Raw genomic sequence first — 55,636 nt, 5'->3', positions numbered from 1 at the left:
GAGTTGCGACGCTCTGTCGCACCGGCCCGCCCACGCTGCGACGGGTTGGCAGGTGACAAGCGCGATCTCGCCGATGACCGCCCGCGACGACAGCCCCCTCCCCGCGATCACCGTCCGCCGCGCGCTGGAGCTGCCCGCGCTGCGCGCGGGCCTGCCCGAGCTGCTCGCCGGCGCGGGCCAGCTCGACCGGCCGCTGCGCTGGGTGCACGCCGGCGAGGTGCGCAACATCGCCGCGCTGCTGACCGGCGGCGAGATGCTGCTGACGACGGGGATGGGGATCGGCGCGCGCGCCGCCGAGCAGCGCCGCTTCACGCAGGCGCTCGCCGCGCGCGGCGCGGCGGCGCTCGTGATCGAGCTGGGGACCGTCTTCGCGGAGCCGCCGGCCGCGCTGGTCGACGCCGCCGCCGCGCAGGAGCTGCCGCTGATCGTGCTGCGGCGCGAGATCCCGTTCGTCGCCGTCACCGAGGCGATCCACACCGAGCTGGTGTCGGCCCAGTACGCGCTGCTGCGGCGCGGCGAGCAGATCCAGCGCGAGCTGACCGAGCTGATGCTCGACGGCGAGGGGATCCCGGCCGTGCTGGCGGCGCTGGCGGCGACGCTGCGGGCGCCGGTCTTCCTCGAGGACCCGCACGGGCGGCTGCTGTCGCACGCGCTGCCGGAGGGCTTCGGCGGCGACCCGCTGGAGCGCTGGGAGGCGGCGCGGCGGCCGGGCGCCCCGGCCGCGCGCGCCACGACCGTGCGGATGGGCGCCTCGACGCAGGACGGGCGGCTGCTCGTCGCCGAGCTGCGGTCGCCCAACGACGCGCTGGCTGGGGTCGCGCTCGACCAGGCCGCCGCGGTCGTCGCGCTCGCGCTGCTGCGCGCGCGGCAGGAGGAGGAGCTGGCGGCACGCGAGCGCGGCTCGCTGCTCGTCAGCCTCGCCGACGGCCGTGTCGCGCCGGCCGCGGTCGGCCGCGCGCTGCTCGCTGCGGGCCTGGCGAGAGTGCCGCAGCTGCTGCTGCCGCTCGCGGCCGTCGTCGACGCGCCGCCGGCCGGGGCCGACTGGGACGCCGCCCTGCGCGACTGGCAGCGGCTGCTGGCCGACCGCGGCTGGGAGGCCGTCGCCGGGCGGCGCGGCGACAGCGCGGCGGTGCTGGCGCTCATCTCCCTCAGGGGGGACGACGACCGCGCCCGCGCCGCCGACGCCGCCGCCGAGCTGCTGCGCGGCGCGCTCGTCAGACGGGTCGGGGCGGAGCGGGTCGTCGTCGCGGCCGGCCGCGCGTGCGCGCCGGAGGCGGCCGGTGCGGAGCTGCGGCGCGGCGAGCAGAGCGCCGCCGCGGCGGCGGCGCTGCCGCCGCGGCCGTGGCACGACGCCGCCGCGCTGGAGCTGCGGCGGCTGCTGTGGGCGGCGCGCGACGACGCCGAGCTGATCGCCTTCGCCGAGCGCGTGCTCGGCCCGCTCGCCGCGCACGATCGCCAGCGCAAGCTGGTGCTGACGCCGACGCTGGAGGCGCTGCTGGCCAACGGCGGCCAGAAGGCCGAGACCGCACGCGCGCTGCACCTCAACCGGCAGGCGCTCTACCACCGCCTGACGCGGATCGAGCAGCTGCTGGGCGTCGACCTCGGCGACCCAGAGCAGCTGCTGACGCTGCACGTCGCGCTGCTCGCGCGCGGCTACGCCAGCGGCGCCTGAGGCGCCGCCTGCTCGCCACGGCGGTAGCCGTCGCGGAAGGCGATCCCGGTCAGCCCCTCCAGGCGCGTGTCGCCCTCGTACAGCGGCTCGCCGGAGACCCCGTCCTGGAAGCCCTCCCAGCTCGCCAGCGCGGCCGGCGTGACGTGGATCATGTGCGCGGCGGTGAGCGGGTCCTCCGCCTCCGGCGAGCCCTCGAAGCGGTAGAAGACCTGCGGCGCCTCGCCGGCGTCGAGCGCCGCGAGCTGGTCGCGCACCGGCTGCGCGCGCGAGCGCAGCAGCGGGTCGGCCTCGAACGCGTCGCGCACCTCGGTCAGATGCAGGCGGATCGCCGCGACCAGCTCCTGCTGGTCCTCGCAGCGGGTCTGGCGGCCGGAGCGGGTCGACTGCACGATCACCGGCAGGTCGTCGGTCTCGCCCAGTTGCAGGACGGCCGGCAGCCCGGCGATCCAGCCGCCCGAGCGCCACGAGCGGTCGTGGCGGTGCCAGTGCAGCACGGTCCCCGGCGCGAGCGTGCGCGCGAGCCGCTCCAGCTCGTCGAAGCCGCTGACGTCGCGCTCGACGTGGACGCCGTCGACGCCGAGCGAGAAGGCGATCCCGACCGCCCCCTCGGTCCGCCAGCCCTCGTCCCGCAGCTGCTCGACCTCGGCGGCGAGCCGCTCCAGCGCCGCCGCCTTCGCGCGCAGCACCGTCACGACGTCGCCGACCGGCGCGACCGTCTCGGCCGCCAGCCGCACGATCGCGCGGCCCGGCTGCTCGTCGTCGCTCACTCTGTCAGCGTAGAGGTTCGCTGTCACAGGGGGCCGGGTTCCTGCGAGGAACCGTGTAGATGGGGCGAGACGACCAATCCGACGAGCGGCTGCTGGCCGCCACGCGCCGCGACCCGGCCGCCTTCGGGCCGGTCTATGAGCGGCACGCGCCGGCGGTGCTCGCCTACCTGCGCTCGCGCACGCGCTCGACCGAGCAGGCGCTCGACCTGACCGCCGAGGTGTTCGCCGCGGCGCTGCAGTCGGCCCACCGCTACCGCGCGGGCGAGGCGCCGGTGCGGGCGTGGCTGTTCGGGATCGCGAACCACAAGCTGATCGACTCGCAGCGGCGGGCGCGCACCGCCGACGCGGCGCTGCAGCGGCTCGGGATCAGCGAGCTGGCGTTCAGCGAGGACGAGCTGACGAGCGTCGAGCGGCGGCTGAGCGCCGAGGCGGACGGGGCGCTCGCGCTGAGGCTCGTCGGCGACCTGCCGGAGACGCAGCGCGCGGCGGTGCTGGCGCGGGTCGTCGACGAGCGCGGCTACGACGAGCTGGCGGAGCGCTTCGCGACGAGCGAGGAGAACGTGCGCGCGCGGGTCCACCGCGGGCTGCGCCGCGTCGGCCTGCGGATGGCGGCGTTGAGAGAGGAGCGGATGCGATGAGCGAGCGGGACGACCCGACCACGGCCGGCACCGACGGCCACGGCTCCGACAGCCACGGCTCCGCCGATCCGCTCGCGCGCATCGGCGCGCGCCTGATCGACGCGGCCCAGGCGCAGCGCCGCCGGCGCCGACGCCGGCAGCTCCAGCGCGCGGCCGGCGCGGCGCTGACGCTGCTGCTCGTGACGGCGGTCGTCGCCGCGCAGCCGTTCGCGGGCGGCGACGCGCCGTCGCAGCCGGCGAGAGAGCGCTTCGGCAGGCACGTCGCCGAGCACGGCCCGGCGCTCCTGAGCCTGCTCGGCGGGCGGGTCGTCTGCGCCCATCGCGACGACGACCGCAGCCCCGAGGGCAACACGATCTGCGGCACGCTGCCGGCGCTGAGCGAGCAGCTCGGCTCCGGCGCCGCCTGGGTCCAGGCGCAGCGGTCCGGCGACCGCGTCGTCGTCAGCGGGCTCGCGGCGGAGGGCGTGCAGGTGGCGATCCACGTGCTCGCGCCCGGCGGCGGAGGGCCGCGGACGACCGTCGGCCCGCTCTCCGACAGCGTCAGACTCGGGGCCGACGCGGCGACCGCGGTCGCGGTCAGCCCGTTCGCCGTCGAGCTGCCGCTGGCGGGCGCCAGCGAGGTCGAGATCGACCCGCGGCCGAACGGCTCGACGTCGATCGGCGGCGGGCGCTCGCAGCCGCAGCGGCTGGAGATCGGCGCCTTCGCGCCGGAGCGTCAGCCGGGCTGGCGGCGGTACTCCTACGCGACCGCCACGGGCGACGGGGCGGTCGCAGCCGCCGAGAGCGCGCTGCGGCGGCTCGCGCTCCCCGGCGCGAGCGTGCAGGCGATGGGCTTCGGCAGCCGCCTCACCGTCGACGTCGCGGGCAGCAGCCCCGACGCGGTCGCGGTGCGCGCGCTGCTGGCGCCGGGGCGGCTGGAGCTGCTCGACTGGGAGCAGAGCGTGCTGCTGGCGGACGGCCGCACGGTCGCGGCGGCGCAGGCGGCGGGATCGAGAGCGGCGGAGCGCGTCAGCCGGCTCGCCGGCGAGGGCAGCAGGGTGACGCTGCTGACGGCGAGAGGGCTCGCCCGCGGCGTCGGCGACGGCGCGCGCGTCGTCCAGGCGCTCCCCGGCGGTCGCAGTGCGCCGCTCGCGCGCAACGACCCCCGCGCGCGCTTCTTCGTGCTGCGCGGGGAGGCGGCCTTGACCGGCGCCGACGTGCGCGGCGCCGAGGTCGGCTCGACCAGCGGGCAGCCGCAGGTGACGGTGCGCTTCGACGCGCGCGGGCAGCAGCGGCTGCACGACCTCACGCGCGCCGTCTCGCAGCGCGGGCAGTCGCTGGCGCTGCCGGGGGCGAGCTCCGCGGAGGTCGCGCAGCACATCGCGCTCGTGCTCGGCGGCCGCCTGCTGTCGGTGCCGTCGATCGATCCGAACCGGCTCCCGGACGGGATCGACGGTCAGAACGGGCTGGCGATCCGGGGCGGCTCCACGGCCGGCGACGCGGATCAGCTGGCGCTGCTGCTGCAGAGCGGGCCGATACCGAGGCTGATCGAGCTGCTGCCGCGGCGCTGAGCCGCGGCAGCGTCGGCGGCCGGGCTCAGGCCCGCGCCAGGTGGCTCAGCTCGGCCGGCGGGTTGGGGTCGGACTCGAGCAGCTTTCTCGCCAGCATCCGCAGCGCCGCGACGCGCTCGTACGGCCGCAGCGCGAAGGCGTACTGGAACGACTCGCCGTCGTCGACGATGCCGAGCAGCTCGCGGTAGTCGTCGGCGAGGTCGTTGAGGACGCGGCCGAGCAGGTAGGCGTCCAGCTCGGAGGCGCGCCGCTCGGCCTCCTCCGCGCTCTGGCCGCCGCTCGTGTCGGGGCGGGCGCCGCCGGCGGCCGGGTCGACCGGGCCGGCGCCGCTCGCGTTCGCGCCGTAGCCGGGATCCTGCACGTGGCCGCCGGACTCCCAGTCGCGCTGGTCGGCGTCGGCGGCGCGGTCGGCGGCGCCGTTCTGTCTCGCCTCCCAGCGGGCTCTGTCGAGCTCGCTCGCCAGCTCGTCGTAGCCCTCCGGCTTCGGCGGCACGTAGCCGACCGCTCTTCTCAGCTCGCCGGTCGTGATCTCGCCGTCGGCGGCCTTCTGCGCCAGCTCGACGCCCTCTCTCTCGTCCACGCGGCCGGTCGAGATCGCGCGCCGGACCATGTCGGCGGCGGTGAAGGCGAGGTCGCCGGCCTCGACGCGGTCGGCGATCGCCGGCAGGTCGAGCAGCTTCAGCGCGCCGCGCGTCCAGTCGGCCGGGGCGCCGGTGAGGCGCGAGACCTCGGCCGCCGTCAGCGCCGGGTCCTCGATCATGATCTGCCGCACGGCGCGGGCGAACATGATCGGCTCGGGCTTTCTCTGGTGGAAGTTCTCGGCGAACTGGAGCGTCAGCGCCTCGCGCCGGCTCATCCCGACGCGCAGGTCGAAGGCCCACGTGCGCGGCTCGCCCTCGGCCTCGTCGACGAGCCGCATCGCGGCGACGCGGCGGAAGCCGGCGACCAGCTCGTAGGGGATCGCCTCGTCGCCGGTCTCGCGCACCAGCGGCGGGTGCAGCAGACCGGTCTCCAGCAGCGAGATCGCCAGCTCCTCGACCTCCGGCAGCGGGCCCTCGCGCATGTTGGTCGAGTTTCTGACCTGGTCGAGCTTCGCCTCGACGCGGCGCTGCGTCTTCAGGGCGGTGTCGGCGAGCGGCGCCTTGCGCAGCTGCTCGAGCGCGGCCTCGCGGGCCTTCTCGGCGGCCTCCTGACGCTGCTGCGCCACGGCCTCCTCGGAGTTCTGGAGCGAATCGACGTCTGCCATCGCCGCACAGGGTCGCAGGCCGCGCCCACGCGCGGCGCGCCGCCGCCGCGAACGCCCGCAAACTGCGGACGACCGTCAGCCTTCGAGCGTCTCGGAGGCCTCCATCCAGGCGGCCTCCAGCTCGTCGCGCTCGCTCGCCATCGCGGTCTGCTCGTCGCCCAGCTCGCGCAGCGCGCCGGGGTCGGTCGCGGCGGTCGCCATCCGCTGGTGCAGGTCGGCCTCGCGCGCGTCCATCTTCTCCAGCGCCCGCTCCAGCCGCTGGACCTCCTTGCGCAGCGCGCGCGCCTCGCCGCCGCCGAGCGCCGGTCTCGCGGCGGGGGCCGCGGCGGCTCTCGCGCGCGTCGCGACCGGCGCGCCCTCGGCGTGCCGCTCCTCCAGGTACTGCTCGATCCCGCGCGGCAGGTGGCGGACCTTGCCGTCGAGGCCGAGCGCGTAGACGTTGTCGGTCACGCGCTCGACGAAGTAGCGGTCGTGGGAGACGACGACGAGCGTGCCGGGCCAGCCGTCGAGCAGGTCCTCCAGCGCCGTCAGCGTGTCGACGTCGAGGTCGTTGGTCGGCTCGTCCAGCAGCAGCACGTTCGGCTCGCCCATCAGCAGCCGCATCAGCTGCAGCCGCCGGCGCTCGCCGCCGGAGAGGTCCCTGACGAAGGTGCGCGCCTTCGCGCCGCGGAAGCCGAAGCGGTCGCACAGCTGGCCGGCGGTCAGCTCGGCGCCGTCGCCGAGCTGGATCCGCCCGCGCACGCGCTCCAGCGACTCCAGCACGCGCAGGCTGCCGTCCAGCTCGACCGCGTCCTGCGACAGGTGCGCCAGTCTGACCGTCTGCCCCCGCTCGACGACGCCGCTGCTCGGCTCCAGCTCGCCGGCGAGCAGCTTCACGAGCGTCGTCTTGCCGGAGCCGTTGACGCCGACGAGCGCGACGCGGTCGCCCGGACCGAGGCGCCAGGTCGCGCTCCGCAGCAGCACCTTGTCGCCGTAGGCGAGCGAGACCTCCTCGGCGTCGAGCACCTTGCCGCCGAGCCGCGCGCTGGCGAATCTGAGCAGCTCGACGGTGTCGCGCGCGGCCGGCTCGTCGGCTATCAGGGCGTTGGCGGCCTCGATCCGGAACTTCGGCTTGGAGGTCCGCGCCGGCGGCCCGCGGCGCAGCCAGGCCAGCTCCTTGCGCACGAGCTGGACGCGCTTCTCCTCGCGCGTCGCCGCCTGGCGGTCGCGCTCGGCGCGCGCCAGCACGTAGGCCGCGTAGCCGCCCTCGTACTGGTGGACGTTGCCGTCGACGACCTCCCACGTGTGCGTGCAGACGGCGTCGAGGAACCAGCGATCGTGGGTGATCACGACCATCGACCCTCTGCGCGCCGCGAGGTGGCGCGCGAGCCAGTCGACGCCCTCGACGTCGAGGTGGTTGGTCGGCTCGTCCAGCAGCAGCAGGTCGGGCTCGCCGAGCAGCAGCTTCGCGAGCGCGATCCGCCGCCGCTCGCCGCCCGACAGCGGCTCGACGGGCGTGTCGAGGCCCTGCGGGAAGCGGCTCATCTCGACGCCGCCGAGGAGGCCGTCGAGGACGGTGCGGAAGCGCGCGTCGGCGGCCCACTCGTGATCGGCGCGGCCGCCGACGAGCTGGTCGCGGACGCTCTTTGAGCCGTCCAGCTCGTCGGCCTGGGCGATCGTCGCGAGGTGCAGGCCGGTCAGCCGCGTCGCCTGGCCGCGGTCGGGCTGCTCGCTGCCGCCGATCAGCTTCAGCAGCGTCGACTTGCCGCCGCCGTTGAGGCCGACGATCCCGATCCGGTCGCCGGCGTTGACGCCGAGCGTGACGTCGTCGAGCACCTCACGGCTGCCGTAGCCCTTGCCGACGGACTTGAGGTTGACGAGATTGCGGGGAGCGGCGGCCATCGCGGCCCTGCATGTTGACGGACTAGAAGCGCTGGATGCACTCCGAGCGCACGAAGTGCCAGTTCGGCACCGTGTACACGCCGCCGCCGGCCGGGCTCTCGGTGTCCTTGATCAGCCAGGCCCTGCCGTCGGCCGTCTGGTAGCGCGTGCCGAAGCCGCTGTAGCCGGAGCTGACGCCGGCATGGCCGCTCGTGCCGCGGCCGGCCGGCAGCGCCACCGGGTACTTGTTCGCGAAGGTGCCGGTCGCGGGGTCGTAGTTGCCATACGCGTACGGGTTGCCGCAGCTGACGATCACCGCCGGCTGGACGGTGCCGCCGCCGGTGCCGGAGACCCACGTGCCCGGCTTGAAGAGGCTGCTCGCGTCGAGCGCGTCGTCGCTGGGCGTGTCGGCGCCGACCGGCGGGCAGGAGGCCGAGGTCGTCGTGCCGGTGTTGTGCATCCCGTCCATCAGCACCCAGCCGCAGTGGCCGCCGCCCCACGTGCCGTAGTGGCCGTACGCGTAGCCGTAGCCCCAGTTGCCGTCGGCGCTCTTGCGGATCAGGTCGAAGTGCTCGGTCCCGCCGACGTTCGGTCCGGCGCCGGAGCTGGCGTAGAGGTTGCCGAGCACGTAGCCGGAGGCGAGGTCGCCGCCGGGGCCGTTGCGAACGGTCCCGTAGGTCCCCTCGGTCTCGTAGCGGGTCGCCGCCGCGGCGGCGTCTGGCAGCGTCGCGACGCCGAATGCGGCTGCCGCGGTGGCGCTCGCCAGGAATAGGAACAGACGTGAGTTCGAATGGGTCATGGGCGGGCCCTGCCCAGCTTCGGGCGGTCGCAACACCGCTCGTCAGGGGGCAGACTTCAGCCGATGGAGACGATCTCTGGACGGCAGGTGCTGCTGCGGCCGGTCACGCGCGACGACGTGCCGGCGCTGCGGGCGATCCTCGCCCACCCGGGCGTGCTGCGCTGGTGGGGCGAGCAGGAGGACGACCTCGGCGATCTGATCGAGCCGCAGGAGAACGAGACCAGCTACGCGATCGTCCTGCCGGAGGATGGCGGCAGCGTCGCCGGTCTGATCCAGAGCTGGGAGGAGACGACGCCGCAGTACCGCCACGCCGGCATCGACATCGCCGTCGACCCGGGCGTGCACGGCCGCGGCGTCGGCACCGACGCGCTCGTCGCGCTCGCGCGCTTCCTGCTGGAGCGGCGCGGCCACCACCGCCTGACGATCGACCCGGCGGCCGACAACGCGGTCGCGATCTCGGTCTACGCGAAGATCGGCTTCAGACCGGTCGGGCTGCTGCGCCAGTACGAGCGCGGCCTCGACGGGACGTGGCACGACGGCCTGCTGATGGACCTGCTCGCGGGCGAGCTGCGCGACCCGGGCGCGGCCGCTCAGGGCTGACGCAGCTCGCTGCGGGCGGCGGTCAGGACGGCGACGGTGAGGGCTCTCAGCGAGGCGGTGCGCAGCGACCAGCGCTGCCAGTGCAGCGCGACGTCGAGGTGGTCGGGCGTGAGCGCGACGAGGCCGTCGTAGTCGGCGGCCCGCCCGGCGAGCTGCGGCTCCGGCACGAGCCCCCAGCCGAAGCCCAGCTCGATCGCGCGCAGGTAATCGGCCGAGGCGGGCACGAGGTGGAACGGCGGCCGCGGGTCGGCGCCGGTCTGCCGCCGCAGGAAGCGCTGCTGGAGCTGGTCGGCGGCGTCGAAGGTGACGACGGGGGCGTGGCGGAAGGCGTCGGCGTCGGCGCCGGCGAACCACCGCCGCGCGAAGCCCGGCGCCGCCATCGGCCGGTAGCGCATCACCCCGAGCGCGGTCGACTCGCAGCCGGCGACCGGCTCGGCCTGCGTCGTCACCGCCGCCATCACGACGCCGCGGCGCAGCAGCTCCGAGGTCAGACCCTCGTCCTCGCGCTGGACCCGCAGCTCGATCGCGTCCGCCAGCGGCGCGACCGCCGGCAGGAACCAGGTCGCGAGCGAGTCGGCGTTGACGGCGACCGCCAGCGGCGTGCGCGCCGCCGCGCCGGCCTGCTCGCCCGCCAGCTCGCGGTGCGTCTCCTCCTCCAGCAGCGCGACCTGCGTCGCCAGCCGCAGCACCGCCTCGCCGGCTGCCGTCAGCGCGATCGGCCGGCTGCGCACGACCAGCACCTGGCCGCAGGCGCGTTCGAGCGCGCGCAGCCGCTGGCTGACCGCCGACGGCGTCAGCGCCAGCGCGCTCGCGGCGGCGTCGAGCGAGCCGGCGTCGGCGATCGCGGCAAGCGCGCGCAGCTGCTGCGAGTCGTAGCCGCCCACTGAAGCAACGCTACAGGTACAGCAGAAACTTTCGCTGGACTTCATCGGGTGGGCGCCGCACCATCTGGCGCCGATGTCCTCCGCCCTGCTCGCCGCCGTCGCCGGTCTCACCTTCGGCCTCTCGCTGATCGTCGCGATCGGCGCCCAGAACGCCTTCGTGCTGCGGCAGGGCCTGCTGCGCGAGCACCGCGGCGTCGTCGTCGCCGTCTGCGCGACCTCCGACGTGCTGCTGATCGCGCTCGGCGTCGCCGGCGCCGGCGCGCTGCTGAACGCCGCGCCCGCGCTCGCCGACGGCGCGCGCATCGGCGGCGCCGCCTTCCTGCTCGCCTACGCCGTCTTCGCCGCCCGCCGTGCCTGGCGCGGCGGCAGCGCGGCCGCCGGCGACGACGGCGCGCGCGCGGCGCGCGGCCCGCTCGCGATCCTGCTGACGACGCTCGCGCTGACGTGGCTCAACCCGCACGTCTACCTCGACACGGTCGTGCTCGCCGGCACCGCCGCCGACGCCCACGGCGACCAGCGCTGGTGGTTCGCCGCCGGCATGGGCTGCGGCAGCGTGATCTGGTTCAGCGCGCTCGGCTATGGCTCGGCGACGCTGCGCCCGCTCTTCGCCAGGCCCGCCGCCTGGCGCGTGCTCGACGGCGCGATCGCGGCGATCATGTGCGCGCTCGGCCTGACGCTGCTGCTCGGCGCCGTCTGAGCGTCAGCGGCTCAGCGGGCGATCCCGTAGGTCCAGTAGCGGCCGTGGTGCTCGACCGAGCGGCGGTCGAGGACCGGCTTGCCGCGGTAGCGGTAGCGGATCGTCAGCAGGCGGAACTTGCCCGCGCGCGGCTGTGAGAGGACGATCCGCACCGGGCGCGGCGAGAAGCTGCCGCCGGCGCAGTCGGGCCGGCAGTCGTTGAGCCAGACCTGCCCGCGGCCCTGCGCGGAGCGCTGCGTCCAGGCGCTCCACGCGATGCGGCCGAAGCGGTCGCCGCCGCTGCGCCGGCCGCCGAGGATGCCGGTGCCGTCGCCGGTGTAGCTGATCTGAGCCGGTCTGACGGCGAACGCCGGGCGCTCCTGCGTCAGCGCCCGCGGCAGCGCGGCGAGCGACGGCGCGGCGGCCGCGAGCAGCAGCGCGACGGCGGCGAGCAGGGTGGAGAGGGTGCGGTGGGCCATGCGAGCAACCTAGCCACGCGCGCGCTCGCCGATGCGCGCTCGCCCGCAGGCGTCCGCGGACGGACGCGCGGCGATCTCAGCGGGCAAAACGCGCAGCAAGAGTGATCATTTTCGGGCTGAATCCATGCTTGTAAATGATTGGTTAAAGGAATACGGTGCGCATCCGATCAGGACTGGCGCTCGCACGTGAGCGCATCGTCTCCTTGGAGGGAAGACATGGATCGTCGTTCGTTCCTGCGCACAGGCGGCATCGCCGCGCTCGCATCCGCCGTCGCCCCCGGCCGCGCGCTCGCGGGCGAGCAGCCGCAGGCCCAGGCCGCGTTCGTCCCGGCGGACAACTTCGAGGACGCGAACTTCGGCTCCGGCCCGCGCATCTCGAACCGCCTCAACCAGGGGCCGTTCCCGCAGTACGCGCCCGAGTCGGTGGTGCCCGACAGCGACGTGATGATGGCGACGGTCGCCCACCGCGAGCCCAACCGCGGCTTCGGCAAGGGGCTGATCACCTACATCGTCGCCGACCAGGGTCTGGACGAGATCGACGCGACCGACAAGCTGAAGGAGGTCGAGCGGCTCGTCGCCTTCCCGCTCGGCGACAAGATCTACATCCGCCCGACCTGGCGCGAGATCCAGCCGGTGCCGGGCAGACTGCGCTTCCCCGCCTACTGGCACCGCGCCTTCGCGGCGGCGAAGCAGCACGGCAAGCGCGTCTGCTTCCGGATCCAGATGCGGGCGCCCGACTACGGCGTCGAGGCGCTGCCCGACTTCGTGCTCGAGCGCGTGCCGATGGTCAGACTGAGCGGCTACGCGGGCGAGGACCGCTGGGGCGAGAGAGCGTACTTCGAGCCGCGCTACGACCACCCGTTCTTCCAGTCGGCGTGGCGCGACCTGGTCGAGCGGCTGGCCGAGCAGTACGACGGCCATCCGCTCGTCGAGACGGTCGACACGTTCATGTACGGCTTCTGGGGCGAGGGCCACACGTGGCCGTTCGAGAACAACCCCTTCCCGAGCTACGCCGTCGCCGAGAAGACCTGGGTGCGGATGTTCGAGCACCAGCGCAAGCTGTGGAAGAGAACGCCGCTGGTCACCAACACGCAGCCCGACTTCAGCCGCGTCGGCAACTCGGAGCTGGTCGACCGCACCGTCCGCTCGTTCAACTGGCTGCGGACCGACACCGTCTTCATCGAGAACACGCAGATCGACCAGATCTCCAACCGGCCGCCGTGGACGGGCGCGATGCTGGAGGTCGGGATGCGCCCGCAGCTGCCCGGCCCGTCGAGCAACCCGGCCAACATCAGCCGCGTCGAGAACACGATGCGGCACGTGCTCGACGTCGGCCCCAACTACTGGTCGCTGTGGAACTTCCACGGCATCTCGGTCCGCAACCTGCAGCGCTACGCCGACCGCTTCCCCGGCATCTTCGAGGAGATCCGCGCGCGGATCGGCTACCGCGTGCGGCCGACGCTGATCTGGGCCTACGAGAAGGACGGCCGCCCCGGCCTCGTCGTCGGCGTCACCAACGACGGCGTCGCCGCGGTCCCGGGCGCGCTGCGGATCAGCGTCGAGACGAGAGACGGCAGACGGCTGGCCGGCGGCAGCCTCGATCCCGGCTACCCGCACCCGGGCAAGATCCGCCAGGCGCAGCTGCGGCTGCCGCGCGGGACCGACTGGCGCGGCCTGCGGCTGCGCGCCGAGCTGGAGGTGAAGGGCGTCCGCTACCCCGTCACCTGGGCCTGCACGCCGAAGCCCAACGCCGACGGCACACTGACATTGCGACCCAACCTGGACTGAGGCACCGATGCGAACGACTGCACAGCCAACGCGCGCGCTCCTGGCCGGCGGCCTGCTGGCGCTGCTGCTCGGCGCCGGCGTCGTGCCGGGCGCCGCGCCGGCCGCGCCCGCCACGTCTGCCGCGGGGCAGCGCTTCACCGTCGCGCCGAGCGGCGACGACGCCAACCCGGGCACGGCCGCGCGCCCCTGGCGGACGATCTCGCGCGCGGCTCGCGCCGCGACGCCCGGCAGCGTCGTGGACGTGCGCGCCGGCACCTACAGAGAGCTGGTCGACGTGCGCGTCTCGGGCCGGCCGGGCGCGCCGATCGTCTTCCGCGCCCACCCCGGCGAGCACGTCACGATCTCGGGCGCCGGCGCGTCGGCGGCGGTGTCGAGCGGGACGCGCCCGCTGATCAGGGTCGACGGCCGCGCCCACCTGCGCTTCGAGGGCTTCGAGCTGACCGACCACGTCGACCTCAGCGACCGCTCGGTGCCGGTCGGCGTCTACGTCACCGGCGCCTCGCACCACGTCGTGCTGAGCGGGCTCGACGTCCACGGCATCCGCACCCGCGGCGGCAACGCCCACGGCATCGCCGTCTACGGGACCGACGGCCGCCGCCCGATCCACGACGTCACGATCAGCCGCAACCGCGTCCACGACAACAAGCTCGGCTCCAGCGAGGCGGTCGTCGTCAACGGCAACGTGCGCGGCTGGCGGATCGTCCGCAACCACGTCTTCCGCAACGACAACATCGGCATCGACGCGATCGGCTACGAGGGCACCGCCCCGCGCAACGACTGGGCCCGCGACGGCCTGATCGCCGACAACCGCGTCGAGCGGATCGACTCGCTCGGCAACCCCGCCTACGCCGAGCCCAACGGCGGCAACTGCCGCTGCGCCGACGGCATCTACGTCGACGGCGGGCGCGACATCGAGATCCTCCGCAACGTCGTCGAGACCTCCAACATCGGCATCGAGCTGGCGAGCGAGCACGCGAACGGCAGAACCGCGAACGTGCTCGTGCGCGGCAACCGCGTCAGCCGCAGCACCTCGATCGGCCTCGCGATGGGCGGCTACGACCGCAGACGCGGGAAGACGGTCGGCGCGCGCGTGATCGGCAACACCTTCGTCGACAACGACACGCTCCACAGCGGCAACGGCGAGCTGCTGCTGCAGTTCCAGGTCCACGACTCGCAGATCCTCCGCAACACCTTCGTCGCCAACAGCCAGGCGATCCTGCTCGCCAACCCCTACCGGGAGAACAGCGGCAACGTCGTCGACGGCAACACCTGGTGGGTCCGCGGCGCCCCGCCCGCCGCCGCCCGCTTCCAGTGGAGAACGATCAGATACAGAGGCTTCGCGGCCTACCAGCGCGGCACCGGCAACGACCGTCACGGCCGCTTCGGACCGCCACGCGGTTCGCGCGCCTCCGGCGTGCAAGAGTTGGTGGGTGCGCGTGGGCGTTCTGGGAGCCTTGGAGGTCAGGCGCGATGAGCGCCTCGTGCCCGTCGCGGGCGGTCGCGTGCGGGCGCTGCTGGTGCGGCTTGCGCTCGATGCGGGGCGGGAGGTCAGCCCGCGCGCGCTGATCGACGCGATCTGGGAGGAGACGCCGCCGGCCGACGCCGGCCACGCGCTGCAGGCGCTGGTCTCGCGGCTGCGGCGCGCGCTGGGATCGGACGCGGTCCGCTCCGGCGCCGCGGGCTACCGGCTGGAGCTCGCGCCCGCCGACGTCGACGCGCTCGCGTTCGAGGCGGCTGCGCGGGCGGGTGCGGCGGCGCTGCGTGCTGGAGAGGTCGCGGACGCGGCGCGTCTCCTGCGCGACGCGCTCGCGAGCTGGCGCGGCCCGGCGCTCGGCGAGCTCGCGACCGCCCAGCGGTTCGCATCCGAGGCGGCCGACCGCCTCGAGGCGCTGCGCCTGGCCGCGACGACCGACCGCATCGAGGCGGACCTGCTGCTGGGCGGCGGCGCCGAACTGGTCACCGAGCTCGACCGGCTGACGGCCGCCCACCCGCTCCACGAGCGGCTCGCCGCGCAGCGGATGCGGGCGCTGGCGGCGGCGGGTCGCGCGGCAGAGGCGTTCGACGCCTACGAGCAGATCCGCGTCCGGCTCGACGCCGAGCTCGGCGCAGTCCCCTCCGCCGACCTCCGCGCCGTCCACCTCGCCGTCATCGACGGCACTGCCGCTGAGGCGCCCGCCGCACCCGTGCCGGCGGCCGCCGCCCCCACTGGGACCCGCCGCACGAACCTGCGCTTCTCGCTCACGAGCTTCGTCGGCCGCGCCGAGGAGGTCGAGCGCCTCGACACGGTCCTCGCCGAGCACCGCCTCGTGACCCTGATCGGTCCCGGCGGCGCCGGCAAGACGCGCCTGGCCGCGGAGGTCGCGGGGCGTCAGGTCGGCCGGGCCGCGGACGGCGTCTGGATGGTCGAGCTCGCGACGATCAGCGATCCGCACGACGTCGGCACGGGCGTCCTCGGGGCGCTCGGCCTGCGCGAGGCGCGCCTGCTGCGGCAGTCCGCCGGCGCGGGCGCAGCGCCCGACAGCGACCCGGTGGCGCATCTGCTCGACGTCCTGGCCGAGCGCGAGACCGTCCTCGTGCTCGACAACTGCGAGCACCTCGTCGCCGCAGTGGCCGTGCTCGCCGACCAGCTGCTCGCGCACTGCCCGCGGCTGCGGATCGTCGCGACCAGCCGCGAGCCGCTCGGCATCGCCGGCGAGCGGCTGGAGATGGTCCCGCCGCTGGGCCTGCCCCCGGCCGACGCCGACGCGCAGACCGCGCTCGAGCACCCCGCGGTGCGCCTGTTCGCCGACCGCGCCGCCGACGCCGCGCCGGGGTTCGCGGTCGACGCCGCGACCGTCGCCAGCGTCGTGGAGATCTGCCGGCGCCTCGACGGCCTGCCGTTGGCGATCGAGCTCGCCGCGGCGCGCCTGCGGTCCCTGCCCGCGCCCCAGATCGCCGCCCGCCTGGACGACCGCTTCCGCCTGCTCACCGGCGGCAGCCGCGCCGCGCTGCCGCGTCAGCAGACGCTCCGCGCCGTCGTCGACTGGAGCTGGGAGCTGCTGACCGAGGACGAGCGGCTCGTCGCCCGGCGCGTGGCCGTCTTCCCCGCCGGCGTCACGCCGGCGAGCGCCGCCGCGGTCTGCGCCGACGACGGCCTCGACGCCGAGGCGGTGCTCGACCTGCTCGCGTCGCTCGTCGACCGCTCGCTGCTGGTCCTCGTCGACCGCGACGCACCGCGCTACCGGATGCTCGAGACGATCCGCGAGTACGGCATCGACCGGCTCTCCGAGCAGCGCGAGCTGTCCCCCACGCGCACCGCGCACGCCCGCTTCTTCGCCGCGCTGGCCGACGAGGCCGACGCGTACCTGCGCGGGCCCGAGCAGCTGCCGTGGTTCCGCCGTCTCCAGGCCGAGCGCGACAACCTGCTCGCCGCGCTGCGCTGGTTCGCCGACGCCGGCGACGCGCGCAGCGCCCTGCGCCTGGCGGTCTCGCTCGCTTGGTTCTGGGTGCTGTCCGGCAGCCCCAACGACGCGACGGCGGCGGTCCGCGTGGCGCACGCCGTCCCCGGAGCCGCCGACCCGCTCGACCGCCTCATCGCCGAGAGCCTGCTGCTGCTGGAGGGCGACGCCCTGACCGACGACGTCGACCACGACTTCACGGCGGTGCTCGACGACCTCGACGAGCTGGACCTGTCGCCGCGTCCGCTGGCGGCCGCCGCCGCGCCGATCATGGCCTGGTTCTCGTCGGATCGTTCGCGCGCCGAGCGGCTCTTCGTTCGCGCGCGGGCGAGCGACGACGCGTGGGTCCGTGCGACCGTCCCGCTCGCACTCGCGCAGGCGGCCGAGAACGACGGCGACGTCGAAGGCGTCCGGCGCCACGTCGAGGAAGCGCTCGTCGCCTTCCGCGCGCTCGGCGAGCGCTGGGGCCTGGCGACGACGCTGAGCGCGCTCGCCAGCCTGCGGATGCTCGAGGACGACCTCGAGGGCGCCGCGGCGGCGCTGGAGGAGGCGCGCGGGCTGCTCCAGGAGGTCGGCGCCGACAGCGACAACGCGCGGCTGCTGCTCGACATCGCCGGCGTCCGCTGGCGCGGGGGCGACGTCAAGGGCGCCCGCGACTACGCCCGCCGCTCGCGCGGCGCGACCGACGTCGGCAGCGTCGAGTCGGCGTTCACCGGGGCGTTCCTGGCCCGCATCAGCTGGCACCTCGGGCACGCCGACGAGGCTCGCGAGCTGATCGCCGCCGCGCTCAGGACGGTCGCGCGTGTGAAGCCCGGCCGGCCGGAGCGCGGTCACCTCGAGGCGGGCGTCCGCGCCTCCGCGATCCTGATCGCCGTCGACGACGGCGACCTGGAGACGGCGCGCGATCACCTGGCGGTCGCCTACCCCGCGGCGGTCGGGACCGAGGACCTGCCGATCGCCGCGCTCGTCGGCGTCGCGGCCGCCGCCTACGCGAGCCGCGCCGGAGACGCGGCCGCGGCCGCCGAGATCCTCGGCGCGGCCGCCCGCCTGCGCGGCGCCGAGGACCGCACCGACCCCGACATCGCCCGCCTGAGCGCGCACCTGCGGGAGACGCTCGGGGTCGACGCCTACGACGCCGCGTTCAGCGCAGGCCGCTGGCAGGGGCGCGACGCGGCCCTGCGGCGGCTCGACCCGGCGGCCGTCGGCGCCTGACTCACGCCGGCTCCTCGGTGGAGCGCGAGTCGGTGAGCGTGTGGGCGCCGTAGCCGGCGATCAGCCCGACGACGATCGCGAGGACGCCGTAGCTGATCCGCTCGCCGTGGAAGAACGAGGTCACGAGCTCGTGGCTCCACGTGCCGGCGGGCAGCGACGTCGTGACCAGGACGGCGATCAGCGTGCCGACGACGGCGGTGCCGACGCTCGTGCCGACCTCCTGGGCGGTGTCGTTCAGCGCGGTGCCGATCGACGTGCGGTTCGCCGGCATCGCCTCGACCAGGGCCACGGCGCAGATCGTCATGATCGTCCGCAGGCCGATCGTCAGGAAGACCATCGAGACGGCGATCGCGAGATACCCGTGGGAGACGCCCCACGAGAGCCCGAGCAGCGAGCCGGCGAGCAGGGCGGCGCCGACGAGGCAGGCGACGCGGTGACCGAACCGCTTCGCGAGGCCCTCGGAGACCGGGGTCGCGAGCAGCATCGTCACGATGATCGGCAGGTTCGCGAGGCCGGCCCGCACCGGGGACCAGCCGTAGGCGTACTGGAAGTGCAGGATCAGCCCGAACATCACGCTGGCCATCGCGATCGACGTGCCCGCCTGCGCGATCGTGGCGCCGCGGACGGTGCCGTTGGAGAAGAGGCTGAGGTCGAGCATCGGCGACGCGCTGCGGCGCTCGTGGCGCACGAAGGCGATGCCGGCGGCGATCGCGCCGGCGATCGCGGCGAGCGTGCCGGCCGCGGCCCAGCCGTGCTCGACGCCGCTGGTGAGCGAGTAGCAGGCGAGGCCGATCGTCGCGACGCTGAGGGCGGCGCCGGGCAGGTCGAGCCTGTCGCCGGTCAGGTCCTCCGCGCGGTCGGCCGCGACGCCGAGGCGGACGCCGATGCAGGCGATCAGCGCGATCGGGGCGTTGACGACGAGCAGCCACTCCCAGCTCACGTGCGCCAGCGCGGTGCCGCCGAGCAGCGGGCCGAGGACGAACCCCGACATGCCGACGACGATCATCACGGTCATCGCGCGCATGCGCAGCGTCTTGTCGTCGAAGAGGCGGAAGACGAGCGAGTTGGTGATCGGCGCCATCGCCGCGGCTGCGACGCCGAGACCGGCGCGCAGCGCGATCAGCTCGCCCGCGGAGTGGACGAAGACGACGCAGAGGCTCAGCGCGCCGAACACGCCCAGCCCGACCAGCAGGACGCGCCGCCGCCCGAAGCGGTCGGCGATCGAGCCGGCGGTGAGGAGCAGGCCGCCGAAGGTCAGCGAGTACGCGCCGGTGACCCACTGCAGGCCGGTCGTGCCGCTGCCGAGGTCGCGGCCGATCGTCGGCAGGGCGATCGACAGCAGCGTGTTGTCGACCATCTCGACGAAGAAGGCGAGGCAGAGGGCGGCGAGCGGGATCCAGGCCGCTCGCAGCGACGGGTAGGCGCGCGACGACGGCTGCGGGGTGGCGAGAGGAGTGGGGGCCGTGGTGCTCATGCCGTGAGCATCGGCGACGGCGCTCACAGCATCCGCACACCGCGCTCACGCCGGTCGACCGCGCGCCCCCCCGCGGTGTGAGCGCTCAGCCGCGCGTCGCGGCGAGCCGCTCGTTGCGCTCGACCGTCCAGCTGATCATCGCCGAGTCGAGGTACGCGCGCACCTCGACGATCTGCTCGCCGTCGAAGCGGCAGACCCAGCAGAGCGCGTTGTCGTAGGGAGCGCCCTCGAGCGTCGTCGAGTTCGCCTGCAGCTCCGCGACGATCGTGTCGCCGTCGACGACCAGGCCCAGCAGCCGCAGATGGATGCCCTCGCGCATCAGCGGCGCCAGCCGCGCGAAGGTCTTCTCGAAGAACTCCGCCTTGGAGCTGTACGTGCCCGCGATCGAGTGCGTGCCCATCACGGTCCAGCGCACGTCGTCCGCGACGCGTTCGAAGAACGCCGGCGACGTCTCGGGGCTTTCGAGCAGGCGGAACAGCGCCTCGCCCTCCGACCGATCAAGTCCCACGTGCGACATCTCCCGACTCGGGTGCCTGGACGGCGCAGACGTTACCGCGGCGAGCCACGGCGGGCCCGGCCGGCCGCAGGCGGTAAGTTCACCTCGATGACCGCCGCCGCTTCCGACCTGACCGCCGAGGCGATCGAGCGCGCCGCAGAGCGGCTGGCTCCCGTCGTCAAGCGGACCCCGCTCGAACCCAGCGAGCGGCTGTCGTCGCTGCTGTCGGTGCCGCTGCTGCTGAAGCGCGAGGACATGCAGGTCTGCCGCTCCTACAAGGCGCGCGGGGCGTACAACCTGATCGCTGGGCTGAGCGAGCAGGAGCGGGGGCGCGGGGTCGTCTGCGCCTCGGCCGGCAACCACGGGCAGGGGCTCGCGTTCGCCTGCCGCGAGCTGAAGATCAGGGGGCGCGTCTTCCTGCCGACGAACACGCCGCGGCAGAAGCGGCAGCGGATCGCCGACATCGGCGGCGAGTGGATCGAGCCGGTGATCGCCGGGCGCTCCTACGACGAGGCGAGCGCCGCCGCGCACGCCGACTCGGCCGCGACCGGCGCCGTCTACGTCCATCCCTTCGACGACGCGCGCACGATCGCCGGGCAGGGGACGGTCGGGCGCGAGCTGGCCGAGCAGGCGGCGGCGCAGGGCTGCGCGATCGACACGGTCGTCGTGCCGGTCGGCGGCGGCGGGCTGATCGGCGGGATCGCGCTGTGGCTCAAGCGCCACCATCCCGGCGTGCGCGTCGTCGGCGCCGAGCCGGCCGGGGCGGCCAGCATGGGCGCGGCGCTGAGCGCCGGCGGGCCGGTCTCGCTCGCGCACGTCGACACGTTCGTCGACGGCGCCGCCGTCGGCCGCGTCGGCGAGCTGACCTACCCGCTCGCGCGCGATCTGGTGGACGAGATCGTCGCCGTGCCGGAGGGCGCCGTCTGCACCGAGATGCTCGACCTCTACCAGTCGGACGGGATCATCGCCGAGCCGGCCGGCGCGCTCGCCAGCGCCGCCGCGCGCGGCTATCTGCGGCGGCCGCCGCAGGGCGCGGTCGTCTGCGTCGTCTCCGGCGGCAACAACGACGTCTCGCGCTACGGCGACATCGTCGAGCGCTCGATGGTGCACGAGGGCCTGCGCCACTACTTCCTCGTCACCTTCCCGCAGGAGCCGGGCGCGCTGCGGCACTTCCTCGACGAGGTGCTGGCGCAGGGCGAGGACATCGTGCTGTTCGAGTACGTCAAGAAGAACAACCGCGAGACCGGCCCGGCGCTCGTCGGCATCGAGCTGGACCGCGCGGCCGACCTGCCCGGCCTGCTCGGCCGGATGGAGCGCTCGCCGCTGCAGATCGACCCGGTCCCGCCCGGCTCGCCGATCTTCACCTTCCTGCTGTAGCCGGCCCGCGCGGGCTACTCCGCCCGCTGCTCGATCCAGGCGTGCAGCGGGGCCGGCAGCTGGGTCGCCGGCAGCAGCTCGGGCAGCAGCGTCTCGTCCAGCAGCAGCGCGTCGGCGACCATCCGGATCGTGACGCCGTGGCCGGGGCGGTCGAGCAGCTCGATCGCGTCGCCGGCGCCGATCTCGCCCTCCTCGACGATCCGCAGGTAGGCGCCAGGGCGTGAGGCGAGCGCGAACCGCTTCAGCATCTTCGGATCGTCGAAGCGGAGGCCGAGCTTGTAGCAGGGGACGCGCGGCTGGCAGACCTCCAGCAGCGTCGAGCCGACCCGCCAGCGCTCGCCGATCACCGCGTTGGTGCAGTCGATCCCTCGCGTCGTGAGGTTCTCGCCGAACAGCTCGCCGGGCGGGATCTCGCGGTGCAGCTCGCTCGCCCACCAGTCGCCGTCCTCGCGCGCGTAGGCGTAGACGGCCTTGTCGGGACCGCCGTGGACGAGCAGGTCGGCCTGGCGGTCGCCGGCGACGTTGATGCCCGCGACCCGCACGCGCCCCGCGACCGGGCGCTTGCGGATCGCCGAGCCGACCGGCTGGCCCTTTCTGAATCCGATCGGCTCCGGCTGGCCGACGTTGACCGACAGCAGCGTCCCCGTCATGGAGACGATCGTAGCCGCGTCTACGCCGGCAGCGTCAGCGGATTGCCGGCGACGATCAGCCCCTCGGGGTCGACGGCGCGCTTGACCGCCAGCAGGCGCGCGTGCGTGTCGGCGGCGAAGAGCGCCGCGCTGTCGCCGCCGGGCCGGTCGGCGAAGTTGAGGAAGCCGGTCGGCGCCGCCCACGGGCGCAGCGCCGTCACGACCGCCTCCAGCCGCTCCTCCACGACCGCGCGCAGGTCGTCGCCGCTCGGCGTGAACGGGACGCCGACCGCGTACAGCGCGAAGGCGGCGTCGAGCGTCCCCAGCGCGCCCGCGCCCGGCGTGCGGCGCGCCAGCGCGCCGCCGAGCGCGCGCAGCTCGACGCTCACCAGCGGGCTGCCCGACTGCGGCCCGGCGACCTCCAGCAGCGCGGCGATCGCCTCCGCCGGAAGCGCCTCCAGGAGCGTGTGGTGGCCGCAGCCCGGCAGCGGCTCCTCCGGGTCGCCGTGGACCTGCGCCAGCGCGGCCGGCGGCAGCGGCGCCAATCTGTCGATCAGCGGGCTCGGCAGGCCGGCCAGCAGCGGCGCGACCAGCTCCCTGCCGGCCGCCTCGGTGTCGGCGACGACGAGCCCGACGTCGACCAGCGTTCTGCCGCGCAGCGCCTCCGGCACGGTCGGCAGCGGCGGCACTCTCAGCAGCCGCACCGTCGTCGAGACGGTGTCGGGCAGCTCCGGCGCCCAGGCGGCGTAGGCGGACAGGACGGCCTCGGCGTCCGCCCCGGGCCAGAACAGCCCGCCGCCGTAGGCGTGCGGCAGCGGATGGAGGTCGAACTCCAGCGCCGTCACGACGCCGAAGCCGCCGCCACCGCCGCGCAGCGCCCAGAACAGCTCCGGCTCGCTGTCGGCGTCGGCGCGCAGCGCGCGGCCGTCGGCGGTCACCAGCTCGATCGCGCGGACCGACTCCGACGCCAGCCCGTGCAGCCGCGACAGCCAGCCGAGCCCGCCGCCGAGCGTGTAGCCGGCGATCCCGACCGTCGGCGAGGAGCCGTGCAGCGCCGCGAGGCCGTGCGGGCTCGCCTGCTCGGCGACCGGCCGCCAGATCGCGCCGGCGCCGACGCGGGCGGTGTGGCGCTCGACGTCGATCGAGACGCTGTCGAGCCGCGTCGTGCGCAGCAGCAGCGCGTCGTCGAGCGGGCCGAGCGCGCCGGCGCCGTGGCCGGTCCCCTGCGGCGCGACGCGCAGTCCGGCGGCGCGGGCGGCTGCGACCGCGGCCGCGACGTCGTCGCCGTCGGCGGCGTGGACGACCGCCGCCGGCCGCTGGTCGGCGGCGAGGTTGAACGGCTGGCGGGCGGCGTCCCAGCCGTCGTCGCCGGGCAGCGTGACGGAGCCGCGGACGGCTTCGCGCAGCGCGCCGAGGCCGGTCGCGCTCATGCCGTCGCCTCCGCGCCCGCGCCCCAGCTGGCCGGCAGCGAGCGGGCCGCGATCGCCGCGCGGTTCCAGAAGTTGATCGCCGCGATCTGCACGACGAGGTTGGCCAGCTCGGCCTGCTCGAACTGCTCGGCGGCGGCCTCCCAGACCGGATCCGGAACGCGCGTCTCGCCGACCGCGGTGATCGCGTCGGTCAGCGCCAGCGCGGCCCGCTCGCGGGCGTCGAAGTACGGGCTCTCATCCCAGCTGGCGACCTGCGCCAGCCGCAGCTCGGACTCGCCGGCTCTGCGCGCCTCGGTCCAGTGCATGTCGATGCAGAAGGCGCAGCCGTTGACGATCGAGGCGCGCAGCTTGACCAGCTCGCGGATCGTCGCGTCCAGCTCGATCCGCTCCTCCAGCCGCACCATCGCGGCCATCGGCGCGGCGGCGCTGGAGAAGAGGTCGATACGGGGAGTGGTGTGCATGCTCATGACTCCTTGACGCCGTGGCGGCGCGTCGTGTGACATCGCCTGCGAGGATCAGCCGCCCCCGTGGATACCGGAAACGTGAGTGACATGACGCTGTTCGTCGGTGCTGGCGTCTCGGTCGAGAGCGGAGCACCCGACTTCAAGCGTCTCCGTGACATCTTCCTGAGACCGCTGGTCGGCCCCGGCGCGTGCGCCGAGATCGGCGTCGACCAGTTCGCACCCGAGCTGCTGTTCCAAGCGCTCGACGACGGGCGCGAGGAGACCCGCGAGCGGGTGCGGCGGACGATGTGGCAGGAGTGCGAGCCGCATCGGCCCGGGCCGAACCACCATGCGATCGCGCGGCTCGGTGCCGCCGGTGCGCGCGTCTGGACGACCAACTTCGACACGCTGATAGAGCGGGCGGCGTCGATCGACGGAATCCCGTGCCGGGTGATTGCGGCGACGGCGTCACCGGCCGGCGCGGTCGCGCGCCCGGGCGAGCTGTTGCTGCTCAAGCCGCACGGCAGCTTTCCGCAGAGCGGCGATCCGCCACGCGAGCCGCGCGTCCACGACTATCCGCTGTTGTTCCGCTCCACCGACGTCTGGCGCGAGCTGGGCGGCACCTGGCTCGAACGGCTGCGGGAGGACTGCGCCGGGCGCGACGTGCGGCTGTTCGGCTATCGCGGGGCCGACCTCGACGTCGTTCCGGCGCTGCTGCGGGGGCTGCCGGGCGCGACGCGCGTCGAGTGGTGGGAGTTCGACGACGCCGCCGGTCACGGGCGGGCGAACGCGGCGCAGCTGCAGGCGCGATTCGGCCCCGCGACGATGGTTCGTCTCGGCGCGCCGTCGCAGGCACTGCAGCAGCTCTCCGCCGGATCTGACAGCCGTCCGCTGCCGCCGCTCGTCGCACCACCCGATCCAGGCCCGCTGCCCGTGTCGCCGCTCGTCGCGACCTGGTCGCTGAAGGCGGTCGCCGACGGTCAGTTCCGCGGTTCGGCCCACGCGCGCCGCGCGTACGCCCGCGCGTTGCTGAGCGATCCGTGGGTGCTGCGGCCGCGTGCGCTGTCGCGCCTGCTGCGCAGCGCCGGCTACGACCTCCGCCCGGTGGGTGCGGCGGAGCTCGCGCTGCTGCGGGTCGCGCTGCGGCTGCCGCGTGTGCGAGACGCGTTCGAGCCGTGGCGGATGTACGCGACGCTGCTGGACGCGCAGCCGCAGCGCCCAGGCGACGAGCGCGACCTCGCTCGCCTGCGCGGCTCTCGCCACGCCGGCAGCGCCGACCTGCTCGTGCGGCTCTCCTCCAAGCTCAAGCGCGACGGCCAGCTCACTGCCGCCGCGGCCGACGCGCAGTCGGCGCTCGACGAGCTGCGCCGGCGGGAACGGCCGCAACCGCTGCTGGAGGCGATGGCCGCCTACAACCTCGCGTGGATCGAGCGCCAGCGCTGGCAGCCCGCGCGTCGGCGCGAGGTCGTTGCCGCCTACGGCGAGCGGATGCCGCACATCGGCTTCAACTGGGCTGCGTGGCTGCACCTCGACGACACGCTGCTCGCACTCTGCGAGGGGCGTGTCGCTGACGCCCGCGAGCGGCTCTCCGATCCGTTCGTGCGCTTCGCGAGAGAGCGGATCGCGCATCCGAGCTATCTGGCCGACGAGCAGCTCGCGAACGTGTTGCTCGACTGGCACGAGCACGGACCCGGCGGCGTTGCCGGACGGTTGGAGCAGGTGCTGCGGTTCGACGGGACGGTCGGTCGTCGCGCTCCGAGCTTCAATGCCGTCGACACGCTCGTGCTGCTGGCCGAGCACGCCCGCGTCGTCGGCGATCGCAGCCGCTGCGAGCGGCTCCTCGGCGACGCGGCGCGGCGCACGCGCTCCCGCCTCCAGTTGCGACGGATCACGCTCGTCGGCGCGGCGGCGGCCGATGATGCGGCGGCACTCGACGCGCTTGCGCATGATCCCGAGGCGGGGCTGGTCGCGGCGACCGCGAGCGCGCTGTCCGGCGGCTCCGGGCGCGGCCTCGCGGTCACGGCCGCGGCGCCGCTGCCTGCGCTCTACTGAGTCTGCGGCCCGCCAGCACGACTGCCGGGCCGAGCGCAAGCAGGACCAGCAGCAGCGGCCAGCGCAGCGCGCTCGCGAAGGCGTCGTCGAGGCATGCGGGGGCGGCGCCGCGGGCGGTGGCGTCCGCGCTGCTCGCGCCGCCGAGGCCGTGCGTCAGCGCGACCGCCGCGAGCGCGGCGCCGAGCGAGCTGCCGAGCCGCTGGACGACGGTCAGCAGCGCGGTCGCGCGCGCGACCTGGGCTCGCTGCAGCGGCGCGTAGGCGGCGGTCATCGCCGGCATCATCGTCGCGCCCATCCCGAGCCCGAACAGCGCCAGCGCTCCGCACAGCTCGGTCGTCGGCGCGCTCGCGCCGATCCGCGTCAGCCACAGCAGCGCGAGCGCGAACGGCAGCAGCCCGGCGGCCACGATGCGGCCGGCGCCGACGCGCTCGGACAGCCGCCCCGCCAGCGCGATCGCGAGCGCCGCCGCGACGCCCTGCGGGAGCAGCAGCAGGCCGGTCTGAAGCGGCGTCGCGCCGCGCGCCGTCTGCAGCTCCAGCGGCAGCAGGAAGAGCGCGCCGAGGAAGGCGCCGCCGAGCAGCAGCAGCGCGAGCGCGGCGGCGCCGACGGCCGGCTCGCGCAGCAGTCGCAGCTCGAGCAGCGGGTCGCGCGTGCGCAGCGCGTGCCGCGTGAACGCCGCCAGCAGCAGCGCGCCGGTGGCGAGCGGGAGCAGCGCGGCCGGCGTCAGCGCGACGCCGAGCAGCGAGACGGCCGCCGCGCCGCCTCCCGCGACGCCGTCGGCCGCGATGCGAGAGAGGCCGTAGACGAGCGCGACGAGTCCCGGCGCGAGCAGCAGCAGGCCGCGGCGGTCGAGCGCGAGCGCCGGGCGCGGGGGCGCCTGCGGCGGCAGCAGCCGCGTCGCGAGCGCCAGCACGAGCAGGCCGATCGGGAGGTTGACGAGGAAGACCCAGCGCCACGAGACGGCGTCGAGCAGGGCGCCGCCGACGAGCGGGCCGAGCGCCGGCGCGACCAGCAGCGGGATCCCGATCGCGCTCATCGTGCGCGCCATCCGCTGCGGTCCGGCCGCCTCGCCGACGAGCACGATCCCGGCCGGCATGATCAGCCCGCCGCCGAGGCCCTGCAGCACGCGGAAGGCGATCAGCGCCTCCGCCGACCAGGCCAGCCCGGCCAGCGCGGAGGCGGCGGTGAAGGCGCCGACGGCGGCGAGGAAGAGGCGGCGGGCGCCGAAGCGGTCGGCTGCCCAGCCGGTCAGCGGGATCGTCGTCGCGAGCGCGAGCAGATAGGCGGTCGCGACCCACTGGAGCGTCGTCAGCGAGGCGCCCAGCTCGCGCCCGAGGGTCTCCAGCGCGACGGTGACGACGGTCGTGTCGAGGATCGACAGCGCCGCGCCGAGCGTGACGACGACGGCGGTGGGGAGGAGGCGGGGCGGGCTCATCGGACTCCAGTCGGGAGGACCGGACGTCTGACCCCGCACAGGGGTGCAAACGTCCGGAGGTCGCGTGCGGACACGGCGCCGTACACCGTATCGTTAAGCCGATACAGGGTACGGCGGATACCCTCCCGCCGATGCCCAACCGCGCCGCGGACCTCGTCTGGGAAGAGCCCGAGCCGGCGCCGGCCGGCGGGCTCACGCGCGCCCGGATCGTCGCGACCGCGCTCGCGCTCGCCGACGCGCAGGGGCTCGACGCGGTCTCGATCCGCAGAGTCGCCGGCGCGCTGGAGATGCGGCCGATGAGCCTCTACACGCACATCGCCTCCAAGGACGACCTCGTCGCGCTGATGCTCAACGAGGTCAGCGGCGAGCTGCTCGTGCAGGAGCCGCTGCCGGACGACTGGCGCGCCGCGCTGTCGGCGATCGCGCGCCGCGCGCACGCCGTCTACGTCGCCCACCCGTGGATGCTGCAGACGTTCGGCAGAGCGGCCCGCGTCGGCCCCAACCTGCTGCGCCGCGCCGAGCAGTCGGCGGCCGCCGTCGCCGGGCTGAACGCCGCGCCGGCCGACGCCTGGACGGCCCTCACGATCGTCCACGAGTGGACGATGGGCCATGCGCTGCACACGCTCACGCTGCGCGAGGACAGCCAGCTGGAGGAGCGCCTGCAGGACGCCGACGCGGCCAGCTTCCCGCGCATGACGCGCGTCTTCCCGCCAGGTCAGCGGCGCGCGCGCGAGGAGACCTTCGAGACCGCGCTGGAGGCGGTGCTCGACGGGATCGAGCGGCGCTTCCTGGCGCATTGACCGGCCGCGACCGATGAGTTCCCGGCGCCCGCCTCGTCAGAGCAGGCAGAGAGTTGGGAACAGACACTGGAGAGATCGCGATGGAACCGACGACACCCGCCGCACCGCCAGACCGCCACCGCTGGCTGGCGCTCTACGTCCTCTGCACGGGGATGCTGATGATCGTGCTCGACGCGACCGTCGTGAACGTCGCGCTGCCGTCGATCCAGGACGACCTCGGCTTCTCGCAGTCGGGCCTCGCCTGGGTCGTCAACGCCTACCTGATCGCGTTCGGCTCGCTGATGCTGCTGGCCGGCCGGCTCGGCGACATGCTCGGCCGCAAGCGCGTCTTCATGGCCGGGCTGCTCGTCTTCACCGTCGCCTCGATGGTCTGCGGCGTCTCGCAGTCGTCGGGCATGCTCGTCGCCGCCCGCTTCGTGCAGGGCGCCGGCGGCGCGATGACCTCGGCCGTCATCCTCGGGATGATCGTGACGATGTTCCCCGAGCCGCGCGAGCAGGCGAAGGCGATCGGCGTCTTCGCCTTCGTCGCCTCCGCCGGCGGCTCCGTCGGCCTGCTCGCCGGCGGCATCCTGACCGAGGCGATCTCGTGGCACTGGATCTTCTTCGTCAACCTCCCGATCGCGATCGCGACCGCGCTCTTCGCGGCGCGCCTGGTCGAGTCCGACAGAGGCATCGGCGCCGCTGCCGGCGCAGACGTCAGCGGCGCGCTGCTGATCACGAGCGCGCTGATGGTCGGCGTCTTCACGATCGTCAAGCCGGCCGCCGAGAAGGGCTGGGGCGCCGGCGAGACGCTGCTGCTGGGCGCGCTGTCGCTGCTGTTGCTGGCCGCCTTCGTCTGGCGCGAGGCGACCGCGAGAACGCCGCTCGTGCCGCTGCGGATCTTCCGCTCGCGCAACGTCTCCGGCGCCAACGTCGTGCAGGTGCTGTGCGTCGCCGGGATGATGGGCACCTTCTTCCTCGGCTCGCTCTACCTCGAGCGCGTGCTCGGCTACGACCCGCTCGAGATCGGCCTCGCCTTCCTGCCGACGACGCTCGTGATGGGCACGCTGTCGGTGCGCTTCAGCGAGCCGCTCGTGACCCGCTACGGCGCCCGCCTCGTCGTGCTGCCGGGGCTGGTGCTGATCGCGCTCGCGCTGCTGTGGTTCGGCCGCGCGCCGGTCGACGGCGGCTACTGGCTCGACGTCTTCCCGGTCACCGTCCTGCTCGGCACCGGCGCCGGCCTCTGCTTCCCGGCCCTGATGAACCTGGCGATGTCGGGCGCGACGCCGCAGGACGCCGGCCTCGCCTCGGGCCTCGTCAACACGACCGCGCAGGTCGGCGGCGCACTCGGCCTGGCGGTGCTGGCGACGCTGTCGGCGACCCGCACCGAGACGCTCAGAGCGGCCGGCGAGGGCGCGACGGCCGCGCTCACCGGCGGCTACCACCTCGCCTTCGTCGTCGCCGCCGGCCTCACGCTCGCCGCGCTCGTCGTCGCGCTGCTGGTGCTGCGCCAGCCGGCCGCGCCGGCACAGCAGGAAGCGGTCGTGGAGCAGGAGACGGCCGAGCCGGCGGTCGCCATCCATTAGGCTCCCCGGGAGGGGATGGACGCGAACGCGCCAGACAGATTCCCGGCGCCTGGCCAGCGCCGCAGCTGGGCCCGGTTCGTCCTCGCGGCCGTGATCGTCGTCGTGCTGACGGCGGGCGCGACCGCGACCGCCGGCCTGCTGAACGTGCAGAGCTTCGTCGACGACCTGCGCGCCGGCGGCACGATCAGCGGCGCCGAGGCGGTGATATCGCGGGCTGACGCGGGCGAGCCGCAGACGCTGCTGCTGATCGGCTCCGACCACCGCTACGGCACCGGCGCCGGCGACGCCCGCTCGGACACGATGATGCTCGTGCGGATCGACCCCGACGCGCCCGCGACGACCGTCCTCTCGATCCCGCGCGACCTGATGGTCTCCTTCAGCTGGAGAGGCGCTGCCTACGGCCCCGTGAAGCTGAACGAGACCTACACGGTCGGCGGCGAGGCGCTGACGGCGAGAGTGATCTCGCGGCTGCTGGGGATCCGCATCAACCACATCGCGAACGTCGAGTTCAGAGGCTTCCGCGAGGCGATCGACACGATCGGCTGCGTCTACGTCGACGTCGATCACCGCTACTGGCACAGAAACGGCCCCGGCACCGACCAGTACGCCGAGATCGACGTCAATCCCGGCTACCAGCTGATGTGCGGCGAGAGAGCGCTCGACTACGTCCGCTACCGCCACCTCGACAACGACCTCGTGCGCGGCGCCCGCCAGCAGGACTTCCTGCGCCAGGTGCGCTCGCAGTACAGCGCCGACCGCTTCCTCGACGACCCGCACCAGCTGACGAGCGTGATCGGCAGACGGATGCACACCGACGCCGACCTGCAGTCGGTCTCCTCGCTGCTGAAGCTGCTGAGACTGGTCGCCTTCTCGGCCAGAAGACCGATCCAGCAGGTCGCGCTCGAGCCGACCGACTACAGAGCGCCGGACGGCATCCAGTACCTGCAGACGACCGCGGCCGACCTGCGGCGCGTGCGCGCGGAGCTGCTCGACCCCGACGACGCGCCGGCGCCGCCGGCCGCCAGGGCCGCGAGACGCCGTGGCGGCAGAAGGGGCGGTCGCAGAGGTCGCCCCGCGAGCGCGCCGACGGCCGCGAGCCTCGGCCTCGCCGACATGGCGGAGACCGGCAAGCAGTACGCGATCTCGCTCGGCCCGGTCACCTTCCCCGTCTACTACCCGCGGCTGCTGCCGGCCGGCGCGACCTACGCGCCCGACAACCGCGGCGCCGAGGGCGGCTACCCGATCGTCTACCGCACGAAGACGCCCGCCGGGATGAAGGCCGCCTACCGGCTCGTGATCCCCTACGGCGGCCCCGGCAACTACGTCGGCGTGCAGGGCCTGCGCTGGAGCGACCCGCCGATCCTCAGAAACCCCTCCTCGGACCACCGCACCGTCAACGGCAAGAAGCTCGACCTCTGGTACGACGGCACGAAGCTGCGGCTGGTCGCCTGGCGCACCCCGCAGGCGGTCTACTGGATCTCGAACACGCTCCAGAAGAGACTGTCGAACGACCAGATGCTGTGGATGGCCGGCTCGCTCACGCGGCTCGGCAGGTGAGCGGCGGCCGTCGTCGTCAGCTGCGCGAGCGGGTTCTCGACTCGCCGCTGCGGGCGCGCTCCTTGTTGACCGTGCGCGCCGCGATCTCCTCGGCGCGTCTCTCGCTTCTGCCCTGATCGAGCTGCGACTGCTTGACGTGTCTGTACTGGCGGTCGCGCTTGCTGCCTCTTCTGACGCCTCTGGGCGGCATCGGCCTCACCTCGCCGGGTGGTCGTCTGCGGGTCCTGTCACAGCGCTACCCGCGCGATGGGACCACTACGCTGGAGAGCGATGAGCACCGACGCCGCGCAGCCGACCGAGCGCTTCGACCCCGCCGCGTTCTCGAGCTTCCGCTTCACGACGCGCGCGCTGAGCGACGACGGCGTCGTGACGCTGGGCTACGCGCTCGACGACGCGATCGCGTTCGAGGAGCGCTTCACGCTGCCGGCGGGGACGCGCGTCAGCGACGCCGACCGCGCCCGCGTCGATGGGCTGCTGGCGCTGCTGCACTGGGTCACCGGCGTCAGCTACTTCAAGACCGCCGCGCCGCCGGCGGTCGCGCTGGAGGGCGCGCATCCGGGGCCGGCCGCCGCGGCGCTGCTGGAGGCGCTCTACTCGGAGGGGCTCGGCGAGTTCGCCTTCACGAACAGACTCGACGCGCTGCCGCGTCCGGTCTTTCCGCGTGACGGGACGTGGGCCGGCGAGGCGGGCGCCGCCGCCGCGCCCGGCGCCGCCCGCCCGCGCGCGCAGGCGCCGCGCAGAGTGCTCGTGCCGGTCGGCGGCGGCAAGGACTCGGTCGTCGCGCTGGAGGCGGTCCGCCGCTCCGGGATCGAGCTGGCGCTGTTCTCGATCGGCGACGCCGCGCCGATCGTCCGCACCGTCGAGGTCGCCGGCCTGCCGCACCTGCTCGCGCGGCGCAGACTCGACCCCGGGATCGGCGCGCTCAACCGCGCCGGCGCGCTCAACGGCCACGTGCCGGTGACGGCGATCGTCTCCTGCGTCGCGCTGCTGACGGCGGCGCTGCACGACTACGACGCGGTCGCGCTCGCGAACGAGCGCTCGGCCTCGCAGGGCAACGTCGCGTGGGACGGGATCGACGTCAACCACCAGTTCTCCAAGAGCCTCCGCGCCGAGCGGCTGCTGCGCGCCGCGCTGGCCGAGGTCGGCGCGCCGCCGGACCTCTTCTCGCTGCTGCGGCCGGCCTCCGAGCTGGCGATCGCACGCGCCTTCTCACGCTTCGAGCAGTACCACCCGGTCTTCACCTCCTGCAACGCGATCTTCCGCATCGACCCGGCGCTGCGGGCGAGATCGTGGTGCGGCGACTGTCCCAAGTGCCGCTTCGTCTACCTGATCCTCGCGCCCTTCAACGCGCCCGCGCATCTGGCCGAGGTGTTCGGCAGAGACCTGCTCGCCGAGCCGCAGCAGTACGACGGCTTCGCGCTGCTGACCGCGACCGGCGGCCACAAGCCGTTCGAGTGCGTCGGCGAGGAGCAGGAGAGCCTCGCCGCGATCCGCCTGATCGCCGCGCAGGAGCAGTGGCGCGACCACGCGGTCGTGCGGCGGCTGGTCGACGAGGCGCTGCCGGCGCATCCGCCGGCCGACGGCGACCTCGACGCGGTGCTCGCGCTGAGCGACGAGCACGACGTCCCCGACGCCCTCATGCCTCACGTCCGTGCGCTTCTCGGAGCTTGACGGGAAGGTCGTCGGCGTCTGGGGCGCCGGCCGCGAGATCAGCTCCTTCGCGCGGCAGCTCGCGAACCGGCTGCCGCGTGCGCGGATCGCCGTCGTCGCGGCCGACGCGCGCGCGGACGGGAGCGTCGACGCGGGCGTGAGCGCGCTGGCCGAGTCGGTCGGCGCGCGGGTCGTGGTCGGCGCCGCGGAGGCGGTCGAGGCGCTGCGCGCATGCGACGCGGTCGTGCGCTCGCCGGGCGTCTCGATCCACCGCCCGGAGCTGTTCGCGCTGCGCGCCGGCGGCACGCCGGTGACGACCGCGACCTCGCTGTGGCTGGCCGAGCGCGGCGGCCGCGGCGTGATCGGCGTCACCGGCACGAAGGGCAAAAGCACGACCGCGGCGCTGATCGCCCACCTCGCGCGCGCCGCCGGCGTCGCCACCGACCTCGCCGGCAACATCGGCGTGCCGGCGCTCGACCTGCTCGACGCGCCGCCGGCCGAGCTGGCCGTGATCGAGCTGTCGAGCTACCAGATCGCCGACCTGGCGACCGGCACCGAGGTCGCGATCGTGACGAACCTCTACCGCGAGCACGTCGACTGGCACGGATCCGAGGAGGCCTACCAGGCCGACAAGCTGCGCCTGCTGACGCTGCCGGGCGTGCGCGTCGCGGTCGTCGGCGACACGGGCGCGAGCGAGGCGGCCGGCGAGGCGGCGCGGATCGCGGGCGACGCGCGCGCCGCGACCGTCGCGCGCGGGGCCGGTGTCGAGCTGGCGCCGTTCGGCGGACCCGGCGGGTGGCACGTGACGGGCGATGGCGTCGCGCGCGGCGAGGCGCGTGCGGCGGCCGGCGCGGCGTCCGCGGGGGGCGGCGAGGTCGCGATCCCGACCGCCGCGCTGCCGCTGCGCGGCGCGCACAACGCGCGCAACCTCTGCACCGCGCTGACAGCGCTGGAGGCGGCCGGGATCGCGCTGCCGCCGCTGCCGGCCGCGCTCGACGGCTTCCGCGCGCTGCCGCATCGGCTCGAGCCGGTCGCCGAGCGCGACGGGCTGCTGTTCGTCGACGACTCGATCTCGACCACGCCCGAGTCGGCGATCGCGGCGCTCGACAGCTACGCCGACCGCGCCGTCGTGCTGCTCGCCGGCGGGCAGGATCGCAGCCAGGACTACGCCCCGCTCGGCCGCGCGCTCGCGGCGCGCGGCGCCGCCGTCGTCGGCCTGCCGAGCACCGGCGAGCGGGTCGTCGCCGCCGCGCGCGCGGCCGGCGTGCCCGCGGCCCGCGCGGTCGCGGCCGGTGGGATGGAGGAGGCCGTCGCGCTCGCGCGCGACCTCGCGACGGCGCTCGCCGCGTCGTCGCCCGCGTCCGACGCCGCGCGAGGGACGCCGTCCGCCTCCGACGCCGCGCGGGAGGCGCCCGCCGTCATCCTGCTCTCGCCCGCCGCCCCCAGCTACGACCACTACCGCGACTTCATCGCCCGTGGCGAGCGCTTCCGCGCTGCCGTCGAGGCGGCTGGCTAGCGGCGCGGGCAGGCGGTGCGCGTCTCGACCTTTGTGCTGCTGCCGTCGTCGAAGCCCAGCTCGGCGCGGAAGCGGAAGCCGCCGCGCGGGCAGCGCCGCGGCAGCTCGATCCCGTCCGGCCGGAAGCGTCTCCCGCGGTCGACGTAGACGATCCGCGGGTCGCCGATCGACAGGCGCAGCCGCGTCAGCGCGAAGCTGGCGTCGTCGGGCAGGTCGGGGATCGTCGGCAGCGTGATCCCCAACTGGCCGCCGAACGGCGCTGGAGAGCTGCCGGCGACGCCGTGATAGGCGAGCTTGTAGCCGAGCGGGTTGATGCCGTCGACGAAGGCGACGAGGCCGAGCCCGTCGTCGCCATAGACGCCGGCCAGCACAGTCACCTTCGCGGTGGCGGCGAAGCGATAGGTCCCGATCCGCACCTGCGCATGGGCGTCGCCGAGCGCCATCACCGCGTTCGCCGAGCAGCCGGCGAGGCCGATCGCATCGATCGAGACGAGCTGGAAGTCCGCCGCCGGCCGCCGGCAGCCGGCGAGGCCGAGGCCGCTCGTCGTGATGCCGAGGCTGCCGGGGTACTGCAGCGTCATGCTCGTCAGCGGGGCGGGGCGGATGTGCGGGTCGATCCGCAGCTCAGCCGTGATCGGTGTCATCGCGCCGAGGCGGGCGTCGGGCGCGAAGCCGACGGCGAGCCGCACGGGCGCGGCGGCGAACGCAGCCGGCGCGCAGATCGCGGCGGCGGATGCCAGCAGGAGGAGCGTCAGCGACGCGGCAAGGCGCCGTCGGGGCATCTAGTAGGTGAGCCGCGCGTCGGCGTCGACCTTGACGTCCCAGGTGCGGCGGTTGACGACGCCGGAGAAGGTGCCGCTGCCGCTCGCGCCGCGGAACTTGCCGCTGCCTCTGACGACGCGCATCGTCCCGCCGAAGCGGGCTCTCATGCCGGCCGACCTGGGCGTGCCCGCGACGCTGATCGTGAGCGAGCCGCCGCGCGGGTAGATCGTGACGGTGCCGCTGACGCTCGTGACCGATATCTGGAAGACGGCGGAGACGTTGCCGGGCAGGGTGCCGGTCGCGCTGCCGGCCTCGTACAGCGTGTTGCCCGACTTGCGCACGAGGTGCAGCTTGACGGCCTCATCGATGTTGACCGTGCGCGCCGTCGCCACGCCCGCGCTCCACAGCAGCGCCAACACGACCGCCGCGCATGCCGTCAGACGAACCCCCCGCATCTGCACCCTCTCCTCGCTGCCCCGAATACGCCAACTGTACCGCCGTCAGGAGGTCTCGGGAGCCGCTGTCGTCTCCCGATCGCTGTCGCGTCCTTCCAAGCCATCGCGCGCGGCGGCGCCTACGGTGGCGCGATGACCGAGATCGTGTTCGAGATCACGCGCTGGGAAGAGGCCGGCTACGACGCCGGCGACCCGCTCCACCTGCGTCCGCCGGACGGCCCGCTGCTGGCGCGCGTGCTGCTGGCGAAGCGCTACACGGGGCCGCTGGAGGGCGAGGCCGTCGGCGAGGTGCAGACCTGCGACCAGCAGGGCTACATCGCGATGGAGCGGATCACCGGCGTGCTCGACGGCCGCCGCGGCAGCTTCGTGCTCCAGCACGGCGCCGCCCAGGCGCCCGACGGCGCGCCGCTGCAGTTCGGCTGGATCGTGCCGCAGTCGGGCACCGGCGAGCTGGCGGGGATCGCCGGCTCCGCGCGCGTCGCGCACGAGCGGCTGACGCTCGACTACGTGCTGCCCGGCGACTGAGCGCGCACCGGCGCCTTCACGCGCACGATCTCCACGCCCGCGTCGCGCAGCACGTCCTCGCCGTCGAGCACGGCGTAGCCGCTGCGGTAGTAGACGCGGGCGACGCCGGCGCCGGCCAGCAGCTTCGCGCACGGCGGGCAGGGGAAGTCGGTCACGTAGACGACCGCGCCGGCGGTCGCGACGCCGCGGCGGGCGGCGTCGGCGATCAGGCGCGCCTCGGCGTGGGCGGCCGTCGACAGCTCCAGGTGGACGCCCTTGGAGAAGTTCGCGCGCGGGTCGCCGACGACGTAGGGCGCGAGCGGGTGCGGCAGGTGCTCGTTGACGGTGGCGGCGAGCGTGCCGTCGGCGAAGCGGATCGCGGCGCCGACCTGGCGCCACCAGTCGGCGCTGCGATCGGCCTCGGCCTCGGCCGCGGCAGCCAGCTCTCTGGCGCCCACCAGCGCCGCCAGCGCGATCGTCTCCGAGACGACGCGATCGGGGCGCGGCTGCAGCAGCTGCACCGTCTTCGTCTTGTCCCAGCGCAGGAAGACCGGGTCGTAGCGGACCGGGTTGCGCGGCAGCCAGCGCTCGACGACGGCGTAGGAGACGTCCTCGGCCGGCAGCGTCAGCGACGTCCCGGCCGCGGCCAGCGCCTCCACCCCCGCGAGATCCAGCACGGTCACCGACGAGCAGATCCCGAGCGCGTCGATCGCGTCCCGCACCACCTCAGCCGGCAGCGCCCGCACGTCCTTCGCCAGCGGCCGCTGGTCCGCGTGCAGCGACGGGCCGATCAGATGCAGCGGCAGGTCGCGGCCGTGCGCGTCGAGGAAGCGCCGGTAGCCCTCGTGCAGGACCGGCACGTACGCCACGACGGCGGCGCTCATGCGCTCACGACCTGCGCAGGATGCTGTCGATCAGCCCCGGGAGGACCTCGGCGAGCTTCGGGCCGAGCCTGTCGCCGAGGTGCATGTACATCTGCCGGATCCGCTCGGAGGTCGTCACCGACGCCTGCCGCTCGAGCACCTCGACGCGGCCGCAGAACTCCAGCAGCGCACGCTGGTCGTCGGCGCTGTAGGAGTGGTCGGCGGTCAGCACGAGCACGTCGGGCGCGACCGCCTTGATCAGCGCCCATCTCGTCTCGTCGTCGTCCTTCAGGTATATGAGGTCGACCGGGCGCTGGTGGGCGAGCATCTCCAGCCGCTCGGCCTGCGGCACCATCGGCCGGTCGTCGCCCTTGCGGCGGCGGATCTTCGCGTCGCTGTCGACGCCGACGGCGAGCACGTCGCCCTGCTCCTTCGCCTTCGCCAGGTACTTGACGTGGCCGAGGTGGATCAGGTCGAACGAGCCCGACGTGAGCACGATCCTGTAGCCGAGCCCCTTCAGGTGGCTGACCGTGCGCGTCATCTCGTCGAGCGATCCGACGAGCCGGTCCTCGAAGTTGACGTTGGGGCTGAGAATGCCGCTGCTGGCTACCATCGGACGCGCAAACGATAGCGGCCACCGAGGCGAGCGACAGACCCACATGCCGAACTACCTGCCAGCCGCCGAGCGGCGTCCCAGCACCGCCTACCGCGACATGTTGCAGGCGATCCTCGACGACGGCGTCCGCGTCGAGACGAAGCAGGGCGAGGACGCCTACGCGCTCGCCGGCTACGCGATGCGCTTCCCGATGGCGCAGGGCGCTGCCGTCATCACCGAGCGCTCGATCAGAGGCTTCGTCAACAAGGCGATCGGCGAGCTGTGCGCCTTCATCAACGGCGCCCGCACGCTGGAGCAGCTGCGCGCGTTCGGCTGCGACTGGTGGGACGCGTGGGCGACGCCGGCCAAGTCCGAGTCGCGCGGCCTGCAGGCGGGCGACCTCGGCCCCGGCTCCTATGGTCACGCCTTCCGCAACTTCACGACCGACCTCGACGGCGACGACCCCGGCTTCGACCAGCTGCCGCACCTGATCCAGAAGCTGAAGGACCTGCCGAACGACCGCACGGCGCTGATGAGCCCGTGGATCCCGAACGCCAACCACCGCGAGGCCGGCGTCAAGTCGCGCAACACGATCGCGCCCTGCCACGGCTGGATCCACGCGCTCGTCTTCGGCGACAAGCTCCACCTCGTCCACAACCAGCGCTCGGGCGACACGCCGATCGGCGTCCCCTCGAACATGGCTCAGTACACGGCGCTGGGGCTGATGATCGAGCAGCTGACCGGCTACGAGCTGGTCGAGTACGTGCACTGGATCCAGTACGCGCACATCTACGCCAACCAGGTCGACGCGGTCAGGGAGATGCTCGCGCGTGAGCCGCGCCCGCTGCCGACGCTGCAGCTGACGGCGGCCGGCAGAGCGATCGACGACATCCACGACTTCCGCGCCGAGCACTTCGAGCTGCTCGACTACGACCCGCATCCGGCGATCCGCGGCATCCCGGTGCTGACGTGATCGCGATCGTCGTCGCGCACGCCGCCAACGGCACGATCGGCCGCGACGGCGACCTGCCGTGGCGGCTGCCGAGCGACCTCAGACAGTTCAGAGCGATCACGCACGGCGGCACCGTCGTGATGGGGCGCAGGACGTGGGAGTCGATCCCGGCGAGATTCCGGCCGCTGCCCGGTCGTCGCAACGTCGTGCTCTCGCGTGACCCGGCGTACGCGCCGGACGGCGCCGAGCTGTTCGGCTCGCTCGCCGAGGCGCTCGCCGCCTGCGACCATGACTGCTTCGTGATCGGCGGCAGCGCCACCTATGCCGAGGCGCTGCCGCTGGCGCAGCGCTGCTACATCACGCACGTCGAGGGCGACGTGGAGGGGGACGCGGTCTTCCCGCTGCTTGACGCGGACGAGTGGACCTGTGTCGAGGCGGGCGAGACGCGCGAGGAGAACGGCCACCGCTTCGCCTTCCGGGTCCATGAGCGACGCTGACGCGCTCTACGACCTCGCGGCCGCGCGCGAGCCCGAGCAGCTCGCGCGGATGCAGCGGCTGGAGCGCGAGCGGATCTGCATCTTCTGCCCCGAGCACCGCGAGCACGAGCACCCGCAGCCGGTCGAGCACGCCGGCGAGCACTGGTGGGTGACGCGCAACGCCTTCCCCTATCCGGGGGCCGAGCACCACTATCTGATCGTCGCCGAGCGGCACGTGACGGCGTTCGACGAGCTGCCCGACGCGGCCGGCGCGGAGCTGTGGGCGATCAAGCGGATGCTGAAGGCGCGCCACGCGCCGCTGGCGACGGCGACCGTCGAGCGCAGCGGCGACATGCGCTTCAACGGCGGCAGCGTCGCGCACCTGCACACGCACTTCGTCGTGCTGCCGGCCGTGCCCGCGGCGACCGTGCGCTTCCGCGTCAGCGGGCGCTCGGCGGCCGACGGCGCGTGAGTCGCCGCGTGCGTCTACATCGGCATTGACTTATATAAATCTCTGGCGATACTCTCCGTCGCGTGCATGCCTTCGACGTGCTGGGCGACCCCGTGCGGCGGCGGATCCTCGAGCTGCTGGCCGACGGCGAGCGGCCCGCAGGCGAGCTCGGCGCGGTCGTCCAGGCCGAGTTCGGGATCTCCCAGCCGGCCGTCTCGCAGCACCTGCGCGTGCTGCGCGAGCACGGCTTTGCGCGCGTGCGGCCGGAGGGGACGCGCCGGCTGTACGCGGTCGAGGCGGCGCCGCTGAGAGAGGTCGACGCCTGGCTCGACGGCTTCCGCCGCTTCTGGACGCCGCATCTCGACGCGCTCGGGACGGAGATCGCGCGCGGCAAGCGGGCACGCCGACTGGCAACGGAACCTGATCACGGAGAGACGAGATGACCGACAGCGAATCGCACGCCGATCCCATCCGCCGCACGCTCGGCAGACGCGTGCTGGAAGCCGGCGAGGCGCGCGTGCTGACGATCGCGCGCAGCTACCCGACCTCGCTCGCCGACCTGTGGGAGGCGTGCACCGACCCCGAGCGGATCCCGCGCTGGTTCCTGCCCGTCAGCGGGGAGCTGAAGGTCGGCGGCAGATACCAGCTGGAGGGCAACGCCGGCGGCACGATCGAGGCCTGTGACCCGCCGCACTCGTTCGCGGCGACCTGGGAGCACGGCGGTGACGTCAGCTGGATCGAGCTGCAGCTGACCGCGGAGGGCCCGGAGACGACGCGCTTCGAGCTGCGGCACATCGCGCACGTCGACGACGAGCGCTGGACGCAGTACGGTCCGGGCGCGGTCGGGGTCGGCTGGGACCTGGCGCTGCTCGGGCTCGGCATGCACCTCGACGGCGGCGGCGTCCAGGTCGACCCGGCGGCGGCGCAGGCGTGGGTCGGCTCATCGGAAGGGGTCGCCTACCTGCGCGAGAGCGCCGACGCCTGGGGCGAGGCCGACGCGGCCGATGGCGGCGACGCAGCGGTGGCCGCGGAGCGCGCCGAGCGCACGTACCGCTTCTACACCGGCACCTGACCGGTCGATCTACGTGGAACCTGCGTAGCGGGGCTCCTGGTTGTTGCCTGGCGCGCGCGGATGCGCCAGGCTGCGGCCGACATGACCAGCCTCCGCTCCCGCCTCGGCGTGCTGCTCGCGCTGCTGGGCGTCGCCGTGCTGGCGGCCCTCGCGCTGCTTGCGCCGGCGGCCGCGCGCGCCGACGTGCCACCCGTGCCCGACTGCATGTACTACGTCGCCGGCTGCAACCCGATATACGGCACCGGGGTGCAGGTCGGCGCGGGTCAGATCGTCGAGTACGGCGCGACGGTCAGACTCGACTCGGGGCTGGAGGCGCCGATCCCGTGGGATCAGCCGATCATCCCGAGCTGCAGAGGCTCGATAGGGCAGACGTGCATCTACTGGTCGATCGCCTGGAAGATCCAGCCGACGCTCAGCGGCGGGAATCCGGCTGCGGTCCAGTCGGGCTGCGGGGGCAGCGACCCGAGCTGCACGGTCGTCTACAGCCCGCACGGGATCGGCGACGGGGGCGACGTCTGGCAGCCGATCGTCGCCGCGCTGCAGTCGGGGCAGACGCCGACGAGAAAGGTCGGCTGGCTGCTCTACGTGCGGCCGAAGTGGCGCTGGGTGACGGTCACAGCGCCGGGCGCGAGAGGCTATTCGCCGCTGTACATGTACGCGGTCCGGAGAGGCACGACGCCGACGTTCGGCGCCTGCGTCGACAGCAGCAGAATCTTCGACACGACCGCGACGGCGGGCGTCGACTGCGTCCGCGTCTCGGGCAGCGGCGGCGACGCCAGATACGACCCCTATTGGCGGTTGCCGCTGCCGGCCGGGAGCGGCAGCTGGCACCTCTACCCGGGCCCGTATCCGCGCGGCGAGGCAGGGCCGGCGACGGTCGCCGGACAGCGCTTCAGCGGCGCCGACGTGAATCTCGCGAACAGCGACATCGAAGGGACGACCAGCCCGCTTCCGACCGGCACGCTCGACGTCGCGATCGATCCCGGCGGGTCGCAGCTCGGGCTCGGCGCCGCATACGCCCGCACCGTCACGGTGACGGCGAGAGCGGTCGGCGGGGTCGCGCCGCTGAGATCGGTCCGCTGGTACCTGTCGGTGCTGAACCGCACCGGCAGCGCGACGATGATCGGCAGCGAGAACGCGCCCCCTGATGCCGTGCTGATGCCGGGCGAGTCGATCAGAGCGACGGCGGTGATCGCGGGCGTCGGCCTGGGCACCGACACGCTCATGTCGAGAGTCGAGGCGTCCGACTCGAAGGGCAACCTGCTCTACGGAACCGCGCCGCCGGTCTCCGTGACCGTCGTCAGAGATCCGCCCCCGCCACCCGGCGGCGGCGGAGGCGACGGCAGACCGAGAGCACCGATCCCCGTGGCGGCCGCCGGTGCGATCGCGCCGGCCGTGCGGGGGCGGGTCGAGGACCAGGTCAGAACGACCTACACGGTCGACTGGTACGCCGCCGCGAGCTGCGGCGCCTCAGACGGCGAGGCGCGACTGCTCGGCACGCGCACCGTGACGACCGACGGCGTCGGCGTCGGCGACGCCAGCCTCTCGCCGCCGGCGCTCGCGCCGCTTCCCGGCGAGGCCGTCTTCGGCTACGCGACGCTCGGCGGCGTCCGCTCCGACCGCTCCGCTTGCATCGGCGCGCGGGCGGTCCCGACCGTCGCGCTGAACGTCCCTGCAAGCGTCGCGGCCGGCGCCTCGGCCGGGGCGACGGTGTCGGTGAACGCGGTCGGCGCGGTCGCGAGCGGCGTCGTGCACCTGCGCGAGGGCGCGACCGAGCTCGCCAGCGCGCCGCTGCTCGCCGGCAGCGCCACGCTCGCCCTGCCCACGACGCTCGCCCCCGGGGCGCACAGCTTCGAGGCGGTCTACGACGGCGACCCGCTCGTGCAGCCGGCGCGATCGGCGGCGGCGACGATGACGGTGACCTCGCCACCGGCCTCGCCCGGCAGAAGAGCTGCGAGCCCCGGCAGAAGCAGCGCCGGCAGAGGCGGCACCGCGACGGCGCCGCGGATCGCGGTCAGAGCGGGCCGGGCGCGCGCCGGCAGACCGTTCACGCTGACGGTCACCGTCGGCGGCGGCAGAGGCGGCACCGTCGCGCTGCGCCGCAACGGCAGAACGCTCGTGAGAGCGAGCAGACTGTCGCGCAGAGGCACCGCGGCCCTCCGCCTCCGCCTCCCGCGCGGCAGACACAGGCTGACGCTCGTCTACCAGCCGCCGAGACCCGCAAAGCCGACCACCAAGACGATCACCCTGACCGTCGCGAGCTGAGCCCGCGAGCGCAGCTCGGCTCGCCTGACTAGCCCCAGATTCGCTCAAACTTGCTGCGATCGCGCGGATCCCACCACGTGTGACCCCAGCGGAGTCTCTCCCACCATGGCATCGCCGCGTACTCCTCCGGCTCCATCCCCGGCCGGTTGCGACGGTCGTTGAAGACCCACATCGGCACGTCCGGGGTCGGGCCTCCCCGCCTGTATTCGGTCCAGGCGTCCTCGCTCGGGAAGGGCTTCGGCTCCCAGGCGTCCCAGTCGATGTATCTGCCGTGTCTGCGGCGTACCCAGCGCATGGTCACCACGCTACGACCGCCGTCAGCGCAAGTCCACACAGCACAAAGAGGATTCCCCACAAGATCGCTGTGAACTGACGATGGAGCGCGTCTGCCCCGGCTGTTGCGATCCGGCACGCTCTGCCGAGGAAGGCGATCATCGCCTCGTGGTAGCGAGACTCGTCGGCAAGCGCGTCACGCGCGGCGAGCATGCTGTGGATGCGGTCGGGTTGCAGCGTCTCCGCGTGCAGACGCTGGCTCAGGAACTGCCTGATCGCGAGCATCGTGAGGAACGCACCCGCTGCCGTGAGGAGAAGGACCGCGGCGCTGAGCGGGGCTCCGTGGTGGACGGCGGTGAGCGCCTGCGGGGTCAGCAGGGCGGTGGCGGCGGCGCCGGCGGCGAGGACCGGGGCGAGGCGGGCGCGCAGCTCGCCGGCGCGGCGTTCGTGGGCGTCGAGGGTGCGCTCGGCGAGCGTGTGGAGGTGGGCGAGCGCGGCGGGCGGCCGTCGCGTCAGGCGCGCGCGGGGGTGATGCTGGAGAGCAGGGGGCCGCAGGAGCCGCGGACGATCAGCTCGGTGCGGAGGCGGGTGCGCTTGGGCGGGCTGTCGTCGCCGCGGAGACGGGCGAGCAGGAGCGAGCCGACGGTGCGGCCGAGCTCGGCGACCGGCTGGGCGACGACGGTGATCGGCGGATCGACCAGGGTCGTCCATTCCAGCTCGTCGAATGCCACCAGGGCGACGTCGCCGGGGATCGAGAGGCCGAGATCGCGGATCGCGCGGACCGCGCCCGCGGTCATGAAGTTGTTGAGCGTGAAGATCGCGCGCGGGCGGTCGGCGCGCTCCAGCAGCGCGCGCGCCGCCTGGTAGCCGCCGGCCCGCGTCGAGGGGCCGACCGACACGAGGCCGGGCTCGGGCTCGATCCCCGCGTCGCGCAGCGCTCTGCGGTAGCCGCGCAGGCGCTCCGCGGTCGAGGAGATCTCGGCTGCGTCGCTGACGACGCCGATGCGGTCGTGGCCGCACGCAAGCAGGTGGCGCACCGCGCTGCGGGCGCCGCCGGGGTTGTCGACCAGCGCCGTGTCGACCTGCAGGCCGCGGATCGCGCGGTCCATCAGCACCAGCGGCCGGCGGTCGGCCGCGAGCACTCTCAGGTGCGTGCCGTCGTTGCCGCTGACGGGCGCGACGACGAGGCCGTCGACAAGCTGGGTGCGGAAGACGTCGACCGCCTGCCGCTCGCGCTCGAGGTCCTCGTCGGAGTTGGCCAGCAGCAGCGTGTAGCCCTCGTCCTCGACCACGTCGGCGAGGCCGCGCGCGGCGGCGGCGAAGAAAGGGTTCTCGATGTCGCCGACGATCAGGCCGATCGTGCGGGTCGTGCCCGAGACCAGCGCACGGGCGACGTTGTTGGGCCGGTAGCCCAGCTGCTCGGCCGCCGCCAGCACCGCTCTTCTCGACGCTGAGCTGACGTAGCCGTAACCGCCGAGCGCACGCGCCGCGGTCGCCTGCGACACCTCTGCGAGGGCCGCCACATCTCGAATCGTCACCACCACGATCGGCGAGTATACGCCTTCGACTGATAGCGCTCTCAGACAATGTCCAAAAGGCGATGGTCGAATTTTCTCCATCTGTCCTGAGAGCGTTATCAGAGCTGTGTTACGATGCCGCCAGTGCTCATCTGAGAGCGCTATCAGAAGTGAGGACGAGCGAGCTGGGCTTCACCGTGAAAACGCGACAGCGTGATCACAAGCTGCCCCTGCCCGCACGCCAGCATGCGTAAGGAGAGGAAGCGAATTGTCCGACGGCGAGCGACTCGTCGCGCTCGGCGACAACTGTGTGGACCATTACCGGGCGCTCGGCGTCCGCGCCGCCGGCGGCAACGCCGTCAACGTCGCGGTCAACTGGGCCCGGACCGGTCTGCGCAGTGCATACATGGGAGCCGTCGGGCCAGATCCCGATGGTGAGCTGCTGCGCGCCGAGCTGGCCGTGCAGGGCGTCGATGCCAGTCACCTCACCACGCTTGCGGGCAGCACTGGGGTGACGATGATCGAGGTGACCGAGGAAGGCGAGCGGCTGCTCGCGCACGAGGATTTCGGTGTCACCGCCGACTACCGCCCGAGCGCGGCCGACCTCGACTTCGCCGCCGGCGCCGCGATCGCGCACTGCTCGACGGTCAGCGACTTCGACCACGCGGTCGGCGGCCTCGCGCAGCGCGGCGGCCGCGTCAGCTACGACTTCTCGACGCGCCACCGCACCGAGCGGCTGAGCGGCCTCGCCGTCGCCTTCTACTCGTGGGAGGCGACCGCCGACGACGGCGCCCGCGCGCTCCTCACCCAGGCGCTCGCGGGCGGCGCCCGCACCGCCGTCGTCACCTGCGGCCGGCACGGCAGCCTCGCCGGCGACGCCGAGGAGATCGTCTTCGTCCCGGCGCAGCAGGTCGACGTCGTCGACACGCTCGGCGCCGGCGACAGCTACATCGCCGCGTTCCTGACCGCGCTGCTGCTGCACGAGCGGCCGCTGGTCGAGTGCGCGGCGCGCGGAACCGAGGCGGCGGCCGAGTGCTGCACGCGCTTCGGCGGCTTTCCCCAGGCGGCGACGGCGGCGGTCTCGCAGGAGGCCGCCGCGCGCGCCGCGGTTGTGGCAACGAAGCAAAGGAGGAACGGCGATGGGGACCACTGACGTCCCTGTGCTCCGGGCGACCGGGGTCACGAAGCGCTTCGGCCACGTCGAGGCGCTGCGCGGGGCGAGCCTGGAGGTCCGTCCGGGCGAGGTCCACGCGCTGCTGGGCGACAACGGCGCCGGCAAGTCGACGCTCGTGAAGATGCTCTCGGGCGTGCACACGCCCGACGAGGGCACGATCGAGATCGACGGCAGAACGGTTCGCTTCGGCACGCCGAGAGACGCGCAGGAGGCCGGTGTCGAGACCGTCTACCAGGACCTCGCGCTCGCCTCGACGCTGCCGCCCGGCGACAACGTCTTCCTCGGCCGCGAGCTGCTCAAGCCCGGCCTGCTCGGCAAGCTCGGCTTCGTCGACCGCCCGGCGATGCGCCGTCGCGCCGCCGAGGAGCTGGCGACCGTCGGCGCGCGCGTGCCCTCCGCGGTCGTCCCAGTCAGCGCGCTGTCGGGCGGCCAGAAGCAGGCGGTCGCGATCTCGCGCTCGCTGATCTGGGGCCGCCGGCTGCTGATCATGGACGAGCCGACCGCCGCGCTCGGCGCCAGACAGACGCACTACGTGCTGGAGCTGATCAAGAGAGTCCGCGACGACCGCGGCATGGCGATCCTGCTGATCTCGCACAGCCTCCCCGACGTTTTCGAGGTTGCCGACCGCGTCACCGTCCTGCGCCTCGGCGAGGACGTGATGACGGCGCCGATCGGCGACTGCACGACCGAGTCGCTGCTGGGTGCGATCACCGGCGCGACGACCCTCGGAGCCCGAAAGGAGGCGACGTGAGCACCACCGCCGAGAGCGGCGCGCAGACGCCCGCGCCCGCGCAGAACCCCGCCGCCGACCGCAAGGCCGAGCGCGCGCAGAAGCGCGCCGAGCGCTACGAGTCGCTGACGATCGCCGGCATCCTGCTGCTGATCATCGTCGTCTTCTCGGTGCTCGCGCCGTCGGGCTCGTTCCTGTCGCTCGACAACCTCAGAAACGTCGCGCTCGACGCCTCGACGATGCTGATCCTCGCGGCCGGCATGACCTTCCTGCTGATCGCCGCTGGGCTCGACCTCTCGATCGGCGCGATCGTCGTCTTCACCGCCGTCGTCGCGGCGAAGGTGATGGCGGCGCTGGCCGGCGACGTGACGATCGACGTCGCGCAGCTGAACCATCCGCACCTCTTCCTGGCGCTGCTGCTGGGGATCGGCGCGTCGCTGCTGGTCGGGCTCGGCTGGGGCCTCGTCAACGGCCTGCTGGCCGTCCGCGCGAAGATCCCCGCCTTCATCGCGACGCTCGCGACGGCGGGCGTGATCCTCGGCCTCGCGCAGGTCTGGACCGGCGGCCTCAACGTCCAGGGCGCGCCGATCCAGCTGCAGGAGTTCTTCGGCCTCGGCTCGCTCTTCGGCGTGATCCCGTGGCCGGTCGTCGTCGCGATCGTCGTGACCGGGATCCTGTGGGTGATCCTCGGCTGGACCCGCTTCGGCCTGCGCACCTACGCGATCGGCGCCAACCCCGACTCGGCCGCGCGCGCCGGCATCAACGTCGGCCGCCACCTGCTGATCCTGTACGTGCTGATGGGCGTGCTGGCGGCGATCGTCGGCGTGATCGACCTCGCCCGCTTCAACACCGCCTCCGTCTCCGGCCACACCGAGGACGCGCTCGCCGCGATCTCGGCGGTCGTGATCGGCGGCACCAGCCTGTTCGGCGGCCGCGGCCGCATGTCGGGCACCGTCATCGGCGCGCTGATCCCGGCCGTGCTGCTGAACGGCTTCGTGATCATGGCGATCGACCCGTTCTGGCAGAACGTCGCGGTCGGCCTGGTGCTGCTCGGTGCCGTCTACGTCGACCAGCTGCGGCGCCGACGCGCCCAGCAGGGCTGAAACCCCCGTCTTCGTCCCCGTGTCCCATCGCTTCACAAGGAGAGGATCCGTGTCCAAGCTGTTGCGCTCGCTCGCGGGCGTCGCACTCGCTGCGCTCGTGCTGGTGCTGGCCGCCTGTGGCAGCTCCGACGACAACGACTCGTCGTCGAGCGGTTCAAGCGGTTCGACCACATCGTCCTCCGGCTCCGATGCCGGCAAGGCGAGAGAGAAGTACAAGATCGCCCTCATCACGAATGAGGAGTCGTCGTTCTACATCACCCTCAACGCCGGCGCCCAGGCCGAGGCCGAGAAGCTCGGCGTCGAGGTCGACTGGCAGGCGCCGCGCACCGCGGACCTGCCGTCGCAGACCGCGACGCTGCAGTCGGTGATGGCGCGCAAGCCCGACGCGGTCCTGATGACCGCCGTCGACAACCGCGGCATGGTCGCGCCGATCCGCCAGCTGCAGTCGCAGAGAATCCCGGTGATCATGCTCGACGCCGACGTCGCCGACCCGTCGGTGCGGCTGTCGTTCATCGGAACCAACAACGAGGCGGCCGGCAGAATGGCCGCCGAGGTGATGGACAGACTGCTCGACGGCAGAGGCAACGTCGCCTACGAGGGCTACGTCCCCGGCATCGAGTCGGTCGACGCGCGCCAGCGCGGCTGGAGAGCGGCGCTGCCCGACTACCCCGGCCTCAGAAGCATCGGCGAGACCTACGACAGAGGCGACCTCGCCGACGTCGCCGCCAACGTCAACGGCCTGATCAAGCGCGACCCCGACCTGAGAGGCATCTTCGCCTCCTGGACGAACGCCGCGATCGGCACCGCCAACGCCGTCGAGAACGCCGGCAAGGCCGACGCGATCAGCGTCGTCGGGATGGACGCCGACCCGCAGGAGGTCACGCTGATGAGACGCGGCCTGATCGACGCGCTCGTCGTGCAGCAGGTCTACACCGCCGGCGAGCTGGGCGTCAGACAGATCGTCGACTACCTCGACAACGGCACGAGACCGGAAGACACGCTGCTCGACCCGGTGATCGCGACGAGAGACAACGTCGCCGACCCGGACATCGAGAAGCTGCTCTACCGCGCAGCGAAGTAACGACGTGACGGGCAGGGACGCGATACGACGGGCGCAGCTGCGGCTCGACGGCGGGGTGCGCGGAGACGAGGGGTCGGGAGCCCCTCCGCACCGCTCGCTGTGGCTGCTGGATGCGCTCGACGAGCCCGCCGCCGCGACCGCGGCCGACGCGCCGCCGCTTCTCGGAGCGGCGCGCGCCGACGTCGCGATCGTCGGCGGCGGCTACGTCGGCCTGTGGACGGCGCTGGAGCTGAAGCGGCGCGAGCCGTCGCTGTCGGTGACGTTGCTGGAAGGCGACGTCTGCGGCGGCGGCGCCTCGGGCCGCAACGGCGGTCAGATCCACTCCTGGTGGGAGCGGCTGGAGAACCTCGCCGCCCTCTGCGGGACCGCGGAGGCGGTGCGCCTGGCGCGCGCCTCCGAGGCCGCGCTCGACGAGCTGGAGGCGCTGCAGGACGAGGGCCTCGACTTCGACCTCCGCCGCGACGGCTGGCTGTGGACGGCGACGACGCCGGCGCAGCTGGGCGCGTGGGAGGAGGTCGTCGCGCGGGCCGAGCGCCACGGCGGCCGTCCCTACCGTCACCTGACCGCTGAAGAAGTGGCCGCCCGGACCGGTTCGCCGGTCCACCTCGGCGGCATCTGGGAGCCGGCCGGCGGCACCGTCCAGCCGGCGAAGCTCGCGCGCGGCCTGCGCAGACTGGCGCTGCAGGCCGGCGTGACGATCCACGAGCACACGCGCGTGCGCTCGATCGACCCCGCCCCGGCCGCGCCGGGCGCCACGTCCCCAGGCGCCCTGACGCGGCTTCGCACCGGCGCCGGCGGCACGCTCGACGCAGCTCGCGTCGTGCTCGCCGCCGGCGCCTGGGCGGCGTCCCTGCCGCAGTTCTCGCGGCGGATGTTCGTCGTCGCCAGCGACGTGATCGCGACCCGCCGCGCGCCCGAGCGGCTCGACGCGATCGGCTGGAAGGACGGCGCGGCGATCTGCGACTCGCAGATGCGCGTGCTCTACTACCAGCGCAGCGCCGACGGCCGCGTCGTGCTCGGCCGCGGCGGCGGCGCCGTCGCGCTGAACGGGCGGATCGGGAGCGGCTTCGAGCGCTCGCCGAAGTTCGCGCGCGACGCGACCGCCGCCTTCCGCCGCGTCTACCCGATGCTGAACGACCTGCCGGTCGAGCAGACCTGGTCGGGCCCGGTCGACCGCACGCTCTCGCACCTGCCGATCTTCGGCCGCATGGAGGCCAACCCGTCGGTCCTCTACGGCGTCGGCTGGAGCGGCAGCGGCGTCGCGCAGTCGGTGATCGGCGGCAGGATCCTCGCCAGCCTCGCGCTCGACGCCGACGACGAGTGGTCGCGCAGCGGCCTCGTCGACCAGCCCGTGTTCAACTTCCCGCCCGACCCGATCCGCTGGGCCGGCGCGCAGCTCGTGCGCGCCGCCGTGCGCCGCAACGGCGCTGCCGACGACGCCGGCCGCCGCGCGCGCTGGCTCGACCGCCGCCTCGCCGCGCTGACCCCTTCCATGCCGACGACGGAGGACCGTCCGTGACCGCGACCGACCCCACCGCGACCGACCTCGCCGCGCGCGTCCGCGCGGCGGTCGACGCCGCCTTCGACGACGCCGTCGAGCTGCTCGAGGAGCTGGTCGCGATCGACTCGACCAACCCCTCCTTCCCCGGCATCGACGGCACCGCCGCGGCCGGCGGCGAGGCGCGCTGCGTCGCGCTGCTGGAGCAGCGCTACCTGGCGCTCGGGCTGCGCACCGAGCGGGTCGCGTCCGACCCGGTGCGGCCGAACCTCGTCGCGACGCTCGCCGGCGCCGGCGACGGCCGCGCGCTGATCCTCAACGGCCACGTCGACACCGTCCCGCCGGTCCGCCGCGAGACCTGGACGATGGCCGACCCGTGGAGACCCGAGCGGCGCGGCGGCGAGCTGCTCGGGCTCGGCGCGACCGACATGAAGGGCGGCCTCGCGGCCGGCTGGCTGGCCGTGCGCGCGCTGCGCGACGCGGGCGTCGCGCTCGCCGGCGACCTCTGCGTCCAGTGCGTCGTCGGCGAGGAGCAGATGCAGCACGAGCTGGGCACGAGCGCGGCGACGGCCGCGGCGCTCGCGGCGCTCGGCGTCGACTCCCCTCCGGACGCCGAGCGGATCGGCGCGATCGTGCTCGAGCCCTCCTCGACCCCTGAGCCGCTGTCGCTCTCGCCGCTGTCGGCCGGCAACCACGTCTTCCGCGTCACGATCGACGGCCGCGCGACCCACGCCGGCAACCGCGGCGAGGCCGTCCGCCCAGGCGGCGCCGGCAGCGACGTCGGCGTCAACGCGGTCGAGAAGGCGCTGCTGATCGTGCGCGCGCTCCAGGAGCTGGAGCAGGAGTGGGGCCAGACGAGAAGCCACCCGGCCTTCGCGCCCGGCTTCTTCACGATCAACCCCGGCGCGCTGCACGCCGACGCCGGCACGCCCAGCCCCGCCTACCTCGCCGACCGCGCCGAGCTGGACGTGCTCGCCTGGTATCCGCCCGACGAGGCCGCCGAGGACGTGCGCGCCGAGCTGGAGTGGCGGATCGCGACCGCCGCCGCGCTCGACCCGTGGCTGCGCGACACCCCGCCGCGGATCGACTGGCTCGGCAACTGGCCGGCCGCGTCGACCACGTGGGAGGCGCCGGTCGTGCAGGCGCTCGCGCAGGCGCGCGAGCAGGTCACCGGTGCGCCGACGCCCGCGCCCGGCCCGGACCATCGCAGCGGCTTCGCGGCCGTCACCGACGCCTCCTTCCTGGAGGCGGCCGGGATCCCGGCGGTCGTCTTCGGCCCCGGCGACCTGCGCCGCGCGCACAGCGCCGACGAGGGGATCGAGCTGGAGCAGCTGAAGACCTGCGCCGCCGCCGTCGCGCTCGCGGCGATCGACTTCTGCGGAGTCGCGCCGTGACCCTCGCCCGTCCCATCACCACCACCTGGAGAACCACCCCATGAGCACTCTGCTCGGCATCGACGTCGGCGGCACCTTCACCGACGTCATCGCCTATGACGAGACGGAGCAGCGCGTGCTCGTCGACAAGGTCAGCTCGACCCCCGCCAACCCGGAGCAGGGCGTGATCGAGGCGATCCGCAAGCTGCGCGACGGGCGCGGCGTCGACACCGGCGCGCTCGGCGTCTTCGCCCACGGCTCGACGGTCGCGACCAACGCGCTGCTGGAGCTGAAGCTGGCGCCGACCGCGCTGCTGGTGACCGCGGGCTTCCGCGACGTGCTGGAGATCGGCACGCAGAAGCGGCACGACATGTTCGACCTCGGCCTCGTCAAGCCGGCGCCGCTGATCGGGCGCGAGCTGGTCTTCGAGGTGCCGGAGCGGCTCGACCGCGAGGGCGCCGTCGTGCGCGCGCTCGACGACTCCGCGATCGACGCGCTCGTCGAGCAGGTGCGCGCCGCGGGCGTCCGCGCCGTCGCCGTCTGCCTCCTCTTCAGCTTCCAGAACGGCGACCACGAGCAGCGCCTCGGCGCCGCCCTGCGCGAGCGCCTGCCGGAGGTTTCGGTCGCGCTCTCCAGCGACGTCTGCCCGGAGATCAAGGAGTACCCGCGCGCCTCCACGACGGTCATCGCCGCCTCGCTGCAGCCGCTGATCGCCGACTACATCGCCGCGCTCGACCGCGGCCTCGCCGAGCAGAGCGTGACCGCGCCGTTCTTCGTGATGCAGTCCTCCGGCGGCGTGATGAGCGCGGCCGAGGCGGCCGTCAACCCGCACAAGATGATCCTCTCCGGCCCCGCCGCCGGCGTGATCGCGGCGGCCCGCCTGGCGGCCGTCGAGGAGTACAGAAACCAGATCACGTTCGACATGGGCGGCACGTCGACCGACATCTGCCTGATCGCCGACGGCAGACCGCGGCTGGAGCGCGAGTCGTCGTTCGACGGCCGGCCGGTGAAGGTGCCGCAGGTCGACATCCACACGATCGGCGCAGGCGGCGGCTCGCTCGCCTACGTCGACGCCGGCGGCCTGCTGCGCGTCGGCCCCGAGAGCGCGGGCGCCCAGCCCGGACCGGCCTGCTACGGCCGCGGCGGCACGCGCCCGACGACGACCGACGCGCAGATCGCGCTCGGGCGGATCGACCCGGCCTCGTTCCTCGGCGGCGAGATGACGCTCGACGTCGAGGCGGCGCGCGCCGCGATCCAGGAGCACGTCGCGACGCCGCTCGGGCTCGACGTCGACGCGGCCGCCGCCGGGATCCTCGACATCGCCGACGCGGTGATGGCGCGCGGCGTGCGCGTCGTCTCCGTCAACCGCGGCTACGACCCGCGCGACTTCGCGCTGCTCGCCTACGGCGGCGCGGGCGCGATGCACGCGCTCAGCGTCGGCCGGCTGGTCGACGTGCCGCGCGTGCTGGTGCCGCTGCACCCGGGCGCCTTCTCGGCCTTCGGGCTCGTCAACGCCGAGCTGCGCCACGACGTCGTGCGGCCGGTCGAGCGGCCGCTGGCGGAGCTGACGGTCGCGGCGATCGAGGAGCGCTACCTGCCGCTCGTCGCCGAGGCGCGCGAGCGGCTCGCGGCGCTGCACGGCCTCGCGCGCGACGTGCGCGTCCACCGCATGGCGCGGCTGCGCTACACGTGGCAGGACAACGCCGTCGAGCTGACCTTCGACGACGCGACGCTCGACGAGGCCGGCCTCGCCGCGCTCGTGCAGCGGTTCCACGTCGAGCACGACCGCGAGTTCGGCCACAGCAACCCCGCCGACGCGGTCGAGCTGGTCGCCGTCGGCGTCGCCGCGCTCGGCGACCTGCCGCGGCCGCCGCTGGAGGAGGTCGCCGAGACGCCCGGCACGCCGGAGCCGCGCGCGACCCGCAGGGTCTTCTTCCGCGAGACCGGCTGGGTCGACGCGCCCGTCTACGAGCGCGCCTCGCTGCGGCCCGGCCAGCGCGCCAGCGGCCCCGCGATCGTCGAGGAGCGCGAGGCGACGACCGTCGTCATCCCCGGCGTCGAGCTGTCGGTCGACCGCTGGAGCAACCTCGTCCTCACCTACCTGCCGGAGGCCCGATGACCACCGTCAAGGACCCGATCACGACCGAGGTCGTGCGCCACTCGCTGGAGACGATCGCGGAGGAGATGCGCACGTCGCTCTACCGCACCGCGATGACGTCGGTCGTGAAGGACATGCTCGACTACTCGTGCGCGCTGTTCGACCCGCGCGGGCGGCTGCTGGCGACCGCGATCGACATCCCGACGCTGCTGGCCTCGATGGGGCCGGCGCTGCGGGCGCTGATCGACAAGTGGGGCGAGGACATCAACCGCGGCGACGTGCTGCTGATGAACCACCCGTACATGGGCGGCGTCCACACCTCCGACGTCAACATCTTCGTGCCGGTCTTCGACGGCTCCGACCGCCTCGTCGGCTTCTCCGGCACGGTCGCCCACCACGCCGACTGGGGCGGGCGCCTGCCCGGCACCTGCGCGGCCTCGAACCAGTCCGTGTTCGAGGAGGGCGTGATGTATCCGGCGATCAAGCTGGAGGAGGGCGGCCGGCGCAACGAGGCCGTCTACGACATCATCGGCGCCAACGTCCGCAACCCGACGATGAACCTCGGCGACATCCGCGCGCAGATCGCCGCGGCGCGCACGGGCGAGCGGCGGCTGGCGGTGCTGGCCGAGCGCCACGGCAGCGAGGAGTTCCTGGAGATCGTCGACGGGCTGATCGCCTACGCGGCGGCGCGCACGCGCCAGCGGATCGGCGAGCTGGCCGACGGCGTCTACGAGGCCGAGGGCTTCCTCGACAACGACGGGCGCAAGTTCGACGAGCCGGTGCGCGTGCACGCGCGCATCACGATCAGCGGCGAGTCGCTCAGCGTCGACCTGTCGGGCAGCGCGCAGCAGCGCGTGAGCGGCATGAACTGCCCGTACTCGACGACGATCTCCGACATCCACTACGCGGTCCGCTGCGTGCAGAGCGCCGACGTCCCGTTCAACGAGGGCTGTCTGGAGCCGGTCACGCTGGAGGTGCCGAAGGGCAACCTCTTCAACCCCGAGTTCCCGGCCGCGACCTCCGACCGCCACCTCACCTCCGAGCGGCTCTGCGACGTGCTCACGCGCGCGCTCGTGCAGGCCGCGCCGGAGACCGGCTCGGCCGGCTGGTTCAGCGGCTACCCGGTCTTCATCCCCGAGACGCGCTCGCCGAAGACGGGGCAGAGAGTCGTGCTGCTGGCGCAGGTCTCCGGCGGCGCGGGCGCGACGAGCGGCCACGACGGCGGCGACGCGCTCGACGTGCACGCCTCCAACTGCGCGATCATCCCCGCCGAGACGGTCGAGATGAACTACTCGATCCGCGTCGAGCGGTACGAGCTGCAGACCGACTCGGGCGGCGCCGGCAAGCAGCGCGGCGGGCTCGGGATCCGCGCCGACTACCGCGTGCTCGGCGACGAGCCGGTCTTCTGCATCTCCGAGTCCGAGCAGTCCGACGCGCGCTTCGCGGCGCCGGGCCTCGACGACGGCCTGGCGGGCAGAAGCGCCTCGATCCACCTGCTGCGCGACGGCGAGGAGCCGGTCCCGGTGCAGAGCAAGGGCGAGTTCGTCGTGCAGCCGGGCGAGGTCGTCTCGATGCGCGCCGGCGGCGGTGGCGGCGTCGGCGACCCGCGCTCGCGCGACCGCGCGGAGGTCGCCGCCGACGTGCGCGCCGGCCGCGTCTCGGCGCAGGCGGCGGCGGAGGTCTACGGGCTCGCCGAGGTCACGACATGAGCGACGCGGCGCCGAGCACGGGCGGCACGACGGGCGGCGCGGCGCCGGCCGACGCGCACGCCTGGGTCGCCGCCTACGCCGCCGCCTGGCGCGGCGGCGACGCGGCGGCGGCCGGCGCGCTGTTCGCCGCCGACGCCGCCTACACGTTCGACCCGTTCGGCCCCGGCCTGCGCGGCCGCGAGCAGGTCGTCGCCCACTGGACGCAGGCGCTCGCCGCGCAGAGCGAGCTGAGGCTGGAGGTCGAGGAGCCGGTCGTCGACGGCGACCGCGCCGCGACCGCCTGGCGGGCGCGCTTCGTGCGCGACGGCGAGCAGGTCGAGCTGGCGGCGGCGCTGCTGCTGCGCTTCGACGCCGACGGCCGCTGCGCCGACCTGCGCGAGTTCTGGCTCCAGAGCAGCTGACGCACCACCCCCACCACGACACCGAGAGGACACACCCGATGCTGAACTTCGACGCGGACCGCTTCCGCGCGATCGAGAGCGGCGCGATCGCCCTTGCCGACCCGCTGCGCAGAACGATCGCCGAGCTGCTCGACGGCGGCGCGCAGAACCTCTTCTTCCTCGGCGCCGGCGGCGCCGGCGTGCTGATGCTGCCGGCGGCGCAGCTGCTCGGCCGGCGCTCGTCGTTCCCGGTCAAGCTGGTGCATGCGGCCG

The 55,636-nt window shown here is 74.1% G+C and carries 50 protein-coding genes and 2 pseudogenes; 32 read left to right on the top strand and 20 right to left on the bottom strand.

Annotated features, from left to right (window positions below; genetic code table 11):
- The first annotated feature begins 52 nt into the window (after window positions 1-52).
- The gene (locus tag Q7L73_RS04050; protein ID WP_304689628.1) at window positions 53-1,672 is read left to right on the top strand and encodes a PucR family transcriptional regulator; all 1,620 of its coding nucleotides are present in this window, start codon (window positions 53-55) and stop codon (window positions 1,670-1,672) included.
- Here Q7L73_RS04050 and Q7L73_RS04045 read toward each other — a convergent pair.
- Window positions 1,654-2,439, bottom strand: a complete 786-nt coding sequence (locus Q7L73_RS04045) for a hypothetical protein (protein WP_304689633.1) — start codon at window positions 2,437-2,439, stop codon at window positions 1,654-1,656. The genes Q7L73_RS04050 and Q7L73_RS04045 overlap by 19 nt on opposite strands.
- Window positions 2,440-2,498: 59 nt before the next feature.
- On the opposite strand from Q7L73_RS04045, the gene Q7L73_RS04040 reads away from it, so the two are divergent.
- Both Q7L73_RS04040 and Q7L73_RS04035 read left to right on the top strand, forming a co-directional pair.
- Entirely contained in the window at window positions 2,499-3,077 is a 579-nt protein-coding gene (locus Q7L73_RS04040; protein ID WP_304689636.1) for an RNA polymerase sigma factor, read from the top strand.
- On the top strand, window positions 3,074-4,627 hold the full coding sequence (locus tag Q7L73_RS04035; RefSeq protein WP_304689638.1) for a hypothetical protein: 1,554 nt from the start codon (window positions 3,074-3,076) through the stop codon (window positions 4,625-4,627). Before Q7L73_RS04040 ends, Q7L73_RS04035 begins: the two co-directional genes overlap by 4 nt.
- A 25-nt stretch (window positions 4,628-4,652) precedes the next feature.
- Here Q7L73_RS04035 and Q7L73_RS04030 read toward each other — a convergent pair whose 3' ends face one another.
- The 3 genes from Q7L73_RS04030 to Q7L73_RS04020 all read right to left on the bottom strand — a co-directional run bounded on the left by Q7L73_RS04030 (window position 4,653) and on the right by Q7L73_RS04020 (window position 8,532).
- Window positions 4,653-5,873, bottom strand: a complete 1,221-nt coding sequence (locus Q7L73_RS04030; RefSeq protein ID WP_304689640.1) for a ParB N-terminal domain-containing protein — start codon at window positions 5,871-5,873, stop codon at window positions 4,653-4,655.
- Between the two features lie 75 nt (window positions 5,874-5,948).
- Entirely contained in the window at window positions 5,949-7,754 is a 1,806-nt protein-coding gene (locus Q7L73_RS04025) for an ABC-F family ATP-binding cassette domain-containing protein (RefSeq protein WP_304689642.1), read from the bottom strand.
- 22 nt (window positions 7,755-7,776) lie between these two features.
- Window positions 7,777-8,532: a hypothetical protein gene (locus tag Q7L73_RS04020; protein ID WP_304689650.1), complete on the bottom strand. Its 756-nt coding sequence runs from the start codon at window positions 8,530-8,532 to the stop codon at window positions 7,777-7,779.
- Window positions 8,533-8,595: 63 nt separating this feature from the next.
- Here Q7L73_RS04020 and Q7L73_RS04015 point away from each other — a divergent pair, with 63 nt between their 5' ends.
- Window positions 8,596-9,132 (top strand): GNAT family N-acetyltransferase, encoded by a 537-nt coding sequence (locus Q7L73_RS04015; protein WP_304689655.1) that lies wholly within the window; start codon window positions 8,596-8,598, stop codon window positions 9,130-9,132.
- On the opposite strand, the gene Q7L73_RS04010 is transcribed toward Q7L73_RS04015, so the two are convergent.
- The gene (locus Q7L73_RS04010) at window positions 9,123-10,016 is read right to left on the bottom strand and encodes an ArgP/LysG family DNA-binding transcriptional regulator (protein WP_304689659.1); all 894 of its coding nucleotides are present in this window, start codon (window positions 10,014-10,016) and stop codon (window positions 9,123-9,125) included. The genes Q7L73_RS04015 and Q7L73_RS04010 overlap by 10 nt on opposite strands.
- A gap of 73 nt (window positions 10,017-10,089) precedes the next feature.
- On the opposite strand from Q7L73_RS04010, the gene Q7L73_RS04005 reads away from it, so the two are divergent.
- Entirely contained in the window at window positions 10,090-10,713 is a 624-nt protein-coding gene (locus Q7L73_RS04005; protein WP_304689665.1) for a LysE/ArgO family amino acid transporter, read from the top strand.
- An 11-nt stretch (window positions 10,714-10,724) separates the two neighbouring features.
- Here the strand turns inward: Q7L73_RS04005 and Q7L73_RS04000 are convergent, their stop codons facing one another.
- Window positions 10,725-11,171, bottom strand: a complete 447-nt coding sequence (locus Q7L73_RS04000) for a hypothetical protein (protein WP_304689668.1) — start codon at window positions 11,169-11,171, stop codon at window positions 10,725-10,727.
- 216 nt (window positions 11,172-11,387) lie between these two features.
- Between Q7L73_RS04000 and Q7L73_RS03995 the strand changes: the two genes are divergently transcribed.
- Genes Q7L73_RS03995 through Q7L73_RS03985 form a run of 3 tightly spaced genes read left to right on the top strand, consistent with a single transcriptional unit; the run spans window position 11,388 to window position 17,608 of the window.
- On the top strand, window positions 11,388-12,959 hold the full coding sequence (locus Q7L73_RS03995) for a hypothetical protein (RefSeq protein WP_304689669.1): 1,572 nt from the start codon (window positions 11,388-11,390) through the stop codon (window positions 12,957-12,959).
- A 7-nt stretch (window positions 12,960-12,966) separates the two neighbouring features.
- Window positions 12,967-14,433 carry a right-handed parallel beta-helix repeat-containing protein gene (locus Q7L73_RS03990; RefSeq protein WP_304689671.1) on the top strand — a complete coding sequence of 489 codons (1,467 nt, stop codon included), beginning with the start codon at window positions 12,967-12,969 and terminating at the stop codon, window positions 14,431-14,433.
- A gap of 7 nt (window positions 14,434-14,440) precedes the next feature.
- Window positions 14,441-17,608: a BTAD domain-containing putative transcriptional regulator gene (locus tag Q7L73_RS03985; RefSeq protein ID WP_304689674.1), complete on the top strand. Its 3,168-nt coding sequence runs from the start codon at window positions 14,441-14,443 to the stop codon at window positions 17,606-17,608.
- A gap of 1 nt (window position 17,609) precedes the next feature.
- Here the strand turns inward: Q7L73_RS03985 and Q7L73_RS03980 are convergent, their stop codons facing one another.
- Window positions 17,610-19,082 carry an MFS transporter gene (locus Q7L73_RS03980; RefSeq protein ID WP_304689678.1) on the bottom strand — a complete coding sequence of 491 codons (1,473 nt, stop codon included), beginning with the start codon at window positions 19,080-19,082 and terminating at the stop codon, window positions 17,610-17,612.
- A gap of 85 nt (window positions 19,083-19,167) precedes the next feature.
- On the bottom strand, window positions 19,168-19,590 hold the full coding sequence (locus tag Q7L73_RS03975) for a nuclear transport factor 2 family protein (RefSeq protein WP_304689680.1): 423 nt from the start codon (window positions 19,588-19,590) through the stop codon (window positions 19,168-19,170).
- A gap of 96 nt (window positions 19,591-19,686) precedes the next feature.
- Here Q7L73_RS03975 and ilvA point away from each other — a divergent pair, with 96 nt between their 5' ends.
- Entirely contained in the window at window positions 19,687-20,955 is a 1,269-nt protein-coding gene (ilvA, locus tag Q7L73_RS03970; protein ID WP_304689681.1) for a threonine ammonia-lyase IlvA, read from the top strand.
- Between the two features lie 14 nt (window positions 20,956-20,969).
- On the opposite strand, the gene Q7L73_RS03965 is transcribed toward ilvA, so the two are convergent.
- From Q7L73_RS03965 to Q7L73_RS03955, 3 genes are read right to left on the bottom strand one after another with little or no spacing between them, the layout of a single operon-like run.
- Window positions 20,970-21,605: an MOSC domain-containing protein gene (locus tag Q7L73_RS03965; RefSeq protein WP_304689683.1), complete on the bottom strand. Its 636-nt coding sequence runs from the start codon at window positions 21,603-21,605 to the stop codon at window positions 20,970-20,972.
- Window positions 21,606-21,625: 20 nt separating this feature from the next.
- On the bottom strand, window positions 21,626-23,014 hold the full coding sequence (locus Q7L73_RS03960; protein WP_304689685.1) for an FAD-binding oxidoreductase: 1,389 nt from the start codon (window positions 23,012-23,014) through the stop codon (window positions 21,626-21,628).
- Window positions 23,011-23,475, bottom strand: coding sequence for a carboxymuconolactone decarboxylase family protein (locus Q7L73_RS03955; RefSeq protein ID WP_304689688.1), 465 nt, complete (start codon window positions 23,473-23,475; stop codon window positions 23,011-23,013). The genes Q7L73_RS03960 and Q7L73_RS03955 overlap by 4 nt, the downstream gene beginning before the upstream one ends.
- A gap of 90 nt (window positions 23,476-23,565) precedes the next feature.
- Between Q7L73_RS03955 and Q7L73_RS03950 the strand changes: the two genes are divergently transcribed.
- On the top strand, window positions 23,566-25,509 hold the full coding sequence (locus Q7L73_RS03950; RefSeq protein WP_304689692.1) for an SIR2 family protein: 1,944 nt from the start codon (window positions 23,566-23,568) through the stop codon (window positions 25,507-25,509).
- Here Q7L73_RS03950 and Q7L73_RS03945 read toward each other — a convergent pair.
- Window positions 25,475-26,944 carry a DHA2 family efflux MFS transporter permease subunit gene (locus Q7L73_RS03945; RefSeq protein ID WP_304689694.1) on the bottom strand — a complete coding sequence of 490 codons (1,470 nt, stop codon included), beginning with the start codon at window positions 26,942-26,944 and terminating at the stop codon, window positions 25,475-25,477. The two genes, Q7L73_RS03950 and Q7L73_RS03945, sit on opposite strands and share 35 nt — an antisense overlap.
- A 131-nt stretch (window positions 26,945-27,075) precedes the next feature.
- Between Q7L73_RS03945 and Q7L73_RS03940 the strand changes: the two genes are divergently transcribed.
- The 3 genes from Q7L73_RS03940 to Q7L73_RS03930 all read left to right on the top strand — a co-directional run bounded on the left by Q7L73_RS03940 (window position 27,076) and on the right by Q7L73_RS03930 (window position 30,866).
- Window positions 27,076-27,744: a TetR/AcrR family transcriptional regulator gene (locus Q7L73_RS03940; protein WP_304689696.1), complete on the top strand. Its 669-nt coding sequence runs from the start codon at window positions 27,076-27,078 to the stop codon at window positions 27,742-27,744.
- Window positions 27,745-27,824: 80 nt separating this feature from the next.
- Window positions 27,825-29,309, top strand: a complete 1,485-nt coding sequence (locus tag Q7L73_RS03935; RefSeq protein ID WP_304689698.1) for an MFS transporter — start codon at window positions 27,825-27,827, stop codon at window positions 29,307-29,309.
- 15 nt (window positions 29,310-29,324) lie between these two features.
- Window positions 29,325-30,866: an LCP family protein gene (locus Q7L73_RS03930; RefSeq protein WP_304689705.1), complete on the top strand. Its 1,542-nt coding sequence runs from the start codon at window positions 29,325-29,327 to the stop codon at window positions 30,864-30,866.
- Between the two features lie 19 nt (window positions 30,867-30,885).
- Here the strand turns inward: Q7L73_RS03930 and Q7L73_RS03925 are convergent.
- Window positions 30,886-31,056 (bottom strand): annotated as a pseudogene (locus Q7L73_RS03925) (plasmid stabilization protein); the annotation flags it as partial.
- 80 nt (window positions 31,057-31,136) lie between these two features.
- Between Q7L73_RS03925 and Q7L73_RS03920 the strand changes: the two are divergent.
- The gene (locus Q7L73_RS03920) at window positions 31,137-32,537 is read left to right on the top strand and encodes a hypothetical protein (RefSeq protein ID WP_304689717.1); all 1,401 of its coding nucleotides are present in this window, start codon (window positions 31,137-31,139) and stop codon (window positions 32,535-32,537) included.
- Window positions 32,518-34,032, top strand: coding sequence for a UDP-N-acetylmuramoyl-L-alanine--D-glutamate ligase (gene murD / locus Q7L73_RS03915; RefSeq protein ID WP_304689719.1), 1,515 nt, complete (start codon window positions 32,518-32,520; stop codon window positions 34,030-34,032). Before Q7L73_RS03920 ends, murD begins: the two co-directional genes overlap by 20 nt.
- Here murD and Q7L73_RS03910 read toward each other — a convergent pair.
- Window positions 34,029-34,814 carry a hypothetical protein gene (locus Q7L73_RS03910; RefSeq protein ID WP_304689722.1) on the bottom strand — a complete coding sequence of 262 codons (786 nt, stop codon included), beginning with the start codon at window positions 34,812-34,814 and terminating at the stop codon, window positions 34,029-34,031. The genes murD and Q7L73_RS03910 overlap by 4 nt on opposite strands.
- Window positions 34,815-35,249, bottom strand: coding sequence for an autotransporter (locus Q7L73_RS03905; RefSeq protein WP_304689724.1), 435 nt, complete (start codon window positions 35,247-35,249; stop codon window positions 34,815-34,817).
- A 132-nt stretch (window positions 35,250-35,381) separates the two neighbouring features.
- Between Q7L73_RS03905 and Q7L73_RS03900 the strand changes: the two genes are divergently transcribed.
- Entirely contained in the window at window positions 35,382-35,774 is a 393-nt protein-coding gene (locus tag Q7L73_RS03900) for a DUF3224 domain-containing protein (RefSeq protein ID WP_304689725.1), read from the top strand.
- Here the strand turns inward: Q7L73_RS03900 and Q7L73_RS03895 are convergent.
- On the bottom strand, window positions 35,753-36,637 hold the full coding sequence (locus Q7L73_RS03895) for a deaminase (RefSeq protein WP_304689727.1): 885 nt from the start codon (window positions 36,635-36,637) through the stop codon (window positions 35,753-35,755). The two genes, Q7L73_RS03900 and Q7L73_RS03895, sit on opposite strands and share 22 nt — an antisense overlap.
- A 4-nt stretch (window positions 36,638-36,641) precedes the next feature.
- Window positions 36,642-37,229, bottom strand: coding sequence for an adenylyltransferase/cytidyltransferase family protein (locus Q7L73_RS03890; protein WP_304689729.1), 588 nt, complete (start codon window positions 37,227-37,229; stop codon window positions 36,642-36,644).
- Between the two features lie 46 nt (window positions 37,230-37,275).
- Here Q7L73_RS03890 and thyA point away from each other — a divergent pair, with 46 nt between their 5' ends.
- The 6 genes from thyA (at window position 37,276) to Q7L73_RS03860 (ending at window position 42,427) form a co-directional block, all read left to right on the top strand.
- Entirely contained in the window at window positions 37,276-38,184 is a 909-nt protein-coding gene (gene thyA / locus Q7L73_RS03885) for a thymidylate synthase (protein ID WP_304689731.1), read from the top strand.
- On the top strand, window positions 38,181-38,660 hold the full coding sequence (locus Q7L73_RS03880) for a dihydrofolate reductase (protein WP_304689732.1): 480 nt from the start codon (window positions 38,181-38,183) through the stop codon (window positions 38,658-38,660). The genes thyA and Q7L73_RS03880 overlap by 4 nt, the downstream gene beginning before the upstream one ends.
- Window positions 38,647-39,111: an HIT family protein gene (locus Q7L73_RS03875; protein ID WP_304689735.1), complete on the top strand. Its 465-nt coding sequence runs from the start codon at window positions 38,647-38,649 to the stop codon at window positions 39,109-39,111. The genes Q7L73_RS03880 and Q7L73_RS03875 overlap by 14 nt, the downstream gene beginning before the upstream one ends.
- A gap of 62 nt (window positions 39,112-39,173) precedes the next feature.
- Complete coding sequence (locus Q7L73_RS03870; RefSeq protein WP_304689737.1) at window positions 39,174-39,533, top strand: helix-turn-helix transcriptional regulator; 360 nt, start codon at window positions 39,174-39,176, stop codon at window positions 39,531-39,533.
- A complete protein-coding gene (locus Q7L73_RS03865) occupies window positions 39,530-40,162 on the top strand; it encodes an SRPBCC family protein (protein WP_304689743.1) in 633 nt (210 codons plus the stop codon). The genes Q7L73_RS03870 and Q7L73_RS03865 overlap by 4 nt, the downstream gene beginning before the upstream one ends.
- Before the next feature lie 81 nt (window positions 40,163-40,243).
- A complete protein-coding gene (locus tag Q7L73_RS03860; RefSeq protein ID WP_304689747.1) occupies window positions 40,244-42,427 on the top strand; it encodes an Ig-like domain-containing protein in 2,184 nt (727 codons plus the stop codon).
- Between the two features lie 28 nt (window positions 42,428-42,455).
- On the opposite strand, the gene Q7L73_RS03855 is transcribed toward Q7L73_RS03860, so the two are convergent.
- The 3 genes from Q7L73_RS03855 to Q7L73_RS03845 form a co-directional block, all read right to left on the bottom strand.
- Window positions 42,456-42,722, bottom strand: a complete 267-nt coding sequence (locus tag Q7L73_RS03855) for a hypothetical protein (RefSeq protein WP_304689749.1) — start codon at window positions 42,720-42,722, stop codon at window positions 42,456-42,458.
- A 2-nt stretch (window positions 42,723-42,724) separates the two neighbouring features.
- The gene (locus Q7L73_RS03850; RefSeq protein WP_304689752.1) at window positions 42,725-42,985 is read right to left on the bottom strand and encodes a hypothetical protein; all 261 of its coding nucleotides are present in this window, start codon (window positions 42,983-42,985) and stop codon (window positions 42,725-42,727) included.
- Window positions 42,986-43,212: 227 nt separating this feature from the next.
- Window positions 43,213-44,223 (bottom strand): LacI family DNA-binding transcriptional regulator, encoded by a 1,011-nt coding sequence (locus Q7L73_RS03845; protein ID WP_304689755.1) that lies wholly within the window; start codon window positions 44,221-44,223, stop codon window positions 43,213-43,215.
- 262 nt (window positions 44,224-44,485) lie between these two features.
- Here Q7L73_RS03845 and Q7L73_RS03840 point away from each other — a divergent pair, with 262 nt between their 5' ends.
- From Q7L73_RS03840 to Q7L73_RS03795, 10 genes and pseudogenes are all read left to right on the top strand, one after another.
- A complete protein-coding gene (locus Q7L73_RS03840) occupies window positions 44,486-45,370 on the top strand; it encodes a PfkB family carbohydrate kinase (RefSeq protein ID WP_304715486.1) in 885 nt (294 codons plus the stop codon).
- Window positions 45,357-46,142: an ATP-binding cassette domain-containing protein gene (locus Q7L73_RS03835; protein WP_304689765.1), complete on the top strand. Its 786-nt coding sequence runs from the start codon at window positions 45,357-45,359 to the stop codon at window positions 46,140-46,142. Before Q7L73_RS03840 ends, Q7L73_RS03835 begins: the two co-directional genes overlap by 14 nt.
- Window positions 46,139-47,224, top strand: coding sequence for an ABC transporter permease (locus tag Q7L73_RS03830; RefSeq protein ID WP_304689772.1), 1,086 nt, complete (start codon window positions 46,139-46,141; stop codon window positions 47,222-47,224). The genes Q7L73_RS03835 and Q7L73_RS03830 overlap by 4 nt, the downstream gene beginning before the upstream one ends.
- A 49-nt stretch (window positions 47,225-47,273) precedes the next feature.
- Window positions 47,274-48,305 carry a substrate-binding domain-containing protein gene (locus tag Q7L73_RS03825; RefSeq protein WP_304689774.1) on the top strand — a complete coding sequence of 344 codons (1,032 nt, stop codon included), beginning with the start codon at window positions 47,274-47,276 and terminating at the stop codon, window positions 48,303-48,305.
- Between the two features lie 4 nt (window positions 48,306-48,309).
- The gene (locus Q7L73_RS03820; RefSeq protein WP_304689776.1) at window positions 48,310-49,824 is read left to right on the top strand and encodes an FAD-binding oxidoreductase; all 1,515 of its coding nucleotides are present in this window, start codon (window positions 48,310-48,312) and stop codon (window positions 49,822-49,824) included.
- Window positions 49,821-51,197 carry a M20/M25/M40 family metallo-hydrolase gene (locus Q7L73_RS03815; RefSeq protein ID WP_304689779.1) on the top strand — a complete coding sequence of 459 codons (1,377 nt, stop codon included), beginning with the start codon at window positions 49,821-49,823 and terminating at the stop codon, window positions 51,195-51,197. The genes Q7L73_RS03820 and Q7L73_RS03815 overlap by 4 nt, the downstream gene beginning before the upstream one ends.
- A gap of 40 nt (window positions 51,198-51,237) precedes the next feature.
- Complete coding sequence (locus tag Q7L73_RS03810; protein WP_304689782.1) at window positions 51,238-53,295, top strand: hydantoinase/oxoprolinase family protein; 2,058 nt, start codon at window positions 51,238-51,240, stop codon at window positions 53,293-53,295.
- Entirely contained in the window at window positions 53,292-54,983 is a 1,692-nt protein-coding gene (locus Q7L73_RS03805) for a hydantoinase B/oxoprolinase family protein (protein WP_304689784.1), read from the top strand. The genes Q7L73_RS03810 and Q7L73_RS03805 overlap by 4 nt, the downstream gene beginning before the upstream one ends.
- Window positions 54,980-55,384, top strand: a complete 405-nt coding sequence (locus Q7L73_RS03800) for a nuclear transport factor 2 family protein (RefSeq protein WP_304689786.1) — start codon at window positions 54,980-54,982, stop codon at window positions 55,382-55,384. Before Q7L73_RS03805 ends, Q7L73_RS03800 begins: the two co-directional genes overlap by 4 nt.
- 38 nt (window positions 55,385-55,422) lie before the next feature.
- A pseudogene (locus tag Q7L73_RS03795) lies at window positions 55,423-55,636 on the top strand (sugar isomerase); the annotation flags it as partial.

The sequence above is a fragment of the Conexibacter sp. CPCC 205762 genome, assembly GCF_030646155.1.
Taxonomy (GTDB): domain Bacteria; phylum Actinomycetota; class Thermoleophilia; order Solirubrobacterales; family Solirubrobacteraceae; genus Conexibacter.
This window is presented reverse-complemented; position numbering and strand designations above follow the sequence as displayed.

What these genes read in the sequence shown, in the direction of transcription:
- Q7L73_RS04040 (WP_304689636.1), top strand. Translation starts at nt 2,499, where the DNA reads ATGGGGCGAGACGACCAATCCGACGAGCGGCTGCTGGCCGCCACGCGC.
- Q7L73_RS04035 (WP_304689638.1), top strand. Translation starts at nt 3,074, where the DNA reads ATGAGCGAGCGGGACGACCCGACCACGGCCGGCACCGACGGCCACGGC.
- Q7L73_RS04030 (WP_304689640.1), bottom strand. Translation starts at nt 5,873, where the DNA reads ATGGCAGACGTCGATTCGCTCCAGAACTCCGAGGAGGCCGTGGCGCAG.
- Q7L73_RS04025 (WP_304689642.1), bottom strand. Translation starts at nt 7,754, where the DNA reads ATGGCCGCCGCTCCCCGCAATCTCGTCAACCTCAAGTCCGTCGGCAAG.
- Q7L73_RS04020 (WP_304689650.1), bottom strand. Translation starts at nt 8,532, where the DNA reads ATGACCCATTCGAACTCACGTCTGTTCCTATTCCTGGCGAGCGCCACC.
- Q7L73_RS04015 (WP_304689655.1), top strand. Translation starts at nt 8,596, where the DNA reads ATGGAGACGATCTCTGGACGGCAGGTGCTGCTGCGGCCGGTCACGCGC.
- Q7L73_RS04005 (WP_304689665.1), top strand. Translation starts at nt 10,090, where the DNA reads ATGTCCTCCGCCCTGCTCGCCGCCGTCGCCGGTCTCACCTTCGGCCTC.
- Q7L73_RS04000 (WP_304689668.1), bottom strand. Translation starts at nt 11,171, where the DNA reads ATGGCCCACCGCACCCTCTCCACCCTGCTCGCCGCCGTCGCGCTGCTG.
- Q7L73_RS03995 (WP_304689669.1), top strand. Translation starts at nt 11,388, where the DNA reads ATGGATCGTCGTTCGTTCCTGCGCACAGGCGGCATCGCCGCGCTCGCA.
- Q7L73_RS03990 (WP_304689671.1), top strand. Translation starts at nt 12,967, where the DNA reads ATGCGAACGACTGCACAGCCAACGCGCGCGCTCCTGGCCGGCGGCCTG.
- Q7L73_RS03980 (WP_304689678.1), bottom strand. Translation starts at nt 19,082, where the DNA reads ATGAGCACCACGGCCCCCACTCCTCTCGCCACCCCGCAGCCGTCGTCG.
- ilvA (WP_304689681.1), top strand. Translation starts at nt 19,687, where the DNA reads ATGACCGCCGCCGCTTCCGACCTGACCGCCGAGGCGATCGAGCGCGCC.
- Q7L73_RS03965 (WP_304689683.1), bottom strand. Translation starts at nt 21,605, where the DNA reads ATGACGGGGACGCTGCTGTCGGTCAACGTCGGCCAGCCGGAGCCGATC.
- Q7L73_RS03960 (WP_304689685.1), bottom strand. Translation starts at nt 23,014, where the DNA reads ATGAGCGCGACCGGCCTCGGCGCGCTGCGCGAAGCCGTCCGCGGCTCC.
- Q7L73_RS03955 (WP_304689688.1), bottom strand. Translation starts at nt 23,475, where the DNA reads ATGCACACCACTCCCCGTATCGACCTCTTCTCCAGCGCCGCCGCGCCG.
- Q7L73_RS03950 (WP_304689692.1), top strand. Translation starts at nt 23,566, where the DNA reads ATGACGCTGTTCGTCGGTGCTGGCGTCTCGGTCGAGAGCGGAGCACCC.
- Q7L73_RS03945 (WP_304689694.1), bottom strand. Translation starts at nt 26,944, where the DNA reads ATGAGCCCGCCCCGCCTCCTCCCCACCGCCGTCGTCGTCACGCTCGGC.
- Q7L73_RS03940 (WP_304689696.1), top strand. Translation starts at nt 27,076, where the DNA reads ATGCCCAACCGCGCCGCGGACCTCGTCTGGGAAGAGCCCGAGCCGGCG.
- Q7L73_RS03935 (WP_304689698.1), top strand. Translation starts at nt 27,825, where the DNA reads ATGGAACCGACGACACCCGCCGCACCGCCAGACCGCCACCGCTGGCTG.
- Q7L73_RS03930 (WP_304689705.1), top strand. Translation starts at nt 29,325, where the DNA reads ATGGACGCGAACGCGCCAGACAGATTCCCGGCGCCTGGCCAGCGCCGC.
- Q7L73_RS03920 (WP_304689717.1), top strand. Translation starts at nt 31,137, where the DNA reads ATGAGCACCGACGCCGCGCAGCCGACCGAGCGCTTCGACCCCGCCGCG.
- Q7L73_RS03910 (WP_304689722.1), bottom strand. Translation starts at nt 34,814, where the DNA reads ATGCCCCGACGGCGCCTTGCCGCGTCGCTGACGCTCCTCCTGCTGGCA.
- Q7L73_RS03905 (WP_304689724.1), bottom strand. Translation starts at nt 35,249, where the DNA reads ATGCGGGGGGTTCGTCTGACGGCATGCGCGGCGGTCGTGTTGGCGCTG.
- Q7L73_RS03900 (WP_304689725.1), top strand. Translation starts at nt 35,382, where the DNA reads ATGACCGAGATCGTGTTCGAGATCACGCGCTGGGAAGAGGCCGGCTAC.
- Q7L73_RS03895 (WP_304689727.1), bottom strand. Translation starts at nt 36,637, where the DNA reads ATGAGCGCCGCCGTCGTGGCGTACGTGCCGGTCCTGCACGAGGGCTAC.
- Q7L73_RS03890 (WP_304689729.1), bottom strand. Translation starts at nt 37,229, where the DNA reads ATGGTAGCCAGCAGCGGCATTCTCAGCCCCAACGTCAACTTCGAGGAC.
- thyA (WP_304689731.1), top strand. Translation starts at nt 37,276, where the DNA reads ATGCCGAACTACCTGCCAGCCGCCGAGCGGCGTCCCAGCACCGCCTAC.
- Q7L73_RS03875 (WP_304689735.1), top strand. Translation starts at nt 38,647, where the DNA reads ATGAGCGACGCTGACGCGCTCTACGACCTCGCGGCCGCGCGCGAGCCC.
- Q7L73_RS03865 (WP_304689743.1), top strand. Translation starts at nt 39,530, where the DNA reads ATGACCGACAGCGAATCGCACGCCGATCCCATCCGCCGCACGCTCGGC.
- Q7L73_RS03860 (WP_304689747.1), top strand. Translation starts at nt 40,244, where the DNA reads ATGACCAGCCTCCGCTCCCGCCTCGGCGTGCTGCTCGCGCTGCTGGGC.
- Q7L73_RS03855 (WP_304689749.1), bottom strand. Translation starts at nt 42,722, where the DNA reads ATGCGCTGGGTACGCCGCAGACACGGCAGATACATCGACTGGGACGCC.
- Q7L73_RS03850 (WP_304689752.1), bottom strand. Translation starts at nt 42,985, where the DNA reads ATGCTCGCGATCAGGCAGTTCCTGAGCCAGCGTCTGCACGCGGAGACG.
- Q7L73_RS03835 (WP_304689765.1), top strand. Translation starts at nt 45,357, where the DNA reads ATGGGGACCACTGACGTCCCTGTGCTCCGGGCGACCGGGGTCACGAAG.
- Q7L73_RS03810 (WP_304689782.1), top strand. Translation starts at nt 51,238, where the DNA reads ATGAGCACTCTGCTCGGCATCGACGTCGGCGGCACCTTCACCGACGTC.
- Q7L73_RS03805 (WP_304689784.1), top strand. Translation starts at nt 53,292, where the DNA reads ATGACCACCGTCAAGGACCCGATCACGACCGAGGTCGTGCGCCACTCG.
- Q7L73_RS03800 (WP_304689786.1), top strand. Translation starts at nt 54,980, where the DNA reads ATGAGCGACGCGGCGCCGAGCACGGGCGGCACGACGGGCGGCGCGGCG.